This window comes from Planctobacterium sp. AWH2_060 (assembly GCF_056158425.1).
Genome location: NZ_JBSWTG010000001.1, coordinates 115343 through 173013, shown reverse-complemented (window position 1 = coordinate 173013; position 57671 = coordinate 115343). Strand labels below are relative to the sequence as shown.

The 57671-nt window shown below is 46.8% G+C and carries 40 protein-coding genes (2 of these 40 running past the window's edge); 16 read left to right on the top strand and 24 right to left on the bottom strand.

Going from position 1 to position 57671, the window contains the following annotated elements:
- From ACXAD8_RS00725 to ACXAD8_RS00690, 8 genes are all read right to left on the bottom strand, one after another.
- Positions 1-1180, bottom strand: the 5' portion of a protein-coding gene (locus tag ACXAD8_RS00725; RefSeq protein ID WP_475223989.1) for a serine hydrolase. It extends 701 nt beyond the left edge of the window; only the first 1180 of its 1881 coding nucleotides appear in the window; its start codon is at positions 1178-1180; its stop codon lies off the left edge, out of view.
- Positions 1180-2889, bottom strand: a complete 1710-nt coding sequence (locus ACXAD8_RS00720) for a sulfotransferase family protein (RefSeq protein WP_475223988.1) — start codon at positions 2887-2889, stop codon at positions 1180-1182. Before ACXAD8_RS00720 ends, ACXAD8_RS00725 begins: the two co-directional genes overlap by 1 nt.
- 44 nt (positions 2890-2933) lie before the next feature.
- A complete protein-coding gene (locus ACXAD8_RS00715; protein ID WP_475223987.1) occupies positions 2934-5354 on the bottom strand; it encodes a TonB-dependent receptor in 2421 nt (806 codons plus the stop codon).
- A 106-nt stretch (positions 5355-5460) separates the two neighbouring features.
- Positions 5461-6330, bottom strand: a complete 870-nt coding sequence (locus tag ACXAD8_RS00710; protein WP_475223986.1) for a carbon-nitrogen hydrolase family protein — start codon at positions 6328-6330, stop codon at positions 5461-5463.
- A gap of 99 nt (positions 6331-6429) precedes the next feature.
- Positions 6430-8244: a MocR-like pyridoxine biosynthesis transcription factor PdxR gene (gene pdxR, locus ACXAD8_RS00705; RefSeq protein ID WP_475223984.1), complete on the bottom strand. Its 1815-nt coding sequence runs from the start codon at positions 8242-8244 to the stop codon at positions 6430-6432.
- 43 nt (positions 8245-8287) lie between these two features.
- Positions 8288-9574, bottom strand: coding sequence for a 4-aminobutyrate--2-oxoglutarate transaminase (gene gabT / locus ACXAD8_RS00700; protein ID WP_475232840.1), 1287 nt, complete (start codon positions 9572-9574; stop codon positions 8288-8290).
- A gap of 17 nt (positions 9575-9591) precedes the next feature.
- On the bottom strand, positions 9592-11040 hold the full coding sequence (locus ACXAD8_RS00695; protein ID WP_475223983.1) for an NAD-dependent succinate-semialdehyde dehydrogenase: 1449 nt from the start codon (positions 11038-11040) through the stop codon (positions 9592-9594).
- A 206-nt stretch (positions 11041-11246) separates the two neighbouring features.
- Complete coding sequence (locus tag ACXAD8_RS00690; RefSeq protein WP_475223982.1) at positions 11247-12245, bottom strand: ion transporter; 999 nt, start codon at positions 12243-12245, stop codon at positions 11247-11249.
- Between the two features lie 860 nt (positions 12246-13105).
- On the opposite strand from ACXAD8_RS00690, the gene ACXAD8_RS00685 reads away from it, so the two are divergent.
- From ACXAD8_RS00685 to ACXAD8_RS00635, 11 genes are all read left to right on the top strand, one after another.
- Positions 13106-14362 (top strand): efflux RND transporter periplasmic adaptor subunit, encoded by a 1257-nt coding sequence (locus tag ACXAD8_RS00685; RefSeq protein ID WP_475223981.1) that lies wholly within the window; start codon positions 13106-13108, stop codon positions 14360-14362.
- 45 nt (positions 14363-14407) lie between these two features.
- Positions 14408-15124 (top strand): ABC transporter ATP-binding protein, encoded by a 717-nt coding sequence (locus ACXAD8_RS00680; protein ID WP_475223979.1) that lies wholly within the window; start codon positions 14408-14410, stop codon positions 15122-15124.
- Position 15125: 1 nt separating this feature from the next.
- A complete protein-coding gene (locus ACXAD8_RS00675) occupies positions 15126-16442 on the top strand; it encodes an ABC transporter permease (RefSeq protein WP_475223978.1) in 1317 nt (438 codons plus the stop codon).
- Between the two features lie 10 nt (positions 16443-16452).
- Positions 16453-17658, top strand: a complete 1206-nt coding sequence (locus ACXAD8_RS00670; protein ID WP_475223976.1) for an ABC transporter permease — start codon at positions 16453-16455, stop codon at positions 17656-17658.
- 68 nt (positions 17659-17726) lie between these two features.
- Positions 17727-19094: a sigma-54-dependent transcriptional regulator gene (locus ACXAD8_RS00665; RefSeq protein WP_475223974.1), complete on the top strand. Its 1368-nt coding sequence runs from the start codon at positions 17727-17729 to the stop codon at positions 19092-19094.
- A gap of 30 nt (positions 19095-19124) precedes the next feature.
- Positions 19125-20417: a sensor histidine kinase gene (locus ACXAD8_RS00660; protein WP_475223972.1), complete on the top strand. Its 1293-nt coding sequence runs from the start codon at positions 19125-19127 to the stop codon at positions 20415-20417.
- 149 nt (positions 20418-20566) lie between these two features.
- Positions 20567-21043: a hypothetical protein gene (locus ACXAD8_RS00655; RefSeq protein WP_475223970.1), complete on the top strand. Its 477-nt coding sequence runs from the start codon at positions 20567-20569 to the stop codon at positions 21041-21043.
- 45 nt (positions 21044-21088) lie between these two features.
- Positions 21089-21439 (top strand): hypothetical protein, encoded by a 351-nt coding sequence (locus ACXAD8_RS00650; protein ID WP_475223968.1) that lies wholly within the window; start codon positions 21089-21091, stop codon positions 21437-21439.
- A 288-nt stretch (positions 21440-21727) separates the two neighbouring features.
- On the top strand, positions 21728-22264 hold the full coding sequence (locus ACXAD8_RS00645) for a hypothetical protein (RefSeq protein WP_475223967.1): 537 nt from the start codon (positions 21728-21730) through the stop codon (positions 22262-22264).
- A 200-nt stretch (positions 22265-22464) separates the two neighbouring features.
- On the top strand, positions 22465-22647 hold the full coding sequence (locus tag ACXAD8_RS00640) for a hypothetical protein (RefSeq protein WP_475223965.1): 183 nt from the start codon (positions 22465-22467) through the stop codon (positions 22645-22647).
- A gap of 415 nt (positions 22648-23062) precedes the next feature.
- Complete coding sequence (locus tag ACXAD8_RS00635) at positions 23063-24472, top strand: alpha-amylase family protein (protein WP_475223964.1); 1410 nt, start codon at positions 23063-23065, stop codon at positions 24470-24472.
- Between the two features lie 51 nt (positions 24473-24523).
- Here ACXAD8_RS00635 and ACXAD8_RS00630 read toward each other — a convergent pair whose 3' ends face one another.
- The 4 genes from ACXAD8_RS00630 to ACXAD8_RS00615 form a co-directional block, all read right to left on the bottom strand.
- Positions 24524-24910: a DoxX-like family protein gene (locus ACXAD8_RS00630; RefSeq protein WP_475223963.1), complete on the bottom strand. Its 387-nt coding sequence runs from the start codon at positions 24908-24910 to the stop codon at positions 24524-24526.
- Between the two features lie 525 nt (positions 24911-25435).
- Positions 25436-25654 (bottom strand): helix-turn-helix domain-containing protein, encoded by a 219-nt coding sequence (locus tag ACXAD8_RS00625; protein ID WP_475223962.1) that lies wholly within the window; start codon positions 25652-25654, stop codon positions 25436-25438.
- Between the two features lie 22 nt (positions 25655-25676).
- The gene (locus ACXAD8_RS00620) at positions 25677-26198 is read right to left on the bottom strand and encodes a DUF2975 domain-containing protein (protein WP_475223960.1); all 522 of its coding nucleotides are present in this window, start codon (positions 26196-26198) and stop codon (positions 25677-25679) included.
- Positions 26199-26307: 109 nt separating this feature from the next.
- Entirely contained in the window at positions 26308-27480 is a 1173-nt protein-coding gene (locus ACXAD8_RS00615) for a benzoate/H(+) symporter BenE family transporter (RefSeq protein ID WP_475232838.1), read from the bottom strand.
- Positions 27481-27624: 144 nt separating this feature from the next.
- Between ACXAD8_RS00615 and ACXAD8_RS00610 the strand changes: the two genes are divergently transcribed.
- The 3 genes from ACXAD8_RS00610 (at position 27625) to ACXAD8_RS00600 (ending at position 34690) form a co-directional block, all read left to right on the top strand.
- The gene (locus tag ACXAD8_RS00610; RefSeq protein WP_475223958.1) at positions 27625-28182 is read left to right on the top strand and encodes a helix-turn-helix domain-containing protein; all 558 of its coding nucleotides are present in this window, start codon (positions 27625-27627) and stop codon (positions 28180-28182) included.
- A 271-nt stretch (positions 28183-28453) separates the two neighbouring features.
- Positions 28454-31990, top strand: a complete 3537-nt coding sequence (locus ACXAD8_RS00605; RefSeq protein ID WP_475223956.1) for a glycosyl hydrolase family 18 protein — start codon at positions 28454-28456, stop codon at positions 31988-31990.
- Positions 31991-32068: 78 nt separating this feature from the next.
- Complete coding sequence (locus tag ACXAD8_RS00600; protein WP_475223955.1) at positions 32069-34690, top strand: glycosyl hydrolase family 18 protein; 2622 nt, start codon at positions 32069-32071, stop codon at positions 34688-34690.
- 77 nt (positions 34691-34767) lie between these two features.
- On the opposite strand, the gene ACXAD8_RS00595 is transcribed toward ACXAD8_RS00600, so the two are convergent.
- Complete coding sequence (locus ACXAD8_RS00595; protein ID WP_475223954.1) at positions 34768-35175, bottom strand: hypothetical protein; 408 nt, start codon at positions 35173-35175, stop codon at positions 34768-34770.
- Positions 35176-35756: 581 nt separating this feature from the next.
- Here ACXAD8_RS00595 and ACXAD8_RS00590 point away from each other — a divergent pair.
- Both ACXAD8_RS00590 and ACXAD8_RS00585 read left to right on the top strand, forming a co-directional pair.
- Positions 35757-36827, top strand: a complete 1071-nt coding sequence (locus ACXAD8_RS00590) for a DUF2868 domain-containing protein (RefSeq protein ID WP_475223953.1) — start codon at positions 35757-35759, stop codon at positions 36825-36827.
- Positions 36824-38197, top strand: coding sequence for a GTPase/DUF3482 domain-containing protein (locus tag ACXAD8_RS00585; RefSeq protein WP_475223952.1), 1374 nt, complete (start codon positions 36824-36826; stop codon positions 38195-38197). Before ACXAD8_RS00590 ends, ACXAD8_RS00585 begins: the two co-directional genes overlap by 4 nt.
- 87 nt (positions 38198-38284) lie before the next feature.
- Here the strand turns inward: ACXAD8_RS00585 and ACXAD8_RS00580 are convergent, their stop codons facing one another.
- The 11 genes from ACXAD8_RS00580 to eda all read right to left on the bottom strand — a co-directional run.
- Entirely contained in the window at positions 38285-39067 is a 783-nt protein-coding gene (locus ACXAD8_RS00580; protein WP_475223950.1) for a YqjF family protein, read from the bottom strand.
- A gap of 895 nt (positions 39068-39962) precedes the next feature.
- Entirely contained in the window at positions 39963-40250 is a 288-nt protein-coding gene (locus tag ACXAD8_RS00575) for a type II toxin-antitoxin system RelE family toxin (protein WP_475232837.1), read from the bottom strand.
- A 7-nt stretch (positions 40251-40257) separates the two neighbouring features.
- Positions 40258-40509: a type II toxin-antitoxin system Phd/YefM family antitoxin gene (locus tag ACXAD8_RS00570; RefSeq protein ID WP_475223948.1), complete on the bottom strand. Its 252-nt coding sequence runs from the start codon at positions 40507-40509 to the stop codon at positions 40258-40260.
- 133 nt (positions 40510-40642) lie between these two features.
- Positions 40643-40930 carry a hypothetical protein gene (locus tag ACXAD8_RS00565; protein WP_475223947.1) on the bottom strand — a complete coding sequence of 96 codons (288 nt, stop codon included), beginning with the start codon at positions 40928-40930 and terminating at the stop codon, positions 40643-40645.
- Positions 40927-42555 (bottom strand): PepSY-associated TM helix domain-containing protein, encoded by a 1629-nt coding sequence (locus ACXAD8_RS00560; protein ID WP_475223945.1) that lies wholly within the window; start codon positions 42553-42555, stop codon positions 40927-40929. Before ACXAD8_RS00560 ends, ACXAD8_RS00565 begins: the two co-directional genes overlap by 4 nt.
- A 2-nt stretch (positions 42556-42557) precedes the next feature.
- Complete coding sequence (locus ACXAD8_RS00555; RefSeq protein ID WP_475223944.1) at positions 42558-42842, bottom strand: hypothetical protein; 285 nt, start codon at positions 42840-42842, stop codon at positions 42558-42560.
- Between the two features lie 568 nt (positions 42843-43410).
- A complete protein-coding gene (locus tag ACXAD8_RS00550; protein ID WP_475223942.1) occupies positions 43411-45546 on the bottom strand; it encodes a TonB-dependent siderophore receptor in 2136 nt (711 codons plus the stop codon).
- A gap of 243 nt (positions 45547-45789) precedes the next feature.
- On the bottom strand, positions 45790-52461 hold the full coding sequence (locus ACXAD8_RS00545; protein ID WP_475223941.1) for a pectinesterase family protein: 6672 nt from the start codon (positions 52459-52461) through the stop codon (positions 45790-45792).
- 103 nt (positions 52462-52564) lie between these two features.
- The gene (locus tag ACXAD8_RS00540; protein ID WP_475223939.1) at positions 52565-55504 is read right to left on the bottom strand and encodes a TonB-dependent receptor; all 2940 of its coding nucleotides are present in this window, start codon (positions 55502-55504) and stop codon (positions 52565-52567) included.
- A gap of 337 nt (positions 55505-55841) precedes the next feature.
- Positions 55842-57236: a pectate lyase family protein gene (locus ACXAD8_RS00535; RefSeq protein WP_475223937.1), complete on the bottom strand. Its 1395-nt coding sequence runs from the start codon at positions 57234-57236 to the stop codon at positions 55842-55844.
- 33 nt (positions 57237-57269) lie between these two features.
- A protein-coding gene (gene eda, locus ACXAD8_RS00530) for a bifunctional 4-hydroxy-2-oxoglutarate aldolase/2-dehydro-3-deoxy-phosphogluconate aldolase (protein ID WP_475223935.1) crosses the window boundary here: on the bottom strand, positions 57270-57671 show its 3' portion. Its footprint extends 225 nt past the window's final position; only the last 402 of its 627 coding nucleotides appear in the window; its start codon lies beyond the right edge, outside the window — the gene reads right to left on this strand; its stop codon occupies positions 57270-57272.

Sequence of the window (57671 nt, the reverse complement as noted above, 5' to 3'; positions counted from 1 at the left end):
GCGATTGAAAATTACCCGTGCTCATATCCAGCAAATGGCCAACAGTAACTCCCTGCCATTTGTGGATATTGGCTGCGGTTCGGCATTGGGCCACCCACTGCGTTACCGGCATCGACAAAATATCACCGTAGCTCTGTTCTAAACTCATCACTAACAAACCGGCAAATATGGATTTAGCCAGCGAATAGGAAGGCAACACCAACTGCTCACAAAACGGATAAACTCCGGCCCGAGTCATACAAGGTGCGGCATAATGACGCCCCTGATAAATCACTCCCAGCGCAGATAAAGCCTGCTCTGGAATAAGATGCTGTAGCTGCAGTCGAGTAATATCGATATCCTTGGCTTGGTTTGCCAACAACGCTAACGGTAAAGGGGGTTGACTCTGCGTGACTGATTCAGGGCTGTCAGTCTCAATGTGTACCTCTGGGTTTAACTCGCTATGCTGCAAAGTTACCTGACCCTTGCCCCAAAAATCAGCCTGAAAATAACCACAGGTTTCTGAACTTATCTGGTAATAAAACGAGCTTAGTTTTTTACCGGGTGTGATATCCAACAACAATGCCCCGTTGTGCACACAGTTTTGATTCTTTTCCACCAAGGCAAAGGGCAATGCCACCTGCAACTGTTGACTTTGCGCTGACAAGCTAACCACCTTGCCAACACCCAAAATATAATCCCACGTAGGGTGCTGAGTTTCCTGAAGTTGGCGGTTATGGGGTACAAAACGATAACTCCATGGCGCTTTGTCTGAGGGTTGTTCAGTCCTGGACTTTTCTGCAATCACCCTGAAATCCAATTGCATTTCAGGCAATACCTGACGGTTTTCGCCAAAGGTAGCCGGAAGCGTGTTTTGAGAGTATTGATAATCCTCAGGCGGCGAAAAAATGTAGATCCTGGATCTGTCGGGATCCGGTTTTAATCTGATGCGGCCAGAACTCAGGGTTACCGGAGCATTACTTTGCTCTGACAAGTTAAACATGGCCATAGTCTTGGGTGCGCTTTCAGATAGTTCAGGCAACATCAAATTTGCTGCTGAAAGCCTGCCGGACTTGTTAGCTGCCAGCGGATTTTGAGCAGCCAATACCCAAGTCAAATTGCCCCACAATAACAGTAGTATTACAGCTAAAGGGCTGACTAAGCGCCAGTTTTCAAGCACTCCTTTACGCGACCTGTGCATCAGCAAGGCACTCCAAGCGCCTGTAATTGCTGTCGAAGAGGTCTCAGGTGGGCTTCATAACAGCGCCATTTTTCCACTGAGCCTTGATAGATTGGTTGTCGAATCTGGGTAGCACTGGCAGTGTTGGAAGGGGCCTGATTACGCTGAGTCTGGGTATACTCATCTCGCCACGGCAAATTACAAAACGCAAAGAGTTTACGCCCTTCCTGTTCAGGCTCAGCCACTAACTTCTCATAATGAATGTCATAAACGGCGTCACCCAGAGATTGTAACCATTGCTGCATTAACCGGTAGTGGGCAGCATAATAGCGAGCCAGTTCATCCAGTTGATAAGAAAACGGATATCCATGGGTAAACAGATTCTTGTAGATGGCATAGCAGGTATCCATCGGAGAGCGTTGCACATAAATAATTTTCGCAGCAGGCAGCGCTCTGTTGATCAGCGGCATATTCAGTGAGTTTAAGGGCAACTTATCGATGAAATGCCGGGTGTGCCCCGTTTCAGGTCGGGTACTGTCGATGTACGACTGTCCCAATTTAGCAAAATCGATACTCCCAGATTGCCGGATCAGTTCCTGTGGCGTTCTGGCGTTGTGCCCCTGTACTTTGACCTGCTCCATCATTTGCAAAGCAAAGTTGTTTAACTCACCCGCGATATGTACCTGTGGGTCCTGACTGAGCAGACGCTCCACCAGTGTTGAGCCGGTTCTTGGTAATCCCAGAATAAAGAGTGCTTCGTCATTTTCATAGCCGGCAACGGTATCTGCAGTGTAATCGAACCAGTCAGCATCAAACTGAGTGGCTAAATGCGTTAAAATCGCTTCGTCTCTGGCCACATCATATTGCATGATACTGCGTCTGGCATTAGCTCCTTGCTGCAAGGCGGTGAAGCTGTCGTCATATTCACCTATATCCTCCAGTTCTTTGGCCAATGCATAGCACACCTGAGCAGTTTGCAAAAAGTGTCCAGAAGTTTTGGCCAGCACCGATTCTAACTGACCAATATGATTATTCTCGTGAGTTTGCTTACGCAACCCCGAACGCAATAACTGCGCTTCCGTATCCAGTGGGTTCAGTTGCAGAGCTTCGTCCAGAGAAGCTTCTGCAGCGTCAATATCCCCCAAATAACGCTGCACCGACGCCAGGTTAAATAATAATTGGGAGCGTAGAGCGGAATGTTTGGGGGACTCAGCATTAAGTGAGTTCAGTGCTTTTTGATATTGTGATTGCGCTTCGTCATAGCGCTGCAAGGCATTTAACACCAGAGCTAATTCGCTGTAAAAATCCAGCGAATCGCCATTGATATCAAGCAACTTCGTCACTAATGCGTCAGCTTCTTTGCGACGCTGCATACGCAGCAAAGTATGAGCTTTGTGCAATTGCCAGCGTTCATTTTCCGGTTCGATTTTAATAGCCGCTTCGATATGCTGTATGGCCAGTTCAAACTGTTGCATCTGAAAGGCTAAAAAGCTGCTGGCAAACCAGACATCTGCTGAAGTGGAACAGCGAGCAATAAGTTGGTCACAGGCCTGACGCGCGGGTTTTGCTTGCTGCCGATTTATGATTTCCCAGATATCATCCAGCGCCGCTTCAAGCGCTTGCGACTTTGGTAAAAGAGATTCTGAAGATGAAGAGAACTGCAATATAAACCGCCTGCTTTGAGTATTCACATTATTCGCGATAAAAAACAGGAAAGCCAGTGTTGCCACTGACCTCCTGCTCCCACGCACGACACATGAGGAAACTGCCTCTATTAAAAACGATAGTTGGCACTTAAACCGATAGTTCGCGGCAAACTAATATAGTCTTTGGACGAATTTGCCAGGAAATTCTCGGAAGGCTCAGTGCCCATATGAGACTCCGTAATTAAACCAGTCACACCTTCTTCATTAGTGATATTCTTCACGTACAAAGACACACTCCAGTCATCTGCCATCAAGCTCATACTGGCGTTAAATAGCGCAAAGCCATCAATGTCCGCCTGATGTTTCTCACTATCTCCTAACCAGTTAACAGAGTCTGACTGATAATACATATTGGCCCGAGACACTAAATACATGCCGTTGTCTAAGGTGTAAGTGTGATCAATAGCAAAACTTAAGGTATGTTCCGGCGTCAACGGTAACTCAGCGCCATCCGCTGCCACCAGATAGGTGGGCGACGCACTGGCGATACCTGAAGGCGCATAAAAATCGTCGGTTAACTCACCTTTTACATAGGCATAACCCAGCACATAGTGCCACTCTGGGCTCAGATAGCCTTGTAATTCTAATTCCAGTCCTCGGGTTTCCGCTGATTCACCATTAGCCACCGTAAAGAAGCCCCAGTAAGAAGCGGTGTTTAATTGCGGATCCTGCCAATCCATTAAAAACGCTGACAAGGTATAACTGTGTTGGTTGTCCAGTAACGTACCCTTCAGACCGATTTCATAGTTGGTGGTACTGTCAGAATCGTAGCTTTGCCATTCGGGACGTTCTTCCAGGCTACCAGATAAAGGCACAGCATTGGCACCACCGCGTCTGAAGCCTTCTGAAATGGTGGCATACAACATGGTGTCCTGACTCAAATCATAGGATGCGTTGACCTTGAACAGGGTGCCATTCTCATCATCCGAAAAGCTGGGTTCGCCGCCAAGAAACGGCCAGATAGGTAAGGACAGCTCTGTGTCATTTTGGGTTTCTGTTTTAAAGTGGCGTAAGCCACCCACCATGCGGAACTCGTCAGAAAAGTGATAGGTTAGCTCCCCAAAAAAGGCCGTATCTTCAAACTCCACATTGCGCACATAATGAAAATCGTTGTCGGTGTAAACCATGCCAAAATCGCCCATAGTTTCCCACCAGCTAAACGCTGCACCTGCCCACTCCTGATAGCCAGGCATGTAGCTGTCTTGGTAAACCACCGCATCCTGATCCATGCGATAAACGCCGACTACCCAGTCCATATTATTGACGCGTTCGTTTGACACCAGACGTACTTCCATTACAGTCGCTTCTTCATCGTAACCACGCACAGCCTGAGCCATCGGTCTGGGAGAGCCGTAGTACAAGCCAGTAAACCAGGCATTTTTGGCGTAAAAACCGGTGTTATCACTGACAGCTTCTCCGGTGTGATCATAACGGGACACACTGGAAGTCAGGGTTGCGAAACCCAGATTCCATTCCAGCTCCAATGCTGATAAAGATACATCTCGCTCTGACGGTTCTAATTGCACCGCGCCATTTTCATATTCACCATAGGCCTGTTCAGTGCCCGTGGTCCAGTGGGTACCACGTGTTACCTGTCGACGCCCGCCGATCTTATCTTCCTGGAACTGATGCGATACTAACAAAGTGGCATTGTCGCTTAACTCTAGTAACGCGGAGATACGACCGTAGTCGATATCTACGGTATCAGCATCTTTCTTGCTGGTGAAAATTGGACCACCCGCGGCAATATCGCCATTTTGCGCTGCCGGTGCATAATTGTTTTGGTCCAGTTGATACAGTGTGGTGTAGTCCACAATGCCGTCATTATCTATTTTTCCTATGTTGGCTCTGATGGCAAATTTGTCATTAACCGGAATGTTCACTAACACATCTGCGCCAAAGTTATGGCCATCTGAACCGTCGGTCTGACCGTAATTTAAGCCAACCGAACCAGAAAACTCGGAAGTATCCGGTTTATTCATGCGGTATTTCACCGTACCAGCCAAAGCTCCTGAACCATACAGAGTGCCTTGCGGACCGCGCAACACTTCCACCTGCTCCACATCTTTGAGAATAAAGTTGGCGTATAAGGGGGTTTCATTTACGTAGGTGGCCACGGTTGGTACTGCAGATAGTGGCACATCACCGTTAGCGCCATTATCCACGTTTACACCGCGGATTATCACACCGTTCACCGTACCCGAGTTGCGATAACCGCGATCGACAACAGTGATCCCCGCCACACCGCGCATCATCTCAGAGGCATCGACAATTTGTGCATTGGCCAGTTCTTCGCCGGATACCGCAGAAATATTATAAGGAATATCCTGAATTGATTGCGCACGACGGTTAGCTGTCACTTCGATAACTTCAAGCTTTCCTTTTTCAGCCTCGGCTTCCTGAGCTATGGCTCCGGGTGCACCAGCCAGCAGAAGTGCAGAGGAAACTGCGCTGGTCAGTAGTGATTTTTTGAATGTGACGGTTTTCATAGTGTTATCCCATTGGTGTTATTTTTGTACAGTCACTCGCAGCCTAGAACAGAGTTAAAAATCTCACTAGTACCAGTTTGCGATGACAAATTGGTCCAGTAAGGTGTTATTTTTTCTCAACTGAGTTCTGTTTCTCGCCGGGCATCTGTAGTTCACCCAGCGCATTCAATCCCGGTAAAGCGCCCTTATCGGCTTGATATGCAGCGAAACAAACCGGATTGTCACGAAAGCTTTTCAGCGGTTGCCCCAAGCCTAAAACGCCGCGCTCGCGATTGCGTCTAACCCGTTCAAAATCAATTTCGATGGGTATTACTTCCGGATTCTCCCCCGCCTGATGCAGAATATCGCCATCTGGCCCCACCGCAACAGAACGGCCATTGCCCAGCTCGCCAGCACAATTTACCGACAGCACATAACTTTGTTGTTGCACCGCAGTGGTTTGGCTCATAGCCACTTCCAGGTGTCTGTCGATAGTGCCAGTTAAGGTGGGGTAAATCAGGCATTCTGCGCCCATACTCGCCAGGGTTCTGGACACTTCGGGAAACCACAGGTCGTAACAAATGGCGATGCCAATGCGTCCATTCGGAACGTCCACCACCACAAAATCCTGGCCGCAACTAACGCCTTTTTCATACGGATGAAATGGAAAAATTTTGCGATAGCGAGCTACAACCTCACCTTCTCGATTAATCACCGAGCAGGTGTTGTAAACCTGTTGTTCAACTTGCTCAAACAAAGAACCGGCCACCAGCCATACATCATGCTCCTGGGCCAGTTGGCACAATTTCGCTTCGGTATTGCCGGGTAAGGATTCCGCATTAGCCGTGTCGGTGCCATAGGCCGCCAACTCAGGTAACACCATCATATCCAGCCAGGGAAAGCGTTTTTTAGTTTGTGCGACCTGCTGTTCAATGTGTGCCAGGTTATCGCCGTTGGATAGAGCCAGTTGCAATCCTGCAACAGAAAAATGAGTCATAGGTTCTTCTCAGAGTGGTTTTCATCAAGACTATAGGTCCACTTTAGGGGCTTCCTGACGAAAACAATAGTACCAGTTACATTCAAAGTATGGTGCCAGTTAGCTGGGATAACCTTTTACCTGTAACTGTCTGACAAAACAGTAATGCTGATCGAACCACTTCATCTCGTCACCATCCAGGATGACGTAATAGCCTTTGGTTTCGCCATAGCTCCACAATTCCCAACGACGAAAATACATGCCGTTTTCTATCCACCAGATACCTGAATCCACCTCCGGATCCAATCCGCCGGTACGACCGGTCATAGTGCCATCGGGCCAGAGCTCAATTTCACATAGCACGCCATACACCATTTCACATTCCAATTGCACGCCGGGTAGCACCTTGTGCAATGCCGCCTCGTCCAACAGTTTGCCTTTGGCATTACTGAGTTTTTCTTCGTGTTTAGCGGTGAGTTGGTGGATCAGATCTGCCAGCTTTTCCACACCGGCGCGGATCTTATTGTTTTCAATACTGGTAATGCCCATGCGAAAACAATTTTCGGGAGCCTGTTGTTGCGCAAAATAGCGTTTAACCGGCTCAATGAGTATGCCTTCTTCCGCTGCTTTTTGCCGCAAATGCTCGCCATCCAGGGTTTCCGGGCCAGTGATCCACCAGGCAGTTCCGCCTTGGGTGGGACCGGTATTAACACAGTTAGGCAGATAAATGTTCAGAGCTTCTCGCAGCGTCAGCCAGCGCTCAAAAAACAGTTTGTGTAACTGCATCATATAGGCATCGTAATGACCTAAAGCCAAAAAATAGGCGACGGTGCGCTGACTGGATAACGGCGGGTTTCGGGTAAACAGACGCCGTAGCTTTTTAAGTTCAGCAATCACGCCGGAGTCCGCCACAATAAAGCCAATTTGCGAAGCGGAAACTAATACCTTAGACAAACAAGAAACATAAACCACCCGGTTGTCACGGTCCAGACTGCGCAATGCCGGATGGGGTTGCCCGAGAAAATTACTTTCAAATTCAAAGTCATCTTCGATGATCAGCAAATCCTGCTCCGTCGCCTTATTTAATAGGGTATCCCGACGGTCCATCGACATGGTGACACTGGTGGGCGTTTGATGACTGGGTGTGGTGTATAAGATGTCACATTGATTGAGTCTGTCGTCTATGATCATACCGTTTTCGTCTAACGGCTGATAAACCAGTGTTGCCTGATTTTTTTGCAATAACTCCCGCATTTTGGGGTAACCAGGCTCTTCAACGGCCACCCTGACACTCTTATCCACAAACAGTTCAGTGACCAGATGCAGCGCCTGCTGTGCACCTGTGGTGATCAGTATTTCTTCCCGCTCCGCCTGAATACCACGGCGAGGAAGAATTTTGCTACGGATCTCATCCAGCAACATAGGATCATCTTCAAAGCCCTGTAACTTTGACCACTGCACAATTTCTCGGGTTGCATTGGCTTTACTGTTGGCTTCCCGCCATTCTTTGACCGGATATAGCGATGAGTCGTACTTGCCATCGATAAAAGGATAACTATAACTTTGCCAGTTTTGCGGGCTGGATACAGAAGTGGTACTGGCAATAGCGCCTTTAAACCGGTGTGCGTTATCACGAGACTGATGGTTAAATAAAGGCGGAGGCTTCGCCAGAGCGCTGCGCCTGGCAATATCTTCGCTGACAAAAATACCGCTGCGGTCGCGGGTGACAATATAGCCCTCTTCCATCAGGGTTTGGTATACCAAAACCACAGTATTGCGGGACACCCCCAGCTGTTCCGCCAGTTTGCGGCTGGAGGGTAATTTAGCACCGGGACGAAAGGATCCTACCAGGATCCCTTCCACCAGCTTTTGCCGGATCTGACTTTGCAGACTTTCATCACTAGTGGGGTCGATATGAATCAAGCGACTGATCATTGTGTAATGTTATCTCCCCCCAATCAGTGAGCACCAGGTTGCTTTAAATTTCCTTTGCCAACCTGCAGAACAGACTTTCAAAGGTATCCAGTCCTTCCTGTAACACCTCATCTGAGATGGTCAGGGCAGGCAAAAACCGAATAACATTGCCATAAAATCCACACGCCAACAATATCAATCCTTGTTGCGCTGCACGGGCAATTAAAGCCTGGGTCAATGCCACATTGGGTTTTTCAGCATCCCCTTCAAGACAAAGCTCCATGGCAATCATGGCTCCCTGATGCCGAACATCGGAGATCAATGCCGGAAATTCATTCTGTAGTAACTTAAGGCGTGAGGAAAAAGTCTCACCAATGTGATTTGCTTTGGCAATCAGATTTTCTTTGGCAATCACATCCAATACCGCCAAAGCCGCCGCACAGCCGACAGGTGAACCACCATAGGTGCCCCCTAATCCACCGGGCAATGGCGCATTCATAATCTCACTTTTACCCACCACTGCCGCCAGTGGGAAACCACCGGCGATACCTTTCGCCATGGTGATCAAATCCGGTTCAACTTCAGCTTTTTCAATGCTAAACATAGTGCCGGTACGGCCAAAACCGGACTGAATTTCATCGGCTATCAGCACAATACCTTCTTCATCACATAATTTACGCAGCGCCTGTAAAAAAGCGGGCGGTGCAGCGTAAAAGCCCCCCTCGCCTTGCACTGGCTCAACGATAATGGCTGCTACATCTTGCGGGGCAATATCCACCTTAAACAGGGTGCGCAGCGCTTTCATCGCCTGCTCTGTGCTGACACCGTGTAATTCACAGGGGAAAGGCGCGTGAAACACTTCCGCCATGTAGGGACCAAACAGGTTTTTATAAGGCGTGATTTTTCCGGTCAGTGCCATCGCCAGATTAGTTCGGCCGTGAAAACCACCGTTAAAGGCAATCACTCCTCTGCGGCCTGTGTGAGCCCGAGCTATCTTGATACAGTTTTCCACAGCTTCCGCGCCGGTAGAGACAAAAATGGTTTTTTTCTCAGAATCGCCAGGAGCAATTTCCACCAGCTTTTCAGCCAGCTCAACACCCACCTGATAAGGATTAACCATAATACAGGTATGACTAAACTTTTCGCTTTGTGCCTTTACCGCTGCCACCACATCAGGATGACTATGCCCGGTGTTACACACTGCAATGCCGGTAGCAAAATCAATATAGCGATTACCTTCTACATCCCAGACTTCGGCATTTTTTGCACGTTCAACATACACCGGATAAACGTTGCCCTGACCACGGGCGAATACCTTGCTTTTGCGTTGCTGTAATGATTGATTTGTCACGATTTCATTAATTGGGTTCATGCGTTGATTCCTCCCAGACACAGATACTTAATTTCCAGATAATCATCCAGGCCATAGCGGGAGCCTTCACGCCCATTGCCTGACTGTTTTACGCCACCAAAAGGCGCCGCAGCATTGGAGATGAGTCCTTCGTTTATACCCACCATGCCAAATTCCAACCCTTCTGCGACACGCCAGATACGACCGATGTCGCGGGCATAAAAATAAGCCGCCAGGCCATACTCGGTATCATTTGCCATGGCGATGACTTCGGCTTCCTCTTCAAAGGCGATAATGGGCGATACCGGGCCGAATATTTCGTTACAGGCAATCGGCATGTCATTGGTCACCTGAGTTAGAACGGTAGGCTGATAAAAATTACGCTGTGGCGTTGTACCACCGGCAACGATTTTTGCCCCCTGTGCCACAGATTGGTTAACTAAATCCTGCACCTGCTCTGCGGCCTGCGAGGAAATCATGGGACCAATTTGCGTGCCTTCTGACATGCCATCCCCAACCTTGAGGGATTTAACCGCCTTTACAAACTTTTCAGTAAAAGCCTCGAGTATCTTGTTGTGCACAAAAATACGATTAGTACAGACGCAGGTTTGACCGGCATTGCGATATTTGGAGTCCAGTGCCCCCTGAACCGCAGCGTCAATATCAGCATCATCAAAAACAATAAAAGGCGCATTGCCACCCAGTTCCATGGAAACCTTTTTAATGCCTTCAGCACATTGGGATATCAATTGACGGCCCACTTGCGTAGAGCCGGTAAAAGTAAACTTGGCCACATCAGGGTGCTGGGTGAGCACTTTGCCCATGCCTCTGGCGTCATCGCCCACTACCACATTAAACACACCTGCCGGAATACCCGCTCGCTCGGCCAGTTCCGCCATAGCTAAAGCGGAAAGCGGGGTTTGCGTCGCCGGACGCACTACAAAGGTACAGCCTGCCGCCAATGCGGCCGCAGCTTTACGCGCTATCATGGCATTGGGGAAATTCCAGGGAGTAATAGCTGCCACCACACCCACAGGTTGTTTAATTACCAGGATGCGTTTATCACCAGAAGGCGCCGGAATAGTATCGCCATAAACTCGTTTAGCTTCTTCAGCAAACCACTGAATAAATGCAGCGCCGTAAGCGATTTCACCGCGAGCTTCTGCAAGTGGTTTGCCCTGCTCAGCAGTCAGGATCTGCGCTAAGTCTTGCTGATGTTGCATCATCAGGCTGTACCATTTTTGCATCAAAGCAGCACGCTCATTGGCAGAGTTTTTTGACCAGTCAGCAAAGGCTGCTTTGGCACTTTTAACCGCCAATCCAGTTTGTTCCACATCCGCGTTGTGTACCCGAGCGATTATTTCACCGGAAGCAGGGTTGGTTACCGGGATCTGAGTATTGCTGCTGTGCCAGCTACCATTGATATAAGAAAAGTGTTTGAGTAATGCATCATCATGCAAACGCATTGTGTTTCACCTGTCATGTCATTGCGATTAGGTGAATTAAAGCGGGATAATAGAAAGGGTAAAATACAAAACTTTAAACGTAATGTTTTAATGCGATAAAACTTAATTAGGATAATATCGATAAAACCAGGGCTGTTTTGCCCTGGAAATCTACTGATAAAAATTAGGGTAAATTGGCCCTGGTTTGAATGCTCAAATTAAAAAGCTCAATCATAATCTGCAGATTTAAGTTTTATTTTACCGGCGCAATGGGGGCAGGTTATGCTGCGAGGAGCCAACTGAGCGCGGTCTTTAATCAATTGTTCCAATTCTGCAGCATCTAAATCAAGTCGTTGCGCCAACTCTTGCAAATCAGCTCGCTCATGAGCACTAACAGCCCCATCTCGCAAAGCATGCTCCACCTCGGCTTCAAGCCGCCGTTTGCGCAAACGCAACTCATCACCAAATTTTGCCGCCAGCATGGCAGCAGGCAGAGCAACGACGCCAACGCCCAACAACATGATAAACATGGCGATAAACTTACCCAGCACGGTTACCGGTACCACATCACCATAGCCAACAGTGGTCATGGTCACTACCGCCCACCAAATAGCACCAGGAATACTGCCGAACACCTCTGGCTGTGCATCATGTTCAATGCCATACATAACGCTGGCAGACAACACAACTAATACCATCACGGTAAACACTGCAGCTCCAATGGTTGGCAATTCCTTGCGTAATACGCTGGCAAATAAATCCAGACCTTTGAAATAATGGCTAAGCTTGAGCAGACGCAACATGCGCAGCATACGCAGGTAACGAAGATCGATAGTAACGAAGAATGCCAAATAAAACGGTGCGATAGCCAGAAAATCCACCAGTGCTACTGTGCTAAACATATAGCGCAATCGACTGCGAACCGGTTTTGAGGTATCCGCATCCGGAGCTTCCACACACACCCAGATTCGGGCAAAGTATTCGACAGTAAAAACCATCACAGAAAATAGGTTAAACAAGTAAAAAGCCTGTACATATTGCTTACCAAGCGGTGGCCAGGACTCCAGAATGACGGCAATTACATTGCTGACGATTAACAGAATAATAAAGCCGCCCAATATCTTGTTCCACAAGGAGCGACTCAGGTCTTTTTCCAGGAGATTGTAGGCTTTTTGGCGAAGGGTCATGGCTGTCTCAGATCCCGTGGCATGGGAGATTTTTATCATTATTAGCGCCACCCTAATTAATTTTCTGGCAATTTGAAAGGTCCTGGTTTGTTTTCAGGGAAGTCCTGTGCATATTGCAGACACCACCAGGGCAATTTAACCCTAAACTACAATCTTTTTTAACCAGGGCTGTTTTACCCTGGAGTATTGAGGAGGGACTATAACTAACCTTCAGATCCCTTAGTTGAGTTTGCTGTCAGGTAAACTTTTTTCGTCGCCGCAGTCTAATTCAACCACTACCCTCTGATTGAAGTCATTGTCGGGGCGCCGACAGCGCCTTAAGGGGACCGCCCCCCTTAAGAATCCCCCGCAGCCCCTGACGCGCAAAGCATAAACTTCGCCATCAGAACAACGACGACCATCAATGACAGCACATCCCTGTGCTGGGCATTGATTGCTGCAACTTCCCTGTTGCAGCTCATCGTTGTTTTAACTGATGTCGCAGTTTATTGCGCGTAAAGGGACATAGAGTTTAGTACGTCGAGCAAGCTTTGACCTTACTGAAACCAAAAACGAATCAGTTTAGCTCAATTTAAAAGTAGAAATATTTAGCTTTCCAACATTGTGGTCACAAAATGAGCATTCATGCTCTCGCCCTGCCTGGAACACGAAGATAAAAAGTGTCCGCTGCGGACACTTTTTCTGTCCGCGGACAGTTTTTAAATCCACAAAAAATAAAATTTCCTATAAATTTCAAAAAGATACACTTTGGCACAGTAATGGCTATCTATTTCATAAATTCATCGAAGGAATGCCACTATGTTGCTATTACAGTTTTTTACCACGCCACTCACCATTCTGGCCTTTGCATTTTGCGTCGCGTTGTATGACGACTATTCAGCATTAAAGAGGGGTCAGCAATGATAAGAGATACTGGTGCACAAGATGTGGTGATGGCCGCACCTCGTAAAAGCAAACTTAAATTAGTAATCGCAACAGCGGTATTGATTATCGGAGCTGTATCCGCCAATGCTTTTATTAATAGTAGCGATGCCAGCTTGTCGGTGGATCGCGCCACAGTACAGATTGCCACAGTGCAAAAAGGCGAGTTAATGCGGGATATCGTTGCCACGGGCCGAGTGGTAGCCGCCAACGCGCCACAGCTTTACAGCCCAGAAAAAGGCTTTGTTAATCTGCAAGTCAAAGCTGGGGAAGATGTCACTTTAGGTCAGATCGTGGCCACGGTGGACAGCCCAGAACTGGATAACCTGTTAAAACAGGAGCGTTCAGAGTTGGCCCGCCTGGAAGGTGAACTGGCGCGTAAAGAACTGGATACCCGACGCCAATCCCTGACCATTTCCAAACAAGCCGATTTGGCCAAACTGGATTTGGTGGCAGCAGAACGCGAGCACCGCCGGGCACAGTTATCTATCAAAGATCACCTGATAAACCAGATTGATTTAGAAAAAGCCAAAGATGAGTTAGCGCGCGCTCAGGTTACCTTTAAACACGCAGAGCAAGAAGTGGCACTGGCGAAAGATACCCTCGCCTTTGAACTGGAATCCGTACGCAACACCATTGAACGACAAAAACTGGTGGTATCTGAATTAGAACGCCAGGTGCAAGCCCTGACCATCAAAGCCACCGTCAATGGCATGGTAGGCAGCTTGTTTGTGCAGGACCGTACGCTGGTTGCTGCCAATGATACCTTAATGACCTTAGTAGATCTCAGCGCTTATGAAGCAGAGATTAACGTTCCAGAAAGCTATGCCAACGATTTGGGCTTAGGAATGGATGTTGAGCTGAAATTAGCTAATAAAACCGTTACTGGTACCTTGTCAGCCATTTCTCCGGAAGTTACCAACCGCGAAGTAACAGCTCGCGTAAAATTCAGCCACGACAACAGTATGGGTATACGTCAAAACCAGCAATTATCCGCCCGGGTTTTACTGGAGCAGAAACAGGATGTGCTGAAGGTGCGTCGCGGTAGCTTCACTCAGGCCGGAGGCTTTGTGGCTTACCGTCTGGAAGGCGAAATTGCCAGACGCATCGACATTCGACTGGGAGCCACCAGTATGCGAGAAGTTGAAATACTCAGCGGTGTGCAACCGGGCGACCAACTGATTATCTCTAACTATGAAGAATTTGCCCAGGCACCTTCCGTGCTACTGCGCTAACAACGAACAACTGAATAAAACGACAGAATAAAGAAGGAACAAATCATGTTAAGTATGCAAAACATCAGCAAAATGTATCAAACCGAAATGGTACAAACTCATGCCTTAAAAGACTTTAACCTGGAAGTAGAAGAAGGCGAATTCATTGCCGTGACCGGCCCTTCAGGTTCAGGTAAAACCACGTTTTTGAATATCGCCGGCATGCTGGAGCCTTTTACCGGTGGTACCTATTCTCTTGATGGCGTTGATGTAGGGGGCCTGTCAGATAACGCCCGTGCAGATTTACGCAACCAAAAAATTGGCTTCATCTTCCAGGGGTTTAACCTGATCCCCGATTTAAACCTTTATGAAAACGTGGAAGTACCATTGCGCTATCGCGGTATTAAGTCTGCAGAGCGCAAACGCCGAATTGAGAGCTGCCTGGAACAGGTAGGCCTGGCCAGTCGAGCCAAACATTTACCGCAACAGTTATCCGGCGGTCAGCAACAACGCGTGGCGATCGCCCGTGCCCTGGCGGGTGAGCCACGCTTTTTGCTGGCCGACGAACCTACTGGTAACCTGGACAGCCTGATGGCGCGCCAGGTAATGGAGCTGCTGGAACAAATCAACCGCGACGGAGCCACCATCATTATGGTTACCCACGACCCTGAACTAGCCCGTCGTGCGCCGCGCAACGTACAAATCGTTGATGGACAGATGGCTGACATTACTTTGTATCAACGCAACGGTGTTGAACCCATGCAAAAAGTAGCAGGAGCCTGAGATGTTTTTACATTATCTGGATTTAAGCTGGCGCAGCTTTAAGCGCACTCCTGTGGTAAGCCTGCTGATGGTACTGGCAATTGCGGTGGGTATCGGTATCACCATGACCAGTCTGTCGGTATATCACATGATGTCGATGGATCCCATTCCGGAGAAAAGTGATAAATTGTTCCACCTGCAGTTACAAACCATGGAGGGCGAACAAACTCGTCGAGGCTCTCCTGACGGCTTGCCCTACCAATTGACATTTCAGGACGCTATTGCATTGAGTAATGCGCCAATTCCAGAACGCAAAGTCCCAAGTATGAAAGCGGGTTTTTCGGTGCATATGAACAGCCCTGAAGTAAAACCCTTTATTGAAACCGCGCGTATGACCAATCGCGACTTCTTCGACATGTTTAACCTGTCGTTTGTATACGGTGGCCCCTGGACTCTGGAGCAACAAGAAAACGCCTCTCCGGTGGTGGTGATAAACGAAGAAATAAACAACCGCCTGTTCGGTGGAGAAAACTCCGTTGGACGAATGATTTATCTGGATAACCGCAGCTTCGTTGTGGCCGGTGTCATGAAACAATGGAAGCTGAATATCAAATTTTACGATGTTAATAACGGCGCATTCCACGATGCAGAGCAACTGTTTTTACCATTCTCGCTAATCGCCGCCTTTGAAATTGATACCTGGGGTAACACCAATGGCTGGAAAAGCGAAGAAGTGAATACTTTCCAGCAAAAAATGCAGTCCGAAGAATTGTGGATCCAGTTTTGGGCGGAACTCAATAGTGAGCAGGAAAAACGCGAGTACGGTGAATACCTGATGGCTTATATGCAGGAGCAACAAAAGTTTGGTCGTTTTGACCGTGAAAAGCTGGAATACGCACTTCGGGATGTACTGGAAACTATGGACTACCGTGGCGTTGTTTCTGAAGATAACCGCATCCTGGTGGGCTTGAGCTTTATGTTTTTAGCAGTGTGTCTGGCTAATATCCTAGGATTACTACTGGCCAAGTTTCTGCGCCGCGCACCGGAAGTGGGGGTACGTCGTGCTCTGGGTGCCAGTAAAACCCAAGTATTCTATCAACACTTAGTAGAAGTCTCCTTGTTGGGTTTGATGGGTGGCATAGTTGGCATAGGCATATCACAGTTGGGCTTGTGGGGAGTGCGTTTGACTCAGGATTATTACACCGATCTCGCCACCATGGATATCAGCATGTTATTAGCAGCCCCGGCGATTGCCATCACGTCTTGCATCATCGCCGGATTATATCCAGCCTGGTTAGTATGCAGAACCACACCTGCCACTTACCTGAAAACTCAATAGGAGAGCTAACATGTCAGAATTAAAACCTATTTTTAATGCCCTGTTGCGCTCTAAAGCGGGTGCACTCATGTTGCTGTTTCAAATCGCTATTACCACCGCGATAGTCAGCAATGCGGCTTTTATTATTTACGACCGGATGACTTATCTGAACAAAGAAACAGGTTACCCGGAAGATGAACTATTTTACTTCCGTCTTACCAGCTTTGAAGAAGGCGCTGATTACAATCAACAGATTGAACTGGACGAAACACTGCTGCGCAATATTCCCGGGGTTATCAACGCCGCTAACTTCACCGCAGTGCCATTATCCGGTAGCGGCTCTAATTCCAGCTTTAGCGTAGTTCCTGCGCCAGAAGAAGGTCGCTCTGCAAATGCCGCCTATACCATGTCAGATCACAATGCGATCGACACACTTGGCGTGAAGATTATTGCTGGCAGAGACTTTACTGAAGAAGACGTGGTTTATGCCCAAAATTATAACAAACTGCCTACCGTGGCAATTGTCAGTAAAGCCTGGGCTGACGAAATTTTTCCGGACGAAGACGCCCTGGGCAAGGTATTTTATGTACGCAACGCACCGGCCAAAATAATCGGTATTGTTGAGCACATGACCGCTCCCTGGCCCAATAGCAGAGTAGCAGATAAGGTTATCATCTTCCCCTTGATCAATGGCACAGCAAGACAAAAATTCATTGTTCGCGCCCATGCTGGAGAGCGCGCCGCAATTATGCGTCAGGTAGAAGACTTACTGTTACAGGAAAACAATCAGCGTGTAGTCACTTCTTTGCAAGGACTGGACGAAGCCAAAGCAGAATACAACGCCTCCGATACATTAATGCTTAGAATGCTGGTTGTACTGATTGTGGTTCTGATCTCTGTGACAGCATTAGGTATCTTTGGTTTAACCCTGTTTAACATCAGCAAGCGCACCAAACAAATTGGTACACGTCGCGCCATCGGTGCCCGTAAGTCTGACATTATTCGTTATTTCTTACTGGAAAACACCATGGTTTGCGTGGCTGGATTAGTATTAGGCTGTATTGGTGCCATTCTGGTGGCCCAACAGTTAATGGAACTCTATTCCCTGCCCGCGCTGGATTACGCCTATGTTGTTGGCACAGCACTGTTTGTATTGCTGATCAGTCTCTTAGCGGTTATTGTACCTGCCAGAAGAGCTGCCAATATCTCACCCAGCATCGCCACTCGTAGCATTTAAGCCGCCTCCCATAGCAGCGCCAGATGCCTCTGGCGCTGCGATACAACTAGTAAAAAACAACAGGAAATATGGATAAAATACTGATTGTTGACGACAATCCTGCCGTACTCGATGCTTTGTCTCTCATGCTGGAACTGCATGGCTACCAGCCAATTACCGCCACCAGCCCCGCTGAAGCCTTGCGGGCTGTGGATTATCAAAGCATTACTCTGGTTATACAGGATATGAATTTCTCCGCAGATACCACTTCTGGCGAAGAAGGTGTCACCCTGTTTTATCAGTTGCGCGAACTCAATGCGCACTTGCCCATTATCCTTATCACCGCCTGGACAGAACTGGAACAAGCAATTGCACTGGTTAAAGCCGGGGCAGCGGATTACATTGCCAAACCCTGGGATGACAGCAAGTTACTCACCAGCATTGCCAATTTGATTGAATTAGGTAAAGCCAGAGAACAATCTGCGCAACTGGACAGAGTCAAACAAGCGCAACAAAGTGCCGTTCAGGCAGCCCAGAACATCGGCTTAATCTATGCCAGCGAGCCTATGCAACGCACAGTGGATATGGCAATACAAGTGGCCCGGTCTGATGTGTCGGTGTTAATCACCGGTCCCAATGGTACCGGTAAAGAAAAAATTGCCGAGCTGATACAATCTCAGTCCCCGTTAAAGCAGCAACCCTTTATTAAAGTCAATGCTGGTGCACTGCCCAAAGAACTGATAGAAGCAGAGCTGTTTGGTGCAGAAGCCGGTGCCTATACTGGCGCCAACAAAGCACGCATCGGACGTTTTGAGGCAGCTGATGGCGGCACCCTGTTTTTGGATGAGATTGGCAATTTACCATTAGACGGACAAACTAAATTACTCCGGGTTCTGCAAACCGGCGACTTTGAACGCCTGGGTTCGGTAGCCACCAAAAAAGTAAAAGTACGCGTTATTTCAGCGACCAATGCCGATCTGTTGAGCATGATTGCTAATGGAGAATTCCGGGAAGATCTGTACTATCGCCTGAATGTGATTGAGTTAAATGTGCCGCCCCTGTCGGAACGGCGCGATGACATTTTGCCTCTCATACAGCATTTTTTACCGGGCCGGGAAATCAGTAAAACAGCCCAGAAGCAACTCACTGAATACGACTGGCCGGGAAACGTCAGGGAACTGGAAAACGCCTGTAAGCGGGTTGAGGTATTGAAACCCGATGGCGTGTTGGAAGCACATGACTTTGCCTTATCCAAAAAGCCTGCTCAAACGGTAGAACAGATGAATACAGCCAGTGCCACAATAGTTACTGCACCGGCTCAAACTGAACCCGGAAAGCAGGATTTGCTGGACGCCATGAAAGCCCATCAAGGGGTCATTGCCAGAGTGGCGAAGCAATTTGGTATGAGCCGCCAGGCGCTGTATCGCCGTTTACAAAAATTTGGCATAGACTATTAAAGGCGTTTCTCAGGACTCGATTCAACGCACATGAACCTACAATTAAAACTACAAAAAGTGGTGCTCTGCTGCACCCTGTTTGCCTGCATCCCTACCCTGTATTTGATGCAGACCAGTGTGGCTAGCAAACTATTACTTTTAGCCGTGGTGGTAACTTTTAGCTGGCAATTAAGCGGTTACGCTCTGCGCCGCTTCAATCTGGGCATGGCGGGACTTGAAACCGGCTTACTCAACTTTCTGGATGGCGAATACGCATCGCTGCTTTCTTATAATGATGATGACGAATTAGGTCATCTGAGTCGGCTTTACAATCAAACCGCAGAAAAACTCCGCGCCGAAAAACACTGGATTTATCAACGGGAATTGATGCTGGATAAGGTATTGCAAAACTCCCCTGAAGTATTGTTGCTGATAAATGATCGTCAACAAGTGGTATTCAGCAACTGGGCAGCGCGACACTTTTTTCATATTACTAATACCAAACTGGAAGGATTACAGTTGGAAGAGCTACTCAGTAAAGCTCCGGACGGCGTCAGTAACGTTATTCAGCAGGCTCAGGAAGGTTTGTTTAGCCTCACCAGTGACACCGATGAGCAGCAAACCTGGCACTTAGCCACCGGACAGTTCCTACTGAACAACCAACAGCATCAATTGTATATTTTTAAGCAAATGACGCGTGAACTGAGCCGCCAGGAAGTGGCCGTTTGGAAGAAGGTAATACGCATCATCAGCCATGAACTTAACAACTCCCTTGGCCCCATTTCATCCATGTTAAACAGCGGAAAGTTACTCACTGAGCAGGTGCAAGATGAGCGCTTAAACCGGGTATTTAACACTATTGAAGAACGCATCAAACACCTGGTCACTTTCGTCCAGGGGTACGGCAAATTTGCCAAACTCCCTGAGCCCAGATTGCAAACTATTCGGTTTAAAAAACTGGCAGAACAGTTAGCCGAGCAATGGTCTTTTAACGCTGACTATCCACAAAACCTGGAATTCAGTGCTGACCCAATCCAATTGGAACAACTGCTGATCAATCTGTTGAAAAACGCTCATGAATCCGGCTCTGACGCCAATGACATCACCCTGCGAGTTGAGAAAAAACCGGACCGTATCGTGATAGAAGTGCTGGATAAAGGCAAAGGCATGTCCGAGTCGGTACTTTCTCAAGCCCTGATCCCCTTTTACTCCACAAAGAGCAGCGGCAGTGGCTTAGGTCTGGCCCTTTGCCGGGAAATCGCCGAAGCACATCACGGTCATATTGCGCTGCAAAACCGATCAGAAGGAGGATTGTGCGTGCGGGTGAGCTTGCCGGGGATGTAGAATTCTGTTCGCTACTCAGCACAATTACCAACTTTTTTGAGTGGAATTCGAAAATAGTCAGACCAAACCAAAACCATCAAAGAATCTGTTTTATCTTTTTCTTGAATCAAGATACTTAGTTTCCGCAGATTAGGGGCGTAAGAGTATTCATGCTCTCACTCTGTATTCTTTGTTCCAAACTTCTCAGTAGTTTCTTTACTGGTTATTTTTCTAATATCCAACCTAAAACCTGTACTTTGGTACAGGTTACATTTTCATACTGCCCTTGCATAATAAAGGCACCTGCAAAAAGCAGGCATATTATTTTCAATAAAAGGAATTTTGTAATGAAAGATAAGAACATTAGAGTTTTAAATAGTGAAGAACTGGACATGGTGAATGGGGCTTTTGGTCCTTCTGGAGCTGTTATTGGTGGTATTTCAGGTGCTATATCCGGAGGAATGACAAATGGCTGGCGCGGAGCACTATTCGGAGGGGTAATGGGCGCAGCTTCTGGATTTCTTGGTGGGTATGCTGGTGCTTTGTGGAGCAGCGGCTACCGTGCAGCCTCAATAAGCATGGGAGCAAATTCTGTCGGAGCCGGCGTTGCGGGAAGTGCCGACTGGATAGTAACTGAGAAGGAATAATAATAGTTGGGTTGGTTTTATCCAACCCATTATTGGGGGGTCAAAATGAATAGTTTAATGTTGTACCTATTTTCTTATTCCAGGAATTGGACAGAAAAAGATAAGAAATACTGGGAGAAGATGCGATGCAAAGGTGCAGTTCGCTTTATACTTGTTGAGGGAGTATTGAAATGGGGCGCCTTGTCTCTTACTATTTTTCTTTTTGCTACCTATAACTCACTACTGTTACAAGCCAAGAATCAAACAATATACATTTTAGTTACTGTAATTGTATGGTTCATTGGTGCAATTCTTTATGGGTTTCTCAACTGGAAGTACAGCAATATTAGCTTTGAAAAAAATTCAGTGGGTGACAGCTCACCGTTTTCGGGTTCATACCCAAAAAAATCAGAATAGCCAGGGAAATTAATCCCTGGTTCCCTGTTGTTTTGCCTTCAACAAAATCTCCAAAACAGTATTATTCTCAATTCTCGACGCAAAGTGTTTATCCAATACTTATTGCAACTTTGCAGTCTTATACATCAGTCCAAAATATAATATTCACTGGAAAGTCAGGCTTTACTCTTTTTCAAAAATTCGCCACTTATCCCAATTTTTATAACAACCACCCGATTTCAGTTTAATTTATTTACCCCTCGGCTTTTATAAGAGCGTGTTGATTGTCTAATAACCAGGAACAATAAAATGAACATCAAATCCACACTCAAAAAGTTACTCATTGTTGCATCAGTTTTCGCATTGGTCGTAGGCGGATTTCTGACTCATGCTCTGGCGGGCTTAAATGCCCAACCTGTGGTTTTCGCCCCGCCACCTGCGTTTGTTGAACAGTATGCTGCAAATATGCAATTTACCACTCGAGACTCTGAATCCAAGGGAGCTGAGGAATCGGAAAGCGATAAACTCACGCAAAATATTGAAGCCGAAATGGCCTTGATGCGCAGAGTATTCTTTGAAAATGAATCCAGTAAATTAATTTTACCTCTATTTTCTCATCCAGAATATGGGCAGCGAGTAAAGGTAGCAACGGCATTTGCGGCCTTCAATGGTGAATATACTCATGATGAAGAAAGCGGCTTTCCAGAAAAGAGAACCCTGTTTTGGAAAGAAGCTGAGCCACACTTAGCGCACATTCAAAACGCCTTGTACGAAGCGCTTATTGCCACAGCAATAGACCAAACACCCAATATGATCACCAATACCCAAATCACCTCAAGATGCTAGCTTTCAGCGTGAGATAAAAAACGTTTAGACAAGTAAAAATGACGTAGGCATGGTTGCTCTCACGTCAAGTCATTTTAGTGCAGTATAAACGTTTTTTGGCCACGCCCTTCGGGAGCAACACAGCACTTCCATTACTGTGTTGCATGTGTTTGAAAGGTAGCCGACATTCCTTCTCACATGCGCCTTGTACTGAAAGCGCTGTGATAGCTCTGAAACAGTATCTTGAGGTGATTTGGGTATATACACTGGCCTGGATGCCGGGCCAGGGTGAAGAAACGGTAGAAATGCTTGCCTGGGCGGCAAGACATCACTCCGAATGGTGGGTGCGTAGATTTTCCATTTTCTTTGTCTCAGAGTTTGGCAACAATGAGCCGTTAGCCTAATCACTGTTAAGTGAGCTGGTCCACGATCCAGAATATAAAGTGCGTAAAGAAGCTTTTGATCTCAGAATCGCAAGATTATCCCGAGCAATTTAATACCATAACCTCTGGGGAAAATCATTTCAGTGCAAATGATTTTCCTTTTTTGCTATCTCAATCCCACACACAAATGACATTTGAATTTCACGCTGTTGGTACTGATGCGCCGATTCTTCCCGCTTTATTAAATTAACTCCACAGAAATGTTAATCATTTGTAAATTTTATGTAATGAATACGTATGCATGCGGTTCAAATATTGTACAGAGTTAGTCAGACTAAACCCGGACAAAAAATTAGACGTCCCGCTTTCCTTGTGCACACGGCGGTTTCGCTTTTTTTGATACTACGATTAACAATCACAGTGTTGAGATTAGAAAATGATTAAAAAGTTAAGACAATTACTCACGGGTATCGTGATATCAGCCGTATGTTATTTACCCGCTGCTCAGGCAGATGTCATCCTGCACGCCTTTAACTGGGAATATTCAGAAGTTGCCTCCAAGGCGCAGGAAATTGCCAATCTGGGCTATAAAAAAGTACTGGTATCTCCGGCTTATAAATCCAGTGGTAACGAATGGTGGGGCAGATATCAGCCACAAGACTACCGTGTTATCGACAACCCTTTGGGGGACACCAATGACTTTCAGGCCATGATACAGGCGCTGCAGTCTGTAGGCGTTGAGACCTATGCCGATATCGTGTTTAACCACATGGCTAACGAAGCCTGGCTGCGCTCAGACCTGAATTACCCCGGTAGTCTGGTACTGGATGAATATGCACAGAACGCAAGTTACTACAATTCTATCAAGCTATTTGGTGAGCTTACCGACAACCTGATCGCCCCCTGGGATTTCCACGATCCAGGCTGTATCACCGACTGGAACAATCCGGGCCATGTACAATACTGGCGCTTGTGCGGTGGTAACGGCGATACCGGCTTACCGGACCTGGATCCAAATAACTGGATTGTGGCGCAACAAAAACAATACCTGCAAACCCTTAAAAACATGGGTGTAACTGGCTTTCGGGTAGATGCGGTTAAACACATGACCAACTATCACATCAACGCGATATTCGACCAAAACATTAAAAATGGTGTGCATGTATTTGGTGAAGTGATCACTTTTGGCGGTGCAGGTAACTCAGACTACGATAACTTTCTGGTTCCTTATATGAGCGGCACGGGGCACGCGGCTTACGACTTCCCACTATTTGCACAAATGCGCAGTGCTCTGGGTTTTGGTGGTTCCATGAGCCAGTTAGTTGACCCAGGCGCTTATGGGCAGGCACTGCCAGGTTCGCAAGCCGTCACCTTTAGTGTTACCCACGATATTCCGCTGAATGACGGCTTCCGCTTCCAGATATTAGATCCCACCGACGAATTCCTGGCCAATGCTTATATTCTGGGACGCAACGGCGGTGTCCCCATGATTTATTCTGATCACAATGAAAGTGCAGACAAAGGCGACAACGGTCGCTGGCAGGATATGTATAAACGCGGTGACATAGCCGGCATGATTGATTTCCACAACAGTGTGCAAGGCTCTGGTATGCAGGTGATTAGCCACAGCGACTGCCACATTCTGTTTAAACGCGATCATCAGGGCGTAGTCGGTATCAACAAGTGCGGTAATGGCATTGATGTTTGGGTAGATACTCAGGCTGATAACCTGTGGTGGTATCGCAACTATCGCGACACCTTAAGCAGCGATGTGCAATACATCACCAGCCAATGGCATAAGTTCTACCTGCCTGCCCGCGGCGCCAGAATGTGGTTGATGGAATAAAGATTCTGTTTAAGAAAAGTTCCAGAAGCCCGGTTATTTCGGGCTTTTTTGTTACTCATTTTTATACTGCTTACTCAATTTCAATTCATTAAGCATCACCATAGTTATACCGATAATAGCTATATTCGTAGTAACCGGATTAAACGCTTCTATTAACAGCTGTGGCTGCAAAAACGCTACAAAGAATAGTAAACCTATTAGGACGGCAATGTTCAAAAGCAAAACAGGTATTGAGCGATAGAATATAAATAACAAAATGCCAAACAAGACTTCGCCAACTCCAGCAAATTTTGTAATGTTGTAAGAAACCTGCTCAGAAAAACCAAAGCTGCCTGTCATTAGCTTTTCCAGTGGTGCTATGTGCAAGAGTTTTGGAAAAAAGCCATGATATACCCATGAAAAGCTTACAATAAATCGCGCTATCTGCATTGATGACATTTATTTTTCCTTTATGTGGGCCTGACTGGGGCTCACATGGACTTAGTGAATGCCGATTTTGCTGAAGCAAAATTCGGCCAGTCAGACAGTAATCGACACATCAGCCCAAAGTGTCGGTTGACAGTACAGTGCTTTGATGTTGCTTTTTCGAAGGGGAGCTCCCCTTCAACCCCCATTTGCCCCTGCCGCGAGAAACATAAGCCTCAAACGCATAATCTTTGTAGATATGAGGTAGGTTGGACTTTAGTCCAACGAAGATGTTAAATGCCGGCAACGGTGTCTGACTGAAGTCAGACCTACAAAGACATCCATGTTGCCGATCTTCAGATTATATCTGCTATTTCGGCTTATCTCGCGAAGGAGCCTGATTTCTTCGGACTTCGACACAACTGTGGCGGTTACTTTATAAGATAACCCTTTAAGCCTTGTATTTGAGTCATCGCACTACGTCTGCTGTCATATAACTGGTAAAAATTTAGATTCAGGCAAATTAATCCAGGGCAAAAAAGCCCTGGAATGACATTTTTATTTTTCGCTTTCATCAGTAACGTATTCCAGAATATCGCCTGGCTGGCAATCCAGAGTGGCGCAGATTTGCTCCAGGGTGCCAAAACGGATGCCTTTGACTTTACCAGTGCGCAGTAAAGATAAATTTTGCTCTGTGATACCCACTTTGGCCGCCAGCTCTTTGCCGCGAACTTTGCGTTTTGCCAGGATATCATCCAGATTTACCACGATTGGCATAGCTACTCTCTATCTCACCGGGCTAAATAAATTGCTTGTTTTCTGCTTCCAGCGCACTGGCCTTTACCAACAGATCACTGAGAACCCAAAAGATAATCGCCAGCGCCAGCATTTTAAGTTCGGTGCTACCCAGTACCAGGGTAAACATCTTTTGACCAGAGGGATGATACCAGGACAAGAGCACACTGACAGCCGCCAGATGAACTGGTTTTAATATCGCTTGCAGCAATAAAAATAAGGAAAACAAACGCAAGTAACGACTATTGGTCGTATTGAACAGTTCACCTTTGGCAAAGTTTATAAAGGCTTTGCGCAAATAATAAAGCCCTGTCAGGCCCACAGCCAGGTAACCGAATGTTAGCACCCACAATGCATACCATTGAGCGTCGGTCACTGTTTGCCATTGGATGGCTAAATTCAGAATAGACTGTGAGAAAGTCGCAAACGCCTGAATGTCAAAGGCGTAATAAACAGCGCTCAACGGCGTCACCAGCAACATAGTCAGGCAGCCCCAGGATATCAATTTGGATAAGGTTTTGGTCATAAGATGCTCAACAGTTAGCTCGCTCTATGCAATGGATTGGCATAGTAACTTATTGTTTTACAATAAGCAGCCTGTCGACACATTTTGCACTACCTTAAAATGTAAAACCTCATTTAGATGACTTCATGAATTTTAGATGCACAATACCGACAATTAAGCCCCATAAAATAGAATTTAATCCCAACAACTGAATTCCGGATAAGGTGATTAAAAAGGTCAGTATGGCGGACTCTCGACCTGAGGCATCGGCAAAACATGATTGTAAACACATCAACAAGGTGCCTAACAATGCAAACCCCGCCAGCATTTCGATTACAGGCTCTGGCATGGCCAAAAATAAATTAACTACTGTCGTGGCAAATATCCCAGCTAACAGATAAAACAATCCAGCCCAAAGCACCGCCTTATAGCGCTGTTTAGCATCGCCATCCACATCAGGAGTCATGCAGATGGCTGCCGATATCGCCGCCAGATTAAGGCTAAAACCACCGAATGGTGCTGCGAGCATGTTGGTTATTCCGGTAGTTAGCAAAACCGGTTTAACCGGTGCCTGATACTGGAAACTTTTTAACATGGCAATGCCCGGCAGATTTTGCGATAACATAGTGACCAGATAAAGTGGCAGTGACAAATTCAGGACCGCCATCAAATCAAACGATGGTGCAAGCCAAATGGGCTGAGCCAATTGAGTTACAGAGCCGTGCCAACTGAAGCCCCCCAATTCAGTCAATGAAATCAACAATGCCACCAACAATAAAACCGCCATCGCGTATCGTGGCAAAAAGCGATTTGCCAGTAAAAAACAGCCAAACATCAAAGCAAAATTCAGGGTATCAGTTTGCGCCACGGCAAAACTCTTAAGACAAAACGGCAGTAAAATCGCCGCCAGCATAGCAGTAGCTATGGCTGAGGGGACATTTTGCAATACATTGCGCAATGGCCGGATTAATCCGGTAATAAACAACATTGCTCCGGTTACCACAAAGGCCCCCAGAATTACCGCCATATCATAATTAAATGACGCCCCTGCCAGCATGGCTGCACCGGGCGTCGACCAGGCTGTTAATAAAGGCGTTTTATAGTGCCAGGACAACCCGATGGAGCTTAACCCCATGGCAAGTCCTAACGCCAACAACCAGCTCTCAGTCTGTTGTGCGCTGGCGCCCAGCGCTGTCGCAGCCTGAATAATAATCACGATAGAGCTGGTATAGCCCACCAAAACTGCGGTAAAACCAGCAGAGATGTGACTGATCCTGATTGTGTTTTTCATCAAAACCTCGATGTTTAAGCAAGCTGCTATGTTGAAATGAAATGGTTAATGTTATACTTCGTGCGTTATTGCGCACAAACAAAATAACACCGGACGCTATAACGCACAAGCGATAAAAACAGCAGATTTAGAAACCACTGAAATTTACAAGTCATCATGAAAGACAAACAGTTTTTGCAGGAAGTTGCCCAACACCTAAAAGCACTGCGTCAGCAAAAAGGCCTGAGCCTGGACGCCACCGCAAAGCTCACCGGCGTATCCAAAGCCATGTTGGGACAAATTGAACGGCAGGAATCCAGCCCCACCATCGCGACCTTGTGGAAAATCGCCAGTGGCCTGGAGTCGTCTTTTTCAGCTTTTTTTGCTAATCCAACAGAGTTGCGCGACAGTGAACGCGCCTTCCCCAATGATGGCAACATGCGAGTAAAAACCCTGTTTCCTTACCAAGCTGATTCTGGCATGGAAATGTTTGAAATCACCCTGACCCGGCATCACGAACAACAATCAAGTGCCCATAACGTTGGCGTTATAGAACACGTTCATGTGTTACAGGGAGAGCTTGCCCTGTTTTTTGACGATCAGTGGCATACATTTAACACCGGAGATTGTGTGCGTATTTTTAGTGATCAACCTCACGCATACAAAGCCCTGTCAGAAACCTGCATTTTTCAAAATATCATTTGTTATCCAGGTAATATCCCTGGAAAAACCTGATCAATTTTTAATCTACCCATCAACTTTATTACAATATAAATCATTAAGTTATCATCATTTTCGGCTATTTTTAGGTAATTATTCTTTACGCAGTGTAAAGATAATGTTAATTCTTTAATAACGCTGATGGCACGCTCAGCATAAACCACGGAAAGTGAAATCAGGATCGAGGAACAGAATTTATCAAGTTCCTTTTTCTTTGTTAGGGAATGACAACGCTGTCATTTATGCACAGGTTACATAAACCAAAAAACCAACAGAGGAACCTAAAATGACTTTTCAACGCAACGCCTACTTGCAAAAGATGGGCATTGGATTAACGGCCGCCACATGCTGTCTGATGTCATCAGCACTATGTGCCAATAGTTGGCAAACCGAAGTAGCGGTTGTTGGCGACGAAGGCCAATGGTGGAACAACTACACAATCACCGTCACTAACACCGGCAACGATGCCATCAACCTGGACGACGCCCTGCTGGCCTTCGATTCTCAAATTGTCACCAGCTCACCTAATTGGTCAGGCACAGGTATCAGCTACCCCGCCCTAAACGCCAGCTCTACCCAAAGCGGTAACCACTACAACAACTCATTGCAACTGGATTTTGAAGAAAACAGCTGGACAGATTCCTTGTTAGAGCCGGGCAATAGTGTGGTTCTGACCTACGGTGTCAGCGGTCAGATTGGGGTTACTCAAGTGCAGAGCAGTCTTAGTCTGACACTGGGCGGTAACACTTCCCCTTCTCTTGTTGTTTCCTTCAGCTCGCCCGTAAATAATAGCGAATACACAGAAGGCGATGTCGTTCTACTCTCTGCAGATGTACAGGCCACCAATACCAGCGTAACTCAGGTAAACTTTTACCTGGATAATCAGCTGTTGTACTCAGATACGGAATCCCCCTGGGAAACAAGCTGGACAGCAGCCAATCCCGGCCAAAAAGCACTACTGGTTGAAGCTTTAGACGGCAATAATTTAAGCGCGAATGACAACGCTGTCATATCAGTTATTGCAGATGTTCCTGATGGCTCTCTGTCAGTTTCCCTTGTGGAGCCGGTAAATGGCGCCAGTTTCGATGTTGGTGACAGTGTGGTTATTAGCGCTGATGTAAGCGCCAGCAATGCCGTTACCGACCGGGTAGATTTTTTTGTTGATGGGCAGTTGTTATCCACCGACAACAGCGCACCTTACAGTGCGAATTGGCAAGCTTCCGGCACTGGAGCCCACCAAATAACAGCCACTGCAGTTGATACCACTGGCGACATCAGCGACAGTGCCAGCGCCACGATTCAGGTAAATGCAGTAACAGAGCCTCAGGCACCGCAAATTACCCTGCAATCTCCGGGGAACAATCTGTTTGTCAATCAAAGCGTAACCCTAATGGCCGATGTCAGTGATGTGAATGACGACGTGCAAAGCGTTGAATTTTTTGCCGACGGCCAATCTATTGGCGTGGTTAGTCAGTCACCTTATCATCTGACCTGGCAGCCAGCACAATCAGGTACGGTTGCCCTATCCGCAACGGCCACCGATGCCACCAACCTCAACGGTCAAAGTGAAACTATTAGCGTAACCGTTAATGAAACCGGCACCGGAAACCTGTCCTGTGATATCACTCAAATTTATCGCGCAGACGGCAGTGAATGTATGGGAGATGATCACCCACGACGCATCATTGGCTACTTTACCTCATGGCGTACCGGCAAAAATGGCTTACCAGCTTATCTCGCAAAAGATCTGCCCTGGGATAAGCTCACCCACATCAATTACGCCTTTGCCACCATAAATACCCAAACCAATGAAATTCAGGTGTCCGCTGAAGCCACAGACATTGAATGGCCAGAAGTGTCAGGCGCAGAAATGGATCCGGAGTTCAGCTACAAGGGTCATTTCAATCACATTTCGTCCCTGAAAAAGCAATATCCCGATGTAAAAACCCTGATTTCTGTTGGCGGTTGGGCTGAAACCACCGGATTTTATGCCATGACCACCAACCTCGACACTTGCGGCGTCAACGCTGCTGGTATCGCGGCTTTTAACGCCTCAGTGGTTGAGTTTATTCGTCAGTACGGTTTTGACGGTGTCGATGTGGACTACGAATATCCTTCATCCATGCAGGATTCCGGTAATCCCATTGATTTTGCGATTTCCAACAAATGTCGTCCACAACTAATGGATAACTATGAAGTCTTTATGGATGAATTACGCACGGCTCTGGATAACGCGGGCGCACAAGACAATCGCAAATACATGCTCACTATTGCGGCACCGTCTTCCGGTTACCTGCTGCGTGGCATGGAAGATTTTGCTCTGGGAGATGTGCTGGATTACGTCAACATCATGACTTACGACCTGCACGGCGCCTGGAACGAATACGTTGGCCCGCAAGCGGCGCTATTCGATAACGGTGACGATGCCGAACTTGCAGCCGCCGGTGTTTATACCACAGCGCAATATCAGGAAATTGGTTACCTCAATACCGCCTGGGCTTATCAGTATTTCAGAGGTGCATTTGCACCGGCACAAATTAATATCGGTATCCCCTACTACACCCGGGGTTTCCAGGGCGTTACTGGCGGAACAAACGGACTTTGGGGTAAAGCCGCACTACCCAATCAAACCGAATGTTTACCCGGTACTGGAGCCAATACACCTTGTGGCTATGGTGCAGAAGGCATCGATAACCTGTGGCATGATCTGGACGATCAGGGCAATGAAATTCCGGCAGGCTCTATGCCTATGTGGCATGCGATGAACCTGATGCAGGCCGACAGCCTGAACTTTGGAGACATGCCCAGTTACGGCCCAGACTGGGGACTGGACAGCAATGATCCCTCTGACAAAATTGTTGGTGACTACGAGTATCACTACAGCCAGGCATTAGGTGCCAGCTGGTTGTGGAATCCGCAAAAACAAGTATTCCTGTCAATAGAAGACGAAACCTCCTTAACGCAAAAGCTGGATTTCATAATAGAAATGGGAGCCGGTGGCATGATGGTCTGGGAGATGGCTGGTGACTACGGCTTTGATGCAGAGAAAGGGGAATACACTTTCGGCACAACGCTGACAGATCTCGCCTACAACACCTTTGCCAATGCGTCACCAATGACCTTACAGCAAAATCCGTTGCCGGTACCAGATGAAGTAATTGATATCAGCGTGTCCACTCGTGACTGGCCAGCTGGTGATAACAATTACCCTATCAACCCAACTCTGGTGCTCACTAACAACAGCCAACACACCATTCCGGCTGGCAGCGAAATCCGCTTCCTGATGCCTACCTCCACCGGTGATGTCATTAAGGATTGGGATGGTGCCGGCGTGAATGTCACTGATTCGGGCTACACCGGCAGTAACTTTAAACTCAATGGCACGCGGGCGGACTTCCATACCGTCAGTATTCCGCTCAATGGCACTTCTAGTATTGCACCTGGTGCTGAGTTTACGGTGTCTATGGTGTATTACCTGCCGGTTTCCGGACTGGGTAATGGTTTACGAATTCAGGTAGGCAATAAAGTGCTTGGACTGAAATCCGCCTATCCACACTTACCTGAATTTACCGGTGACGGAGGTTCTGGCGGTGACGGCGGCAACGGTGGTGGCAATGGTTCGGATAGCTGCAACGAGCAAAATATCGATCCCGCCAGCTATCCGGCTTACCCCAACTTCCCGAATACCGACTGGCAAGGCAACCCCAGCCACGCCAACACAGGTGACCGTTTAACCCACCAAAACAGCGTTTGGCAAGCCAACTGGTGGACTACCGCAGAACCCGGTAGCGACGGTAGCTGGACAGCCATCTGTAACTATTAATTCAAGCTAAGGCCATTGGCGTTTTTCGTCAGTGGCCTTTTATCTATCAGCATAATCAAAGCAACAAGAGTAAGGAAAATGAAACTAAAACACCTCTCGCTGGCAACAGCATTGCTCGGCACCGGTTTTACCGGTCAGGCACTCGCGGCCGCCCCCGGTGCGCCCACCATTGACTGGATGGAAACCAACTTCGCCATTATAGAAATTGACGAAACCGCCAGTGCTTATCAACAATTAGTCACAGTAAAAGACTACGCTGAAATTCCCGTCAGCTGGTCAAAGTGGTCCGGCGATACCGCCACCTCAGCTCGGTATCTACTGGATAATACTGTCGTTTTAGAACAGACCTTAAGCGGAGGCGGCGCTTCGCAAACCGGGAGCGCCACTTTACAGGTAGCCACAGGTGGACAATATCAACTGAATGTTGAGCTCTGCAACGCCGACGGCTGTACGCCTGGAGCCTCCCCGGTGGCCATTAAGGTAGAAGATACCGACGGTAGCCACATGGATCCATTGGTGCTAAACGATGGTGAAAACAATCAACCCTATAACAACACCACAAATTCAGTGGTAGGCAGCTACTTCGTAGAATGGGGTGTGTATGGCAGAAAATTCCCGGTAGATAAAATGCCGGCCTACAACCTCACCCACATTCTGTATGGTTTTATTCCAATCTGTGGCCCCAATGATTCTCTGCAGGCAGCCAATCCAGGTGGACACAATGTACTGGTGGCCAGTTGTAACGGCATGCCGGATTTCAGTGTTACCATTCACGATATTTTTGCCGCAGTAACCAAAACCCAAAATGGCCAGGTGTCCGGGGATAGCTACCGGGGTAATTTTGGTCAGCTAATGGCTTTGAAACAGGCTTACCCTGACCTGAAAATCCTGCCATCTGTCGGTGGCTGGACCTTATCAGACCCCTTCTATTATCTGGGTGACAGCGCCAATCGCCAGACCTTTGTAGATTCCGTTGAGCAATTTTTACGTACCTGGAAGTTTTTTGATGGCGTGGACATCGATTGGGAATACCCCGGCGGTGGCGGTGCCAATGGCAGCCTGGGCAATCCGGCAACAGACGGAGAAACCTACCGCCTGTTGATGCGAGACTTGCGGGCCATGCTGGACATATTAGAGGCTGAAACCGGCCGAACCTACGAACTCACTTCAGCGGTGGGCGCTGCTGAACAAAAAATCAATCGCATTGATTACCAGGCCACTCAGCAGTACATGGATTACATATTCATCATGTCCTATGACTTCTACGGGGCTTTTGACCTGAATAAACTGGGACACCAGGCAGGTGTTTATGCGCCCGATTTTCGCGCTGGTGATGCCCACACCCAGCAATTTAATCTGAGCGGAGCCGTTGATGAATTTCTGGCTCAGGGAGTATCGCCCTCCAAATTAGTAGCTGGTGTTGCCATGTACGGACGAGGCTGGACAGGCGTTAGTGGTTATGATCAAACCAGTCATATGAAAGGAACTGCCACAGGCCCGGTTGCTGGTTCCTGGGAGCCAGGCGTGGTGGACTATCGCGATATCGCGCAATACCGCAACTCACCAGAGTGGACTTATCATTACGACAACACAGCAGAAGCGCCCTACTTATTCAAAGCCAGCAGCGGCGATCTGATCACTTATGACGATGCCACTTCCGTTCAGGCTAAAGGTGACTTGGTAGCAGCAAAAGGACTGGCGGGTTTGTTCTCCTGGGAAATTGATGCTGACAACGGTGATATCCTCAACGCCATGCATGTCGCCCTTGGCCATGGCGGCGGCACCGGCAACATCGCTCCAACTGCGCGCGCCGGGTTAGACCAAACCGTTTCTAACCTGCCTGCCACCGTCACACTCAACGGCAGCAGTTCCACTGATCCAGACGGCGATACGCTGAGCTATCAATGGCAACAGATATCTGGTCCTGCGGTAACGCTGAACAATGCCAATAGTGCCATCACCTCTTTCAGCGCAGGCGCTGTAAGTCAGGATGAAGTACTGGTGTTTGAACTCACCGTTAACGATGGTGCGTTAAATGATACAGATAGCGTGCAAATTACGTTAAAAGCACAATCACAAGGCAACACGGCTCCTGTGGCAGATGCAGGTAGTAATCAAACCGTGGCTGCAAATGCAACAGTAACCCTGGATGCCAGTGCCTCCTCTGATGCAGACGGCGATACTCTAAGCTACAGTTGGCAACAGCTGTCAGGAACGGCAGTTACTCTTAGCAATGCTAATTCAGTGCAAAGCAGCTTTAGTGCCCCAACGCTGTCCAGTAATGAAGACCTGGTGTTCCAGGTGTTAGTAGACGACGGTACTGACAGCGACTCTGCAACCGTAACAATTACAGTAACCGGCACAAGCACCGGAAACCCTTGTGATGCCACCGATCCTAATGCTGGCAATTATGCTGCCTGGAGTGCAGGTGCAACTTATACCGGTGGTGCGACCGTCAGTCACAACAATCTGGTGTGGCAGGCTAACTGGTGGAACCAGAACTCAGCGCCATCCAACAGCAATTCGGCATGGACCTTGTTAAGTGATGTAGAGTTTCCCTGGGATGCGGGTGTTGCTTATACCGGAGGCAGCGAGGTAAATCATCTGGACAGACGCTATGTGGCCGCATACTGGACTCAAGGTGACGAGCCAGGTGTTGCTGCAGTGTGGAGCGATATTGGCCCGGCTTCCTGCCAATAATAGATTTCTTTCCTCAGCAAAAGCAAAAGGCGAACCCACTGGTTCGCCTTTTTTATATTAAAAAATCTAAAGCAAGCTCAGCTTTGGAATTCTTTGTTGAAACGCTTAGCAAACTTAGGCAGGTCAACACCGTTACATTTGATATTATTTTTGCTGATGTTTAAACGATCTTTAGCAGCAACAAAAGCTTCGTTTGAAGTCGCAGCAGCAATACACAACTCAGACTCTGGCGCATTGTCTACATTTTCAAATGCGATAACAGTAGCAGTCTCTTCTTTAGCGTTGTTGTATTTAGCAACGAAGTCATTGATAGGCATGCCGTTACACTGAACGTTAGCGTCGCGACCTTTAACAGTTTCACCGTTTTGAACAGCAACAATGCACAGTTCAGTGAACTTAGAGCTATCAACATTTACGAACTCAACAGCAGATGCAGTGTGAGCAACAGCAGCGAAAACAACAGTAGCCAAAACAGACTTTAACATAACAACCTCTTAAATTTATATGTGGGGTACAGAACAAAAAACGCGCACATTTTAATCTTTGGTTGCTATTTGACAAATGAGAATAATTCCATTTTTGAATTAGATTTTTTAATGTGTAAATGGATTATTAACAATTTATACAGAGTATCGTTAAAAATACTCCAAAGATATTCATTTGTATTCCTATTTGTCATTTTTTTGACGTGAAAAGTGTCAAAAAAATTGCAGCACAACTCAAACAACATTAACTGTTCGGACTTGTATTAAATAGTGTATCCGCAGCAAGAATTCAGAATCGGTGCCCTGATATCGTCGCGCTAAATAGATCATCGATACATTAGTACGGTTAAGTGAGACGAATACCAGGACTCTATCAGAACAAATATCCAGAGCGTTCTATGATGTAGGCCTTCCAGAAATCTACTTACAAAAAACTTATTAGAATTGAGTGTGGCAGGTATTCATTAGAGATATAAATAGAAAAAAGCGATAAGATAATGTCGAATATGAAAGCTTAAAAGGGCGTGTGCCAGTCAAGACACCGCCAGCTCAATAAGCGTGTGATATCAACAGGATAACCATTGCAAACAATCACAAAACCATCCTTTGACACTCAGCATACTGCCCTTGTTGCCGGCACTGCACTGGGCTTCCTGTGTAGTGTATTCTTGCTCGCCGGCGATCAATACGGCCAGGTTAACATTTTAATCTTACTGGGGCTTTTCGTAGCAATACCTGTGTTGGGTGCACTGCTCTCAATTTTGCCGCTAACCACCAAAGAGCCTCATATCATTGAACAATTAAAGTCTCGATTTGTGTTTCTCTTGGGCAATTCACCGGTGGGTTACGATGAAAAAGTTAAACGGCTAATTGTCTTGTACCACGGACAATATGCTGGCGTCGGTTTGGCAACCGGAAGCATTCTGGCCTTGCTGTTGCTGTTGGTCTTCACTGACATGCACTTTGTATGGCGCAGCACACTGCTGACACCGGAAGTCCTGCTCCCGATATTAAAAATCATCGCGTTGCCCTGGTACTTCTGGCAAGCGGCACAACCAAGCATGGAGCTATTGGCCGCATCTCAAGACTCAAGGCTAACCCTTCATACCGGAGAAGTTATGCCCTTCTCAAACTGGTGGCCATTTATTATGGCTTGTCAGCTTTTCTACGCCCTTTCTCTGAGGGTATGCCTGATGGGTTACCTGCGTTTGCGAATTCTAAGAACGTTAAAGAAGAAACAAACACAGCCGAATTTTAATAGCTCTGTAAATAACGAAGTATCGTCATCATCCTCAACCACATCGCTCCCCAAAGAATTTCTTTTGGTAAATTGGGCTGGTTTTCCTGAAGCGATACTCAATCAGTTACCACCTAATCTTAAAGCACAGCCCATGATTAACGCAGGGCCACTGGCGGATGAAGCAGCAAGTCACAACGAAGCCGATTCCAAACTAGTCATTTTAGTTAAAGCCTGGGAGCCGCCACTTCAGGAGTTAAAAGACTATATTGACGATAAGCAGGGCTTGATTTGCCCGGTAGAACTACAACGTGATGCCATCGCAGCACCAAAGCAACAACACCTTGATGAGTGGCAGCGGTTTGTGGCAACAACGTCGCAGTGGACACTTTATGTCGGAGATTTACACTCATGAGTAACCTATCAATACCGACATTCACCGTAGTTGGGCATCCCAACAAAGGTAAATCCAGTATCGTTGCTACCCTGGCCCAAACCGACCAGGTTGCCATCAGTCAGCGCAGTGGTACAACCGAGCACGCAGATCGCTACGAAATCAATATGCCCAGTGGCAAACTGGTGTTGGTGGACACACCGGGATTCCAGCGCCCATTCAAGGCCCTTAAATGGCTGGAAAGTCATGTCAAAGATGCCAGCGACAGAGCAAATACGGTGGCCAGATTTGTAGATTCCCCGGAATGCCAACAGGCGTTTCCCGATGAGGTGCGATTACTCACGCCAATAGTAGCGGGCTCCGCCATCATCTACGTGGTAGACGGCTCAAGACCCTATGGCCCGGAATACGAATTCGAGATGGAAATATTAAGATGGAGCGGTCAGCCCAGAATGGCGCTGATCAATCCCATCGAAAATGAGATGTATATCGAACAATGGCAAAACGCACTGGGCCAATACTTTAACTCCGTAAAAGTATTCAACCCTATGACGGTGGAATTTGACAAGCAAAATGCGCTATTCAGAACCTTTGCCCACCTGAATGAAAAGTGGCAAGAGCAACTGAATAACATTAGCAAGGATCTGCAAACCAGACGACAAAACCAATTACTGCATAGTGCCAGTATTCTGGAGCAATTATTGCGGGACGTGTGCAGCTATAGCGTGGCACAAAAAGTCTTGTCTAAATCGCAAGCCAACACCCTGTCGCAACCACTGAAACTGCAATTTGAGCAATGGATAAAACAGCGTGAGCAGGAAGCCTTCAACCAGGTGTTATCTGTATACCAACACCAAAACACCGCACTGTCCGGCGATGAGCTAATCTTTCCACCCAATCTGTTTGAGGTAGAACAATGGTACCTTTGGGGTTTGAACAAGCAACAATTGATAGCAGCCACAGCACTAACCGGTGCCATGGGTGGCGCCACTTTGGACATAGTGACAGGTGGAAGCTCGTTGATGTTAGGTGCGCTGGGCGGTGGCGCTGTCGGTGCCGTTGGCGCAGCGATATTCCCCAATAAAATCGCCAATATGAAAATAAAAGGCTTAAAAACAGGCGGATGGAATGCATCCTATGGCCCCATGAAAAACGCTAACTTCCCCTACGTTATCCTTGGCCGCTTTTTATATTTCCACAAACAGGTTTGCAACCTTAACCACGCCAATCGCAGCGCCCTCTCCCTGTCCTCTCAGGATTTTCAGAAGATGGTGAGCAACATGGAAAGCGACCTGAAAAAATCCCTCAACGTCGCTTGCGACAAACTAGTAAAGCAACGACCACCAAAAGATTTAAGAGAGATTCTGACCCAGGTGATGACGGCGTTTTAGGCAAGTATACGATAAAGAATAACGTTGATTTTATAGCTGTTAATTTTCTAAATTATTGTATATTTTTCGCTGTTCTTCATATTTGCGTTATAACACTTTAGGCGGTAGGTATATAGTAAACTCGTTAATTGGTTCTACAAGAACACTATGAGCACTTTGTTGTTCTTCTTCTGTAACTAAACCCAATCGAGACAACAAGGCAAAATTAGCTGATTTAATTTTTGCTGGGGATACTTTTAATTGCTTGTGCCACACTCTATAGGTCCCCAATTTTCCATCTCTTCGATAATAAAAACCTGCTAACGGATGCGTTAAGTAAACGAGCCCAGTTTCTGTATCTGGAAAGCCAGGGAGCTCCAATTTACAACCTTTTTGCTGTGTCAATTCAACTTGCGCTGGCGCCCAATTTGCTTCTGTCGTCATTTTGTACTTTTTGTATATATATTCTGATGCATCAAAATCGCAATCGAAATTAACATCGCCAGAGTACCAGGGAAGATTCCAAACAAACCTTGGCACTGCAAGAGTCCATGAATCCAATGTAGTACCCAAGAACCATACACACCGCTCATTTGTATTTTTGTCAATAATGTAGATCCGATAATTGGTTTGTCCCATTGTGAATTTGGGGAATGGGTATGCAGCAGATGTAAAATCAACATCAATAAACGGAACTACAGATATTAAGGCTTTTTCCTCACCATTAATTTTTAATGTATCTAGTTCAAAACGCTCTGGAAAAAGCCCGGCAAATCTTGAAGGATCCACCGCGTAGGTAATTATTGCAAAGTGCTGTAATTTGCATAAAACATCAATTCCAGTGGGTTTAGGTCTGGGGTGGAGGAAATCATTAAATTTAAGTGCATCCAACGTCTGGTCGTCCCTGAAATATACTCTTTTAGTTAAAGACGCGAAGACACCTCTCCGCAAACTTGATTTATATGCTTAATTAAGATGTTAAACCACCGCGCTTCTGAAGGCCAGATATTCAGTGGTCTGGTTATAATATTGTTTAATTAACAATCGCTGTTCTGTTCGAAGCCCGGAAAAATCTCGCCCTTTCGCGAGATAAGCCGAAAGAGCAGAAAAAACCTGAAGATGGGCAACATGGACGTTGTCTCTGGCAACTTATGTTGGTTCGACTTCAGTCGGACAACGGTAGTTGATTTGGATTGTTATGCCAAACTGGCCGGTTATTGTTCTCTGCAAAATTGGCCTTTCGGAAAACGGTGCTTGCTTCAGTTTGCTTTGTCGAACTGAAGTTCAACCTACAAAACATTAACATGACACTAACCTTAACATGACACCCACTTTAAATTGGTTAAATAATGCATCGCTGTTCTGTTCGAAGCCCGGAAAAATCTCGCCCTTTCGCGAGATAAGCCGAAAAAGCAGAAAAAACCTGAAGATAGGCAATAGGGATATATTTGTAAGTCTGACTTGAGCTACATGGATGTAGTGAATGCCGATTTTGCAGGAGCAAAAATCGGCCAGTCAGACAGCGTTGCTGGCTTTTAGCATATTCGTTGGACTAAAGACGCCACAATCTACAATGGTTCTGCGAATTAGGCTTATATTGTCTCGCGTCAGGGCTAAATGAGGGTGAAGGTGAGCGCCCCTTTGAAGAAGCGCAATCAAAGTACTGAGCACTCAATCTGACTCCATCAACAGATTCCATCATCCGATTTCTGAGCGACAGGCTGTTGTTCCTGCAATACTAGCAGCTTTGAGAAATGTGTTTGATTGAACTGAGCCAAGCTAAGTGTTATGTGAACCTGGATGCCAACTTTTTATACACAGCTTCTTTATCTCTTTTACCGATAGCTATTACGTAGACAGTGATTTCATCATCAATAACCTCGTATGCTAATCGATACCCGGCTGTTCGAAGCTTTATCTTGTAGACTGAATCATAACCACGAATCTTTGCAGATGGCACATGAGGATTTTCCAGTCGCTCTTTCAATTTCTTTTTGAATTGACTTTGAATCGGTGGAGCAAGTTTACTCCATTCTTTTTGTGCTACGGGTAAGAACTTTAGCTTATAAGTCATCGATAGCTTATAAGTCATCGATATTGACTTCTACCGCTTCTGATAAATCTCCACGACGGCTTTCAACCAGTTTTGCCAGCTCGTAGTCATCGAGCATATCCATCAATAACTCGTAAGTTTCCGCCGGAACAAGATAAGCTGCAGGTTTATTGTGATTCAAAATGGCGATCGGCGAACCATCAGCTTCATTCAACAAAGCGGTTGGATTTTTCTTTAACTCTGAAATACTTGCTGAACAATCAGCCAGAACCTGTCTCATAATCACACCAATAAAGCATCAAAATAAGAGCCAATTTTAGACCTTTTTATTGATTGCCGCTAGTGATTATTAGAGCCTTACGCAAACCAGGGCTAAATAGCCCTGGTTGTTAAGTTTAAATTTCGGTGAATCTTTATACCACCGAGGCTGGTAGCTCACTTACCAGCCAACCTATTACTGTTAAGGCGCCAGCATACATCAAAATACCGGCGTAGTTGGCCATCAATATCAATGCTATCAAGGGGAGCACCAGACTCCAGGCTAACCATTTTCTGGCTTTGATCGGCACCTGCAGATTAACGACACGTTTAGCATCTGATTTTTCAAACAGCTGTCTGCGTCTCGGATCTGAATGAGCCAATAGCATTACAATCAGCACTGCGAACAGAATAAAGGGCAAAGTGTGTATCAGGTGATTCATGACATTGCCTCTTGCTGTTCATTTACCTGCATATCTTGCGATTGCTGTTTTTCCATCTGGCGCTTGTCTGTGCGCTTTGCCCTATATAAGCCCACTACACACCATGCGGCGCAGGCCAGCATAGCCAGATCAACAAACAACACCGCAATCATGTCGTTTTGTACTGCCTGAATCCAGCCCACATCAGAGGTGGCAAAGCGCAGTACCGGTAAAAGCAAGCAAAACAAGCCATTGGCAGCCAGTAACCAATTTTTCAGGACATTCAGTTTTTTAATCAACAGGGTTGCAAGAGTGATAACACCGGCGGCAATAACAAAGGATAGCGGAGTCCAGAAACTCTGATTTAGAGCCAGGCCACCACTGATAAAGAAGCCAACAGCACTGCTTAATGAACACAAAGGAAGCCCGTAAAAGCCCCAGACACAAAAGCGGCTGAACCAGCGCCAATCTGTCTCAGACTTTTCATTGCGAAAGGCGTAGAGCTGCAACCCGGTGATTGTAACGTAACAAGAAGCGACGCCCAGACTTATCCAGATGATTTTGGATATCAGGCCTGCAAAAGTGCCAAAATGAATGGGGTAAATCAGTGACATAATGGCGCTGCCCGCAGAGGGTACCGTACCAACCTGTGGCTTGTACTCTTCAAATTCTCCATTGGTGCCGTTGTATACCAGTTGCTCGAACCCTACCCCACCTTCATTGGGCATAAAAAAAGTAAGCAAGCTGGCGGATTCGGTTCCCCAGTGAGATGCCACAACAAAAATAGGTGCGATGGACTCCCGCTGAGCGGAGTCAGCCACCATAGTATTAATATTGGCAGAAGCTAACGCCGCTTCACTTTTTTCCTGCTGTTCGCCCACCAGGGTATGCATCATAGCTTCCTGATCACCGCCAAAGGCCACCACAGCCATGGCTGGTAAGCCAAAAGCGGTAGCAAAACTAAAGAAGCTACCGGTAAAGGCCAGTAATATCGCAAACGGAATACTCCAGGTACCGGCTACAGTGTGTGAATCGCGCTTTAAGGCTTTGCCATCGCGCTGCTTGCGGATGGCAAACATATCGGTAAATAAATGACGATGCATCATAAAGCCAGACACAGCCGCAATCAGCATAGCCAGTCCCAGAATACCGGTCAGTATCAATCCCCAGGGGGAAGGAATGTGAAGTTCGGTATGAATGGCAACTAAAAACCGGCTCAAAGCATTGCTGTCATCCTGAGCGTAAAGTTCTGTGCTAAAGCCTTCTTGCTGCAATACCACTTCACCTTGCGGATCCACAATGTACTGAACGCCATACTCATCCATTTCACCGACAGGGTTTTGGCGATGGGTATGAAAGAAATACACTAGCTGTTGGCGATGGTTTTCATAAATAGAAATTTCTTCGTGATACTCTGCAGGAGTCTGTTCCGTTAACCGTTTTATGGTGCCATCCAGGTCGCTACTTAACATCAGATTGATGTGGTGATTACTGTTGGACCACTCTCCTATTTCGTCAGAGACTACCGCCACAGTACCGGTAAATATCACCGCATAGAGCAGCATCCCCAAAGCAATGCCTGACCAGGAATGTAAACTGAGCAAAGACTTCGCTTTAGAGCGAATTTCAGTGTTAGGTGTTGTCATTTTTATCCCCAAAATTGCAGAGCAAGGATCACACTGTTAACCAAGAAAAGGGCCAACATAATCCAGGCGGCTTTAGCTAACTGGTCGGTGAGATAGGTATAGAAAAACAAAACCGCCCAAATAAGCGGAAACATAACCAGCGGCATTATGATGTTGTTTACCTGCCCCGCTCCAGCCGGAAACCAGGCAGCCATCGCCAGCATGAATAACAAAGACACCACCAGTGTTGCCGGACCGGTCAACCAGAAGCGTCCATTCGCAAGAAAAGATTTAGATGTTGTGCTCAAAATAGCTTCCTTAGGTGGTTTAGCGAGATAAATAGCCGAACCACTGTAAACTTTAAGACCTTATTATGTTGCTCTCAGTCTACAAGATTGCAGACAAAATAAAAACCATAATGAGAATCATTATTTTTATTAACTTACTTATTATCTAATGGTTAAGCTTGTAGATGATATACCCAAACCACCTCAAGATACTGTTTCAGAGCTATCACAGCGCTTTCAGTACAAGGCGCATGTGAGAAGGAATGTCGGCTACCTTTCAAACACATGCAACACAGTAATGGAAGTGCTGTGTTGCTCCCGAAGGGCGTGGCTAAAAAACGTTTATACTGCATTAAAATGACTTGACGTGAGAGCAACCATGCCTACGTCATTTTTACTTGTCTAAACGTTTTTTATCTCACGCTGAAAGCTAGTATCTTGAGGTGATTTGGGTATAGATATATTCGGCGGGTCTCGCTCCGGATTAAGCTGGAACTTGGCAACTTAAACCAGAGCGAGACATTCAGTGCTCAAGGAGACCCGTAAAAACCCTAAGCACTGCCTACCGAACCCTTTACATGAATAGCGATTAATAATCCCAACGCAAAGTCAGACTGTAATTCGCCGGTGAACCATAGAATCCTTGTTCCGTACGGACGGAGTTAATGTATTTTTCGTCGGTAATATTTTCCAGATTCAGAGACACCGCTACCTGCTCATTAAACTGATACTGCACATAGCCTCCGATAAGCCCGTAGCTATCTTGAGTAATGCGACCAAACGCAACATCGTTATAGATCTCACTTTGCCAACGAACGGAAATACCGGCCCGCAGATTTTCTTGCCACTCAGGCGAGTAATCTGCCAGTAGCTTTAGGGTTCTGCGCGGGATAAAGGTTCTGGCTTCATCGCCATTTTCATCGTCCATGGTCAATGCAGTAAAGCCCCCCTGTAAGGTCCACTCTTTGTTTAACTTACCGGAAAATTCCAGTTCAACCCCATTAGAATCCACAGTCACACCGCGATATAGAGCGTAGGTGAAGTCATCGGAATAATCGTCATCATCGACCCCGTCGCCATCGCCGTATTCCAGGAATTCATACAGATTTTCCTGCTCAGTTCTGAATATGGCTAAACTTACCAGGAAGTTGTTATCGAAACGCTTTTTCAGCCCCATTTCATAGCTGCGCCCTTCTGCAGAGCCAAGTGGCTGCAAATCTTCGTTCAGGTAATACTGAGGTTGATAAATATCGCTGTAACTACCATATAGATTCAGGCCATCCATCACTTCCCAGGTGAAGCCCAGATAAGGACTGCTACCATCTTCAGTTGTAGAAGTAGAAGCGCCCCATGACTCGCCTTCATTTTCGTAATCCACAAAGCTGGCGCCCAAAACTAATTCAAAGGCTTCGGTAACAGCCAGTTGCATCGCGCCGTAGAAGCGATTCAAAGAAATGTCGGTAAAACCTGCTTCGTAGGGCTGGTCCCATTGTGGTCTGGCGATCTCTGAGCCAGTCCAGCCAGGTAAAGCTGGCATAGGTTCAAATCCCGTCAGAGCAGCAAAATCCATGTCGCTGGTTTCAGCATCGGCCAGACTGATCCCCAAATTAAAGGTATGCTCCAGCCCCCATGCCATAAAACTACCTTGCAGATTGTTATCCCAAATCCGCGTAGTTTCATCTGAAGTAAACTTGCCTGGGTAACCCTGCATACCCAAACCGGTGTCGGGATCCAGCCCCACATTGTAATAGGTATAAAATAGCTCAGACTGATCTTCGTACCTGATGTGGTTAATCTTACTGGTGTATTGCAAATCGTCTGTGATGTACCAGCTCAATTCAGCAAACGCGGTTTTGTTTAAGGTATCCCAATAAGTCCAGTCCATCGCTGTGGTGGTATCTACAGAAAAATCAATTTGTGAACCGTCGGAATAAATTAGCGGAATGGCACCCCAGGTAACACCATTGCTGTTGTTGTCTTGATGCGAGTAACCAAAGGTTAGAGTGACATCGTCATTTAACTGGCCGTCTACTACCCCGTAAAAAACAGAGCGATTGTTTTCATAGTGATTGAGCCAGCTTTCTTTGTCCTGATGCACTACCACGGCACGCGCAGCCCAGGTGCCTGAATCAGTAAGCGGCGTTGATACATCAGCTACGGCGCGCATGTTCGACCAGCGCCCTATGGTCAAATCAATACTGGCTTTGGTGTCATTACCCGGACGCTTTCTGACGTAGTTGACCGTGCCTGAAGGATTACCCAATCCGGTGATAAGACCATTGGAACCGCGGATGAACTCCACTTTTTCATACATGGCGGTATCAAGGTCACCAACAAAAATGTCACCAAAGGGAATACCGGCACCATCCACATGCATACTGGTGATGTCAAACCCTCTGGCGTTGAAGTAGGTGCGATCAGTTTCTGTGGAATCAACATTGATGCCGGTGACGTTTTTAAACAGGCTGTTGATGTCGGTGAGGTTGTAATCAGAAATCGTTTCCCCTTCTAAGATCGACAAAGACTGCGGGGTATCAAAGCTGTCTAATCCCAAACCTGTAGCACCAGAGCTGATACGTTGAATTCGACTTTCAACAATGCGGATACGCTCAATGCTTTTATCTGCTTCGGCAGCAGTCTGTTGCTGAGATGATTCGGTTGTTTGCGCGTTAATGCTGAACGCCAACATGATAGGCGACAATGCGAAAAGGTGCTTTTTAGTCATTCTGTTCTCTATTAATTGCGTGTGTTTGTGTAAACGCCTTCATTATAAATAGAGAAACAAATAATTCAATTGATAATTGTTCGCATTTGCATATTTATTAAGATTTATGTTACCTGGTAGTTGCTTTGCGAAAAAATCGATTCCTATTGCGCAATGTAATTCAAACTAATGATTCTGACTTAGACGTAAAAACACAAACCACCTGCCAAAACAGGTGGTTTGATAAATTACATTTAGTGAAGATTAATCCAGATATTCGATGCGCAGATTGTCCAGTACCACTGTACCTCCACTCTCTGTGCGCAGCTGAATAAAGGAACTCTCTGTTGCTACAGGTCCTTCCACTGTTAGGGTTCCCAGACTTAATTCGGTAATTAGTGTCTGGAAAAATTTTGAACTGCCGCCCAGATGGGACTTACTGCTGCTACTGGTGTTGTTGTCCACATAGATCTGGAAGTTGTTGTCGGCATCCGGATCAGAAGTACTGACAACATCCACCACTATTCGATAGGGCTGGCTTAAATCAAAGACACCGCTTACTGACGTGTCATCAGCAGAAGTGTCGGTACCCGGGTTGCTTTCGCCCAGGGTAAAGCGCGCACTGGTGAGCGAGATCTCGCCATTTTCCAGCACTATGCCGCTGCCACCACCGGTAACGTTATACAGCGGTGCGCTGCTGTCTTCCGGTAATGATTTATAGTCGGAGCTGAAAAAGCTGTCTTTATCTGCCGCACTAAAGTCCTCAGCAAACGGCAGGCTAACGTCAGTCGCTTCACCGTTGCCTTCACCACCGCCCTGCTCTATTGCCGGGATTTCCAGGCCAGACTGGTCGATTTTACCAACACCCGCATTGTTAATTACCTTGTTCTTCACCACATCAGCAGGGTCCAACTGATAATCGTAAGGCACTTCATAACTACTGGTTGGTTCGGCATCAGGTCCAGCACTCACGTCGCCATCAGCTGGTGTCGACCAGGTAACGCCATCTCCAAACAGGTTGCCAGAGGTATTCCAATAACCAATTTGCTCTGAATAGAAGGAAACAATGGGGTTTTTGGTATTTTCAAACACGTTATTTTGTATCTGTAATTCCGCCCCCATGCGCGAGTTCATACCGGATGAAGAGATGTTGTTATAATAGTTGTTGTACAAATGACCATAACCAAATCTGAACAGAGGTAAACGCGACTCAATATTCTCGAAGCGATTGTGATGGAAGGTAATAAAACGCTCAGTGTTACTGGTGTCGTTATCCGTATGACCATGCAACGAACCTTTCCAGTGATCGTGCAGGTAGTTGTAAGAAATGGTGATATAGCGCGCACCTGATTTGCTGTCGATCAGACCATCGTAATAGTCCTTATCAACATCCAGGGTGCTGTATAACTCGTTGTGATCAATCCAGATACGACTGGTGGTGGAGCCATCGTCATCGCCTTCAATGGAAATGGCATCTTTGCCGCCGGTTAACACATGATGAATTTTCAGGTTCTGAATAATGATGTTGTTGGCACGACGGATGGAAATGCCAATGCCATCAAACTCTCCTCTGTCAGCCACACCGATAATTGAAACGTTATCCATATCTTTGATTTCGATAGAACGACCCGAGCCACCGCTGTTGGCGTCAGTGATAGTGCCATCTACATAGATCGTCACCGGTACATTGGCGGCACTGGCAGTATCCAGCGCATTGATTAAAGACAGGCCGTTATCTACGGTAACCACAGTACCACCGGCACCACCTGTTACCTCGAAGTTATAACCTGCGAAGCCCAGGTCTGTCAGGTCTTCTTCAATCGTTGGGGCTTCCACCGCAGAAGGCGTCCAGCCTGCGCCGCTGTCGTAACCAGCAAATACCGCAGCCCGGGTGCTGTAGGCAAGCGCTTCGTCCTGAGTCAGCATGTAGCCACCAGCACGGGCAGAGAGATCTAATGGGTTACCCTCTAAATCCATACTGCCATACTCACGCCAGCCGGCATTAGCTGTGGCAGGGTCCGGATTCGGTGCTGGTTGACCATTAATACCATTGTAGGCCCAGCCCACACCAGCAATGTGTGGCCCAAACTTATTGTTGATCAGGGTCACGTTATCAAAGTAGTTGCTGTTACCGCCACTGCGCGCGATGTAAGTAGAATCATCTAACACCAGGTTACCTAATGGACCAGGGCCAGAGGTAAATTCACTGTTCAGGAACACAAAACCCGGATCATCAGCATTTTGCACGCGAGCCTGCAATACATAGCCACCTGGGCTAGCCTCATCGGCACCGTATTTAGAATCACCAATGCTGCGGATCTCACTTTTTTCAAATAATGCAGCTGTGGCATAACCCCAGATAAAGTCCACATTACCTGCCACCAGGGAGTTGTAGAACCAGGCATAACCTTTTAACAGCAGCGTGTCTTGCTCACTGTAGAAGTTCATGTTGTTGGCAGTAAGACGACCTGCACTGTTGAAATATATGGTTTCCGCCTGATTAGAGTTGACGTTATCCCGAATATGGCTGTTTTTCAGGGTAAAGTTGTTGAGCAACAGGTTGTCGGAACCTTCCACTAAGAAGACACTACGGCCTCCACCTGGCGTGCCAGTGCTCAGTGGCTCGCTGCCACCTGTGCCGCCATTAAAGGACTCATAGTTGTCGTAATACACCAGGCTGGCTGCGCGATCTTCCCCCTGAATGGTTAGATTGTTTTTGTTGCGCAGGTACAGAAGTTCATTGTATTGCCCGGATTTAATGGTAATGGTGGCAGCGTCATCTCTGCCTACATGTTGCATAACGTAGTTCAGTGCACCCTGTACAGTTCTGAAGTCTGCGTTACCGTCATCATCCACGGTAATATCGGTACCGGCAGGCGCAATTTCTTTGGTGCTGAATTGCCAGCCAGCATTGGCGCCCAATCCGGTGAAATCAACACCGTTCAAGGTGGTTCCGGTAACCACGCCTTCACCGATAGCCACATAATAGTCACTGTCGTAATCCAGTGCGGCTGTGTGTAGTTTAACGGTTAAGGTGTTGCCGTTTATCGCCAACGGACGATAGTTAACGCGGCGTACGCGATCCTGCCCCTGATAGCCGATGTTATCAATTTCGCCACCAACGGAAATCACATCAACAATACTGTTATCACTGGCAGCATAAACCCTGACTTCGCCTACCTCACCCAGAGTTGGTGGGCTGTCGAAGGTAATGCTCAGGCTGGTATCAATATACGCGTTTTGTGCGTTGATAACCGGGGATACACGGCTGCTGATATCACCATATTCTGAATTTGGCATAACAAAGCCTTCTTCAACGCTGACATCAATGGTTTTACGCAAACTATCATCAGAACCACTAACAAAGGTCACTGTGGCCGTACCGGCACCAACCGGCGTTAAAATAACATTGCTGGCATCAATAGTGACACTGACCACGGCACTGTCAGATGAGGTTGCGCTAAAGCTGTCTTCGGTGACACCGTCATTTTGTACTGCGGTTACATAAACATACAGAGGATCGCTGGTGGTAGTGGTTTGCCATTCTGGTGACTTGTAGTCCAGCGTCAGTTGAACCGGCTTAACAGTGGGATCGCCGACTTTGAAATCGTCAATTTCAAAGGAACGGTTGTTGGTAAACATACCAATCAAGCCTTTCGCAGTGTAACTGCTGTCAGCCACAGAGCCCATTTCTTCACCGTCTAAATACACGGTTAACAGATCACCTTGCAGGTCAAAGCGAACGCGATACCACACACCGTCAGTACCATCCTTTGTACCCAGGATAAGCGGCGTAGACGCCTGCACCGGACGGCTGATGGAGCCATCAGTGCTGATGGCCACTTCAGCGCGGGTACTGCTTGTAGAATTCTGCAGATTTAAACCGCCACCATACCAGTTACCTTCGCTGTCGTAGCGTCCTAGCAGATACAGTTGTTTGTTCGCCGTGGTGCTGTTTTGTCTGGGGCGAATGCGCGCTTCGATAAAATAATCAGCGGTATCCGGTATCGATGCCATTGCAGCGTCCGTCAGGCGGATAATTTCTCCACCGGCACTGCCTGCGGTATAGCGCAATACGGAATTGTTTTCATCTTCGACTGTATCCCATTGGCCCACTGCACCATCGGTGTTATCAGCAGTGGCTAACAATTCCCAGTTAGACAAATCACCCTGAGCAAAATCATCACAGAAATACAGCGTTGGTTCATCTTCACAGGAAAAGATCGACGGGCCGGTTTCCAGCGGTTCATACTCAATAGCCAGGTTATCAATCACCACAGTGCCGCCGCTTTCCGTGCGCAGTTGCAGGAAGGATGAAGCCGTAGCTTGCAAACCTTCAATCACAATTCTTTCGCCCACTGGCATCTCATTGATCAGGATCTGATAGAACTTAGACGCTGATCCGTGAATGGATTTACCACTGCTACTGGTATTATTGTCCACATACAGTTGGAAATGATTGTCTCCATCTGGATCGTCAGCGCTGATCAAGTCAAAGCTCACCTTGTACGGACGACTCAGGTCATAGATACCGGTTGTGCTGGTATCATCTGCAGACGTTTCGGTGTCTGGTGTGCGATTACCCCAACTGAATCTGGCACTGCTGATACTCAATTGTCCATCAGTGATAGTTAAACCACTACCACCGCCTGTAACAGAGTAAAGTGCGGTACTGGCATCATCCGGAATAGACTTGTATTCAGGTGTGAAGAATAACTCGGTAGAAGTTTCAAAATCTTCGTCTGCCAGAACTAAAGCATCAATATATTCAATGCGCAGATTATTGATAATCACCACACCACCGCTTTCAGTGCGTAGTTGTAAGAAGGAGTTTTGGGTTGCCAATAAGCCTTCCACTTCCAGTGTAGTGCCAGGCTCAAGCGTATTGATCAGCTCACTGTAAAATTTGGAGGCACTGCCATGAATAGACTTGCCGCTGCTGCTGGTGTTGTTGTCTACATAAATCTGGAAGTTATTGTTTCCTTCCGGATCACTGACATAAACAATATCCATCACCACTTTGTAAGGGCGACTTAAATCCAGTACCCCCGAAGTGGTTTGATCTTCTGCACTGGTTTCAATATCCGGTGTACTGTTACCTATGGTAAAACGTCCGGAGTCAATCTGTAATCCATCTTCAACCACTGTCACTGAGCCGCCAGTGCGGGTGTACATAGGTAAGGTTTCACCCTGAGCATTGGTCAGAGAGTCGAATTCCTCAGAAAAGATATCCGCGGTCACACCCACAAAATCGTAGTTTAGCGGTAAATTGCTGTTTGGAATTTCCGGCTGCTCTGGTTCTGTAGGTTCTTCCGGCTCTTCGGGCTCTTCCGGGATTTCAACATCCACCGCATCTGCAACCGTTTCAATCTTCAGATTATCAATGGTAATACGACCACTGCTGTCGGTGCGTAGTTGAAAGAAAGAATTGGTAACGCTGGTATCTAAAATCCGGGCGTCAGGATCATCAGCCGGTAAACCAGAAACATCGGTACCTGGTTCATAGGTATAAACGAATCGTTGCCCCTGGGGTAGGTTTTCATCATTAATACTCAGACCATAAAATTTAGAAGCCGCGCCGTGCACCGAATTACCCTGACTGGTGGTGTTGTTGTCAACATACATGTTGAAGCTGCCGCCATCATTATGGGAAATCACGTCAAAACTGATGGTAAAACCCCGGCTGATATTATAAATACCTGTGCCAAAAGTATCGGAACTACTGGTAGACTGACCGGGATCTGCAGCCGCATTACCAATGGTAAAGCGTGCGCCCTCCAGGGTTAATTGCCCCAGTTCAGCATCCAGTAGCGGGCTACCACCGGTTTTAAAATACAGCGGTCCACTATTAGGATCATCACTCAGGCGTTTGTATCCAGAAGAGAAAAATGTGCTGGTATCGGTATCAAACTCTTCCAGCAATGCGGGTTCAACCGAGTTCGCCAATTCTTCCAATGCCGCCAGTTCAATTTCAGCCTGTTCCTGAGACACCACCAACAGATTGTCTTTAGCGTCATCGGCGGCATCACAAGCGGCAACTAAGGATGTTAGCGCACCGGCACTGTCATCTTCAAAACACAGGCTATAAACCTGATTAACCGTATTGAAAGAACGTGAGATCAGGTAAACCGTTTCATCTGATGCAGTTAAAGTCAATGCTCTTCGACCAAAATCAAAATTGTATTCACCCGCTACATCAGCTTCGTCTGAGCTATAAATAAAACTGCCGCTTAACGGATCACTACCAGACGGTGTAAAGGTAATGGATGCCAATACAGGTGTATTGCCGTCCAGAAATGTATGAAACAAAGTTCCAGAAATCAAATCGGCGTTAAAGGCATTGGTCAATAAGGTGCCGTATTCAGTTTCCAGGTATTCTACGAAATGCAAAATAGCAGCATCATAATCTACCAGGGTGTCACTGCCGCCACCTGCTGCGGGCAACCAGGCTTCCACGTCTGCTGCAAACTCTTCGGCAGGACGATTAAAGAAATCTGCCACACTTTGACCATCTTGCAGCAGCATTTCTGCCGCATCAGCGGCGCTGTCGCTGATGCGGATTCCATTGCTCGGATCGCCGTCTGTATCCAGCGCCTGCAACAACCGCAAGGTGTTTACCACTGGTTGATTAAACACGTTATCCGTGCCGAACATATCCAGAGGGGTTAACACTGCGGACGCAGGCACACCAGGAAAAGTCAGTTCACCGATTGAAAAGGTAATAAAGTCACCTCTGAAATAGGAAAACTCACCATTTGCGGTGGTGCTTCCATTTTGAAATGACTCAGAATTGTAGCTAAGTCCCTGAACCGGACTGTCCACAAAAACACCTGTTAAAGCGGGAGCCGGTGCTTCTTTCACATTGATGGTTTCATCGTAGCCACAACTGGTTGCCAATAAACTACCAGCGACTAAGACTGCATTGCGGAGTTTCATGATTTCTCCTTAAAAAGGTTTTGCGTGAGTGCCGGGGTGCATTAGCAAGTTGCGACACCCCGTTTTTATTTAATTCTGTGCTTAACAGAACCGCCCAAAAGCATTAATAAAACTTAATGGTGGTGCCTAACTGAAACGAGCGGCCATACACTTCTTTCTGATACAGGATGTTGCCACCGCTGTATTGATTACCTTCGAAGTAGCGCAAGTCCTCAGACTCAGTAATATTGATGGCGTCAAAGTAAACCTGGATATTGCTGGTAAGGTCGTACTTCAGCTTGATGTCCAGGTTGGTATAGCCATCCTGATATTGGTCAGCCCAGACTTTGCACTGTTTGACGTTGGATATATCCACGCTGGCCGGGCAGGAACCTATCTGCTCCAACACCTCGGAGCGGTAGTTGCCAATGACACGGGCAGAAAAGACGTCATTCTCCCAACCTATAGTCAGGTTAAAGGTAGTATCGGCCTGATCGGGCAGCGCCACTTTGGTCTGTCGAATTGAGCTGTCCAGTGTCGCTTCACTGTCCAGGAATGTGGCATTGGATTGTACAAAGAAGCCATTTTCAAAGTACTGGTTGTAGCTTAACTCCAACCCAAATACAGTGGCTTTATCTCCGTTTAGCGTAATGTTGATCTCGTTTAAAACCAGATCCTGAGGAATGACAAATTCAGTGATTTGATTAACCGGCAAGGTCAATGGCAAGTCTGCAATTGACGCTGTCAGACCGTTCACATCAACAATAAAATTATCGATATCTTTGTAGAAAATCGCCGCTTCCATAAACAGGTTTTCATCGGGATACCAACCGATGGACGCATCGTAGTTAATGGACGTCATCGCCGTTAAATTTGGGTTCCCGACATCAAGGCGATTGTCCGGTCCCAGAATATAATCCTGTAATTGCTGCACATTGGCACTGCCCTGATCATCATCACAGTCGTCGCTGTTTGGCGGACACAACTGAATATCACTGTCAAAAGTGGCAAAACCTCGCGCCTGTTTAAAGGATGGACGGGTAAAACTAGTCCAGGCTGCCGCCCTGACCAAGATATCCTCGGTGGGTTCGTAGCGTAGATGGGCACTGGGGAAAAATTCACTGTATTTAATGGAAGATTCCGGCATGGGAATAGCGATGTCTAAACTGCCCTGCCCGGCTCCATTGAATTCAAAATCATCATTTTCCAACGACAAATAACCCGTGGATGAGAACTCAGTTTCCACCCAACGAACCCCGGTAATTAAAGTGGCGTCTTCACCGATGGGCGTTTCCAGCATCGCATACAGAGCCTTAGTATCTTCAGTGATAGTGTAATCTTGTTTGGTGCTTTCTACCGAGGTTTCATTATTGGTAGCACCGGAGACAGTCTGACGAGTGACATTAACAATATCATCTACCGTTTGCGTACTCTCAAAAGGATATTGGAATGTTGAACCTGCCGGGATTGAGCTGGCGTAATCCGCCAGACTGGAATTAACTGCATCGATACAAGCCTGATCACCATTACAATCATCTGCAGATGGGTCAAAGCTCCAGCGATCTTTGTCGCGAATATGATCCCGCTGGGTTACTAAACCACCGAATTTGAAGTAATTGATATACTCGTTAAAAACGTCTTTTTGTAAATTCAGCTGGTAGGTTTTTAAATCATCTGTGCGTATGCCACCTTCTAAAAAGAGGTTATCAAATGCCCAGTTTGACAAATCGCTGGCATCGCCGCTGCCGGACGTGCCAAACATACCCTCTTCGTAGGTTAAGCCAGCCATTTGGGCGGCCTGCTCAGGCGTTAATACCTGGGCGTTGATGTTATCTTTTAACCCCTGACCATAAACTATCAGGTCTCGCTCGCGAAATTGCACCCGGCGATCGCCTCGGGAGTCTTCTTCGGATTTGGAATTGGCAAATTCGTAATCCAGTGTCCAGCCTTCACCAAATTTGTTGCTGCCACCAATACTGAAAGTCTGGCTTTCGTTACTGCTTTCCTGAATAAAGTGCTGATGAAACACATCGATATCACTCAGGATAAACCCTTTGCTTTGTTCGTCCACATACAAGATCTCACCACTACCGACAGATCCGGCATCCTGAAAATCATAAAATTCACGCAAGGCCAAGTCACCATCATCAAACTGAGTGTGAGTGCCTTTGATGTAATAATAATCGTTGTCGGTGGGTTTAAACTCCAAATTAAGAGAGGCGGCTTTGCGAGTGCGGTCGGCAATTTCACGACGCATCTCTAACTGCGCCGGTCCGAGAATTTCTGGGCCATTTATCTCGTCGTCAGCGAGGCCAAAATCCGCCTGATAGTACTTCATTTCATTTGTACTGTGGTGACGCGTTTCGTCCACCTGAGTCTGACGATCTTCATAGGAAATGGCGTAGCCAATCCCAATTTTTTCATCCATGAACAGCTGTGTACCGTCCAGACTGAATTTTGGAGAATGTTCGCCACGCAAATCGGAATAGGAATCTTGTAATCGAATCTTTAAATTATTTTTGCCCCGGTCAAAGGCTGAAATCGCTTTTACGTTGACAGTACCGCCAATGGAATTGAGGTTTTGATCCGGTGTCAGGGTTTTTAGTACTTCGATAGTACCCAGCAAATCCGCCGGTAAGGCATCTAAACCCACTTTTCGGTCGTCACCTACACCAGACATTTCGGCACCATTCATATTGACCGAAACGAATCCGGGTCCAAGGCCACGTACAGTTACAAACTTGCCTTCTCCTTCGCTGCGTTGCAAGGTTACCCCGGGCAATCGCCGCAACGATTCTGCTACATTCTGATCAACAAAGTTACCTAAATCGTCCGTTGCAATAATTGAGCTAAAACCTTTTTTAAGACGTTCCAGATCGCGAGCTTTTAAATCAGCCTCTTTTACCCCTTTGACCTGAATAATCTCCAGATCCTGTTTAGCCTCGCTTGTCACGACGGTTTCCTGCTGGGTGGCTTGCTCACTCTCATTGCTGGCTTGCTGTGCCAACGATGGCATAGCAACAAATAAAGCAACGAGCACTGTATTCAACTTAAAGCGTTTCATGCGGAATTTCTCCAGTCTCTTTGTTTTGATTCCTAAAAACAGAAAGCACAACATCCCGCAAATAATCGCTAAGGGATAAGGGCAAAACTGTATGCGGCATTAATTAGACAGTAATTGAATTTATAACTAAAACATTAATGCCACCGGTGGCAATTTAGAGACAAAAAAGTCATTTGTCAACCAATTGTTAACAATAAATGCAGCTTTATTAACAACTTTCAAGTTTTACAAAAACGCTTTAATTGGTAGTAAATATGAAGACATCTCCCGCAAAACAAACAGTAAAATCATGGGTGTTGTTTTTTAAAAGACTCTAAAAAAGGAAGCGCTTCGAGGATTAAAAAGCGCCGATTTTATCCAGCCAAAGTTGCATTTGTTCTGATGACGGTAACGACTTTTTTGCTTCAGCAGGGGTGAACTCAGCCTGATACGCTTGCCAGCTTGAAATAACCTGAAGTTCGCTATCGATAATGCCGTTGCCGGTTCCCACTTGTCGGGTGGTAATTTGCTGCAACAAACGCTGATCCACCGAATCCATAAAATTGCCATTTCGGTTGCGATTAGCCCCTATTTCGGATTGTTCGATTAAGCGGTGATAACTTTGTTTTGCAGTCTCGTCTGACATAACAAAAAACTCTGGCATAAACCAAAATGGTTCACTTACCAGACTTTGTCGGAATATTTTCTGGCGCTGTTCTGCACCCAATTTTTTGGCGTTTTTAATTTCAATACCTAACAAATTGTTGCCACTTTTCTGGGTTTCGCCATGCATAACATTGCCATGAATAAAGGCTCTGGTCAGGCTGTCACCTTCTCCCCACAGTTGGAAGAAGCGCTTTGATTTACTGGCAGGTCCTGGCAAATAATAGTTGTTTACCAGGTTAAAACGCCCGGCTTCCCCGCCGTAGCCACTTTGGCTACCCCAGTTGTAAAACACGTTGTTGCGCACATCGGTCAGTTCCTCAGTTTGGGCATAAGGCGCTCCCAATCGGTAGCCATTAATACGTGGGTTGCGGCTGTGGTGATGAGCCATCAAATTGTGCACAAAACTAGCGTGGCTGCCGCCCCATATACCACCGTATCCGTGTTCACCTTTGGCGTGACCAGCATTATTCAGACTCTCGGAAATAATGCTGTATTGCAGCGTGAAGTTTTGATTGTTGTAAAACGAGGCCACTTCATCGTTGGCCCAACTCAGCGAGCAATGGTCGATGATAATATCGCGATGGCGTCGGGCCGTCAGAGCATCTCCCTGCGATTGCGTACTTCCGGGTCGAAAGCGCAGATAACGTATGATCACCTGATTGGCTTTGATTTCCGTTTCGGCACCACTGATCACAATGCCGCCTGGCGAAGATTGCCCGGCAAGTGTGATGTAATCATGTTTGATCACTAATGGCGCTTGCAGGTGGATTACACCGGAAACCGAAAATACCACAATTCGCGGTTCTTTCTGGATTACCGCATAGCGCAAACTGCCCGGCTCAGGCGAGTCAGGATTGTCACTTAGGGTATTCACCACAAAGACCTTGCCCCCTCGCCCGCCCTGCGTATATTTGCCAAAGCCTTCAGCCTCAGGAAAAGCCAAAGGCGGTAATGTGGCTGCCAGCAAGGAAGGGATCGCCAAATAACACAAGCAAGTCAGAATGATGCTTTTGCAAAGTGAGCTAATTGCCCTTCCGCGAACAAGCAACTCTCTTTGATGACTTCTAACAATTGACACTTTACTCATTACAAGGTTATCCGGCGTTTTGTTTAATGCGGTCTATGCAGCTTTTTTATTTGCGGCAAGACAAGATTCAGTGATTTTTACAAACTCTCGAGCGCTTACCCATTCCTTTTTCGCTATCCAGGTGCCCCCCACCGCAAAGCAATTATCCAATTGCAGGTAGTCCATTTTATTGGCTTCACTTACCCCGCCAGTGGGGCAAAAAGCCAAATCAGGAAAAATACTGCCAAGCGCTTTAATAAATTGATAACCACCAGACAGGTTTGCCGGGAACAATTTGAGTTCTTTAAAACCATGTTCACGGGCCATTAAAATGTCTCCGGTGTTAGACACACCGGGCAACACAGGTACGTCTACGGCAGCTAGCTTTTTCAAAAAATCAGGTGAAATTGCCGGGGTAACAATAAAGTCAGAACCCGCCTCTAAAGCCGCATTCAG

Coding starts and splice junctions, on each gene's coding strand:
- ACXAD8_RS00715 (WP_475223987.1), bottom strand. CDS start 5,354: ATGAAAACCGTCACATTCAAAAAATCACTACTGACCAGCGCAGTTTCC.
- ACXAD8_RS00710 (WP_475223986.1), bottom strand. CDS start 6,330: ATGACTCATTTTTCTGTTGCAGGATTGCAACTGGCTCTATCCAACGGC.
- pdxR (WP_475223984.1), bottom strand. CDS start 8,244: ATGATCAGTCGCTTGATTCATATCGACCCCACTAGTGATGAAAGTCTG.
- ACXAD8_RS00695 (WP_475223983.1), bottom strand. CDS start 11,040: ATGCGTTTGCATGATGATGCATTACTCAAACACTTTTCTTATATCAAT.
- ACXAD8_RS00690 (WP_475223982.1), bottom strand. CDS start 12,245: ATGATAAAAATCTCCCATGCCACGGGATCTGAGACAGCCATGACCCTT.
- ACXAD8_RS00685 (WP_475223981.1), top strand. CDS start 13,106: ATGATAAGAGATACTGGTGCACAAGATGTGGTGATGGCCGCACCTCGT.
- ACXAD8_RS00680 (WP_475223979.1), top strand. CDS start 14,408: ATGTTAAGTATGCAAAACATCAGCAAAATGTATCAAACCGAAATGGTA.
- ACXAD8_RS00675 (WP_475223978.1), top strand. CDS start 15,126: ATGTTTTTACATTATCTGGATTTAAGCTGGCGCAGCTTTAAGCGCACT.
- ACXAD8_RS00670 (WP_475223976.1), top strand. CDS start 16,453: ATGTCAGAATTAAAACCTATTTTTAATGCCCTGTTGCGCTCTAAAGCG.
- ACXAD8_RS00665 (WP_475223974.1), top strand. CDS start 17,727: ATGGATAAAATACTGATTGTTGACGACAATCCTGCCGTACTCGATGCT.
- ACXAD8_RS00660 (WP_475223972.1), top strand. CDS start 19,125: ATGAACCTACAATTAAAACTACAAAAAGTGGTGCTCTGCTGCACCCTG.
- ACXAD8_RS00655 (WP_475223970.1), top strand. CDS start 20,567: ATGCTCTCACTCTGTATTCTTTGTTCCAAACTTCTCAGTAGTTTCTTT.
- ACXAD8_RS00650 (WP_475223968.1), top strand. CDS start 21,089: ATGAATAGTTTAATGTTGTACCTATTTTCTTATTCCAGGAATTGGACA.
- ACXAD8_RS00645 (WP_475223967.1), top strand. CDS start 21,728: ATGAACATCAAATCCACACTCAAAAAGTTACTCATTGTTGCATCAGTT.
- ACXAD8_RS00635 (WP_475223964.1), top strand. CDS start 23,063: ATGATTAAAAAGTTAAGACAATTACTCACGGGTATCGTGATATCAGCC.
- ACXAD8_RS00630 (WP_475223963.1), bottom strand. CDS start 24,910: ATGTCATCAATGCAGATAGCGCGATTTATTGTAAGCTTTTCATGGGTA.
- ACXAD8_RS00625 (WP_475223962.1), bottom strand. CDS start 25,654: ATGCCAATCGTGGTAAATCTGGATGATATCCTGGCAAAACGCAAAGTT.
- ACXAD8_RS00620 (WP_475223960.1), bottom strand. CDS start 26,198: ATGACCAAAACCTTATCCAAATTGATATCCTGGGGCTGCCTGACTATG.
- ACXAD8_RS00610 (WP_475223958.1), top strand. CDS start 27,625: ATGAAAGACAAACAGTTTTTGCAGGAAGTTGCCCAACACCTAAAAGCA.
- ACXAD8_RS00605 (WP_475223956.1), top strand. CDS start 28,454: ATGACTTTTCAACGCAACGCCTACTTGCAAAAGATGGGCATTGGATTA.
- ACXAD8_RS00600 (WP_475223955.1), top strand. CDS start 32,069: ATGAAACTAAAACACCTCTCGCTGGCAACAGCATTGCTCGGCACCGGT.
- ACXAD8_RS00595 (WP_475223954.1), bottom strand. CDS start 35,175: ATGTTAAAGTCTGTTTTGGCTACTGTTGTTTTCGCTGCTGTTGCTCAC.
- ACXAD8_RS00585 (WP_475223952.1), top strand. CDS start 36,824: ATGAGTAACCTATCAATACCGACATTCACCGTAGTTGGGCATCCCAAC.
- ACXAD8_RS00575 (WP_475232837.1), bottom strand. CDS start 40,250: ATGACTTATAAGCTAAAGTTCTTACCCGTAGCACAAAAAGAATGGAGT.
- ACXAD8_RS00570 (WP_475223948.1), bottom strand. CDS start 40,509: ATGAGACAGGTTCTGGCTGATTGTTCAGCAAGTATTTCAGAGTTAAAG.
- ACXAD8_RS00565 (WP_475223947.1), bottom strand. CDS start 40,930: ATGAATCACCTGATACACACTTTGCCCTTTATTCTGTTCGCAGTGCTG.
- ACXAD8_RS00560 (WP_475223945.1), bottom strand. CDS start 42,555: ATGACAACACCTAACACTGAAATTCGCTCTAAAGCGAAGTCTTTGCTC.
- ACXAD8_RS00550 (WP_475223942.1), bottom strand. CDS start 45,546: ATGACTAAAAAGCACCTTTTCGCATTGTCGCCTATCATGTTGGCGTTC.
- ACXAD8_RS00545 (WP_475223941.1), bottom strand. CDS start 52,461: ATGAAACTCCGCAATGCAGTCTTAGTCGCTGGTAGTTTATTGGCAACC.
- ACXAD8_RS00540 (WP_475223939.1), bottom strand. CDS start 55,504: ATGAAACGCTTTAAGTTGAATACAGTGCTCGTTGCTTTATTTGTTGCT.
- ACXAD8_RS00535 (WP_475223937.1), bottom strand. CDS start 57,236: ATGAGTAAAGTGTCAATTGTTAGAAGTCATCAAAGAGAGTTGCTTGTT.